This is a genomic window from Pseudomonas sp. 478 (assembly GCF_003254125.1).
Taxonomy (GTDB): Bacteria; Pseudomonadota; Gammaproteobacteria; order Pseudomonadales; family Pseudomonadaceae; genus Aquipseudomonas.
Window position 1 is genome coordinate 172270 of sequence record NZ_QKZG01000004.1, and the last position, 56493, is coordinate 228762.

The 56493-nt window shown below is 59.5% G+C and carries 52 protein-coding genes and 5 pseudogenes (2 of these 57 cut by a window edge); 24 read left to right on the top strand and 33 right to left on the bottom strand.

Annotated features, from left to right (window positions below; translation table 11 throughout):
* The 4 genes from DFS28_RS10625 to DFS28_RS10640 all read right to left on the bottom strand — a co-directional run.
* A protein-coding gene (locus DFS28_RS10625) for a hypothetical protein (RefSeq protein ID WP_178082205.1) crosses the window boundary here: on the bottom strand, positions 1-1305 show its 5' portion. The gene continues 21 nt to the left of window position 1, outside the view; the window shows 1305 of its 1326 coding nt (coding positions 1-1305); it begins with the start codon at positions 1303-1305; the stop codon falls past the left edge of the window.
* 92 nt (positions 1306-1397) lie between these two features.
* Positions 1398-2747: an aminotransferase class III-fold pyridoxal phosphate-dependent enzyme gene (locus DFS28_RS10630; RefSeq protein WP_111449906.1), complete on the bottom strand. Its 1350-nt coding sequence runs from the start codon at positions 2745-2747 to the stop codon at positions 1398-1400.
* Positions 2748-2758: 11 nt separating this feature from the next.
* Entirely contained in the window at positions 2759-4180 is a 1422-nt protein-coding gene (locus DFS28_RS10635; RefSeq protein WP_111449707.1) for an aldehyde dehydrogenase family protein, read from the bottom strand.
* A gap of 89 nt (positions 4181-4269) precedes the next feature.
* Entirely contained in the window at positions 4270-5718 is a 1449-nt protein-coding gene (locus DFS28_RS10640) for an APC family permease (protein WP_111449708.1), read from the bottom strand.
* 343 nt (positions 5719-6061) lie between these two features.
* On the opposite strand from DFS28_RS10640, the pseudogene DFS28_RS31155 reads away from it, so the two are divergent.
* From DFS28_RS31155 to DFS28_RS31165, 4 genes and pseudogenes are all read left to right on the top strand, one after another.
* A pseudogene (locus DFS28_RS31155) lies at positions 6062-7255 on the top strand (HAMP domain-containing protein); the annotation flags it as partial.
* A gap of 321 nt (positions 7256-7576) precedes the next feature.
* Positions 7577-8113: pseudogene (locus DFS28_RS31160) on the top strand (methyl-accepting chemotaxis protein); the annotation flags it as partial.
* 87 nt (positions 8114-8200) lie between these two features.
* Complete coding sequence (locus tag DFS28_RS30510) at positions 8201-8347, top strand: hypothetical protein (RefSeq protein WP_158539675.1); 147 nt, start codon at positions 8201-8203, stop codon at positions 8345-8347.
* A pseudogene (locus DFS28_RS31165) lies at positions 8293-8672 on the top strand (MFS transporter); the annotation flags it as partial. The gene DFS28_RS30510 and the pseudogene DFS28_RS31165, both read left to right, overlap by 55 nt.
* Here DFS28_RS31165 and DFS28_RS10655 read toward each other — a convergent pair.
* The 3 genes from DFS28_RS10655 to DFS28_RS10665 form a co-directional block, all read right to left on the bottom strand.
* Complete coding sequence (locus DFS28_RS10655; protein WP_111449710.1) at positions 8670-10118, bottom strand: APC family permease; 1449 nt, start codon at positions 10116-10118, stop codon at positions 8670-8672. The pseudogene DFS28_RS31165 and the gene DFS28_RS10655 sit on opposite strands and share 3 nt — an antisense overlap.
* Positions 10119-10307: 189 nt before the next feature.
* Complete coding sequence (locus DFS28_RS10660) at positions 10308-11048, bottom strand: IclR family transcriptional regulator (protein WP_111449711.1); 741 nt, start codon at positions 11046-11048, stop codon at positions 10308-10310.
* A gap of 60 nt (positions 11049-11108) precedes the next feature.
* A complete protein-coding gene (locus DFS28_RS10665) occupies positions 11109-12083 on the bottom strand; it encodes a helix-turn-helix domain-containing protein (protein ID WP_064617295.1) in 975 nt (324 codons plus the stop codon).
* A gap of 214 nt (positions 12084-12297) precedes the next feature.
* Here DFS28_RS10665 and DFS28_RS10670 point away from each other — a divergent pair, with 214 nt between their 5' ends.
* The 5 genes from DFS28_RS10670 (at position 12298) to DFS28_RS10690 (ending at position 16698) form a co-directional block, all read left to right on the top strand.
* On the top strand, positions 12298-13674 hold the full coding sequence (locus DFS28_RS10670; RefSeq protein ID WP_111449712.1) for an aspartate aminotransferase family protein: 1377 nt from the start codon (positions 12298-12300) through the stop codon (positions 13672-13674).
* A gap of 33 nt (positions 13675-13707) precedes the next feature.
* Positions 13708-15162, top strand: coding sequence for an aldehyde dehydrogenase (locus tag DFS28_RS10675; RefSeq protein ID WP_111449713.1), 1455 nt, complete (start codon positions 13708-13710; stop codon positions 15160-15162).
* A gap of 105 nt (positions 15163-15267) precedes the next feature.
* Complete coding sequence (locus DFS28_RS10680) at positions 15268-15831, top strand: cytochrome b (protein ID WP_111449714.1); 564 nt, start codon at positions 15268-15270, stop codon at positions 15829-15831.
* A 149-nt stretch (positions 15832-15980) separates the two neighbouring features.
* Entirely contained in the window at positions 15981-16364 is a 384-nt protein-coding gene (gene crcB / locus DFS28_RS10685; protein ID WP_064617293.1) for a fluoride efflux transporter CrcB, read from the top strand.
* A 10-nt stretch (positions 16365-16374) separates the two neighbouring features.
* A complete protein-coding gene (locus DFS28_RS10690) occupies positions 16375-16698 on the top strand; it encodes a DUF190 domain-containing protein (RefSeq protein WP_111449715.1) in 324 nt (107 codons plus the stop codon).
* Positions 16699-16819: 121 nt separating this feature from the next.
* Here DFS28_RS10690 and DFS28_RS10695 read toward each other — a convergent pair whose 3' ends face one another.
* Entirely contained in the window at positions 16820-18157 is a 1338-nt protein-coding gene (locus DFS28_RS10695; RefSeq protein ID WP_111449716.1) for a hypothetical protein, read from the bottom strand.
* Between the two features lie 237 nt (positions 18158-18394).
* On the opposite strand from DFS28_RS10695, the gene DFS28_RS10700 reads away from it, so the two are divergent.
* From DFS28_RS10700 to DFS28_RS10755, 12 genes are all read left to right on the top strand, one after another.
* A complete protein-coding gene (locus DFS28_RS10700; RefSeq protein ID WP_111449717.1) occupies positions 18395-18787 on the top strand; it encodes a DUF6152 family protein in 393 nt (130 codons plus the stop codon).
* Positions 18788-18874: 87 nt separating this feature from the next.
* On the top strand, positions 18875-19657 hold the full coding sequence (locus DFS28_RS10705; RefSeq protein WP_111449718.1) for a hypothetical protein: 783 nt from the start codon (positions 18875-18877) through the stop codon (positions 19655-19657).
* 32 nt (positions 19658-19689) lie between these two features.
* Positions 19690-21198 carry an alpha/beta hydrolase domain-containing protein gene (locus tag DFS28_RS10710; RefSeq protein ID WP_111449719.1) on the top strand — a complete coding sequence of 503 codons (1509 nt, stop codon included), beginning with the start codon at positions 19690-19692 and terminating at the stop codon, positions 21196-21198.
* Between the two features lie 20 nt (positions 21199-21218).
* Positions 21219-21707, top strand: coding sequence for a DUF6644 family protein (locus DFS28_RS10715; protein WP_018927835.1), 489 nt, complete (start codon positions 21219-21221; stop codon positions 21705-21707).
* A 32-nt stretch (positions 21708-21739) separates the two neighbouring features.
* The gene (locus DFS28_RS10720; RefSeq protein ID WP_018927834.1) at positions 21740-22228 is read left to right on the top strand and encodes a DUF6644 family protein; all 489 of its coding nucleotides are present in this window, start codon (positions 21740-21742) and stop codon (positions 22226-22228) included.
* A 38-nt stretch (positions 22229-22266) separates the two neighbouring features.
* Positions 22267-22989, top strand: coding sequence for a DUF6162 family protein (locus tag DFS28_RS10725; RefSeq protein ID WP_111449720.1), 723 nt, complete (start codon positions 22267-22269; stop codon positions 22987-22989).
* Positions 22986-23918 (top strand): metal ABC transporter solute-binding protein, Zn/Mn family, encoded by a 933-nt coding sequence (locus DFS28_RS10730; protein WP_111449721.1) that lies wholly within the window; start codon positions 22986-22988, stop codon positions 23916-23918. The genes DFS28_RS10725 and DFS28_RS10730 overlap by 4 nt, the downstream gene beginning before the upstream one ends.
* On the top strand, positions 23915-24622 hold the full coding sequence (locus tag DFS28_RS10735) for a metal ABC transporter ATP-binding protein (protein WP_111449722.1): 708 nt from the start codon (positions 23915-23917) through the stop codon (positions 24620-24622). The genes DFS28_RS10730 and DFS28_RS10735 overlap by 4 nt, the downstream gene beginning before the upstream one ends.
* Complete coding sequence (locus DFS28_RS10740; protein ID WP_111449723.1) at positions 24619-25524, top strand: metal ABC transporter permease; 906 nt, start codon at positions 24619-24621, stop codon at positions 25522-25524. The genes DFS28_RS10735 and DFS28_RS10740 overlap by 4 nt, the downstream gene beginning before the upstream one ends.
* Positions 25521-26516, top strand: coding sequence for a metal ABC transporter solute-binding protein, Zn/Mn family (locus tag DFS28_RS10745; protein ID WP_256596861.1), 996 nt, complete (start codon positions 25521-25523; stop codon positions 26514-26516). The genes DFS28_RS10740 and DFS28_RS10745 overlap by 4 nt, the downstream gene beginning before the upstream one ends.
* A gap of 12 nt (positions 26517-26528) precedes the next feature.
* Complete coding sequence (locus DFS28_RS10750; protein ID WP_111449725.1) at positions 26529-26870, top strand: hypothetical protein; 342 nt, start codon at positions 26529-26531, stop codon at positions 26868-26870.
* An 8-nt stretch (positions 26871-26878) separates the two neighbouring features.
* The gene (locus DFS28_RS10755) at positions 26879-27703 is read left to right on the top strand and encodes a DUF4198 domain-containing protein (RefSeq protein WP_111449726.1); all 825 of its coding nucleotides are present in this window, start codon (positions 26879-26881) and stop codon (positions 27701-27703) included.
* Positions 27704-27747: 44 nt separating this feature from the next.
* On the opposite strand, the pseudogene DFS28_RS10760 reads toward DFS28_RS10755, so the two are convergent.
* The 7 genes and pseudogenes from DFS28_RS10760 to DFS28_RS10785 all read right to left on the bottom strand — a co-directional run.
* Positions 27748-28467, bottom strand: a pseudogene (locus DFS28_RS10760) (TonB-dependent siderophore receptor); the annotation flags it as partial.
* Positions 28463-28648 (bottom strand): annotated as a pseudogene (locus DFS28_RS30820) (hypothetical protein); the annotation flags it as partial. The pseudogenes DFS28_RS10760 and DFS28_RS30820, both read right to left, overlap by 5 nt.
* A 187-nt stretch (positions 28649-28835) precedes the next feature.
* Complete coding sequence (locus tag DFS28_RS10765) at positions 28836-29900, bottom strand: 2,3-butanediol dehydrogenase (RefSeq protein ID WP_225607383.1); 1065 nt, start codon at positions 29898-29900, stop codon at positions 28836-28838.
* Between the two features lie 91 nt (positions 29901-29991).
* Positions 29992-31104, bottom strand: a complete 1113-nt coding sequence (locus DFS28_RS10770; protein WP_111449728.1) for an acetoin dehydrogenase dihydrolipoyllysine-residue acetyltransferase subunit — start codon at positions 31102-31104, stop codon at positions 29992-29994.
* Positions 31101-32120 carry an alpha-ketoacid dehydrogenase subunit beta gene (locus DFS28_RS10775; protein ID WP_054597393.1) on the bottom strand — a complete coding sequence of 340 codons (1020 nt, stop codon included), beginning with the start codon at positions 32118-32120 and terminating at the stop codon, positions 31101-31103. Before DFS28_RS10775 ends, DFS28_RS10770 begins: the two co-directional genes overlap by 4 nt.
* Positions 32121-32154: 34 nt before the next feature.
* A complete protein-coding gene (locus tag DFS28_RS10780) occupies positions 32155-33132 on the bottom strand; it encodes a thiamine pyrophosphate-dependent dehydrogenase E1 component subunit alpha (protein ID WP_111449729.1) in 978 nt (325 codons plus the stop codon).
* Positions 33110-34210 carry an ATP-NAD kinase family protein gene (locus DFS28_RS10785; RefSeq protein WP_111449730.1) on the bottom strand — a complete coding sequence of 367 codons (1101 nt, stop codon included), beginning with the start codon at positions 34208-34210 and terminating at the stop codon, positions 33110-33112. Before DFS28_RS10785 ends, DFS28_RS10780 begins: the two co-directional genes overlap by 23 nt.
* Before the next feature lie 342 nt (positions 34211-34552).
* Between DFS28_RS10785 and DFS28_RS10790 the strand changes: the two genes are divergently transcribed.
* Positions 34553-36448 (top strand): sigma-54-dependent Fis family transcriptional regulator, encoded by a 1896-nt coding sequence (locus DFS28_RS10790; RefSeq protein WP_111449731.1) that lies wholly within the window; start codon positions 34553-34555, stop codon positions 36446-36448.
* 376 nt (positions 36449-36824) lie between these two features.
* Here DFS28_RS10790 and DFS28_RS10795 read toward each other — a convergent pair whose 3' ends face one another.
* From DFS28_RS10795 to DFS28_RS10865, 15 genes are all read right to left on the bottom strand, one after another.
* Positions 36825-37535, bottom strand: a complete 711-nt coding sequence (locus DFS28_RS10795) for a GntR family transcriptional regulator (protein WP_111449732.1) — start codon at positions 37533-37535, stop codon at positions 36825-36827.
* Between the two features lie 71 nt (positions 37536-37606).
* Entirely contained in the window at positions 37607-38629 is a 1023-nt protein-coding gene (locus tag DFS28_RS10800) for a proline racemase family protein (RefSeq protein ID WP_111449733.1), read from the bottom strand.
* Positions 38630-38640: 11 nt separating this feature from the next.
* Entirely contained in the window at positions 38641-40122 is a 1482-nt protein-coding gene (locus DFS28_RS10805; RefSeq protein ID WP_111449734.1) for an aldehyde dehydrogenase family protein, read from the bottom strand.
* A complete protein-coding gene (locus DFS28_RS10810) occupies positions 40119-41417 on the bottom strand; it encodes an FAD-binding oxidoreductase (RefSeq protein ID WP_111449735.1) in 1299 nt (432 codons plus the stop codon). The genes DFS28_RS10805 and DFS28_RS10810 overlap by 4 nt, the downstream gene beginning before the upstream one ends.
* Positions 41414-42457 (bottom strand): 4-hydroxyproline epimerase, encoded by a 1044-nt coding sequence (locus tag DFS28_RS10815; RefSeq protein ID WP_111449736.1) that lies wholly within the window; start codon positions 42455-42457, stop codon positions 41414-41416. The genes DFS28_RS10810 and DFS28_RS10815 overlap by 4 nt, the downstream gene beginning before the upstream one ends.
* 58 nt (positions 42458-42515) lie before the next feature.
* Positions 42516-43397, bottom strand: coding sequence for a dihydrodipicolinate synthase family protein (locus DFS28_RS10820; RefSeq protein ID WP_111449737.1), 882 nt, complete (start codon positions 43395-43397; stop codon positions 42516-42518).
* 37 nt (positions 43398-43434) lie between these two features.
* Entirely contained in the window at positions 43435-44100 is a 666-nt protein-coding gene (locus DFS28_RS10825; protein WP_046056243.1) for an amino acid ABC transporter permease, read from the bottom strand.
* Positions 44101-44110: 10 nt separating this feature from the next.
* Positions 44111-44782: an amino acid ABC transporter permease gene (locus DFS28_RS10830; protein ID WP_046056242.1), complete on the bottom strand. Its 672-nt coding sequence runs from the start codon at positions 44780-44782 to the stop codon at positions 44111-44113.
* Between the two features lie 11 nt (positions 44783-44793).
* Positions 44794-45615: an amino acid ABC transporter ATP-binding protein gene (locus DFS28_RS10835; protein WP_111449738.1), complete on the bottom strand. Its 822-nt coding sequence runs from the start codon at positions 45613-45615 to the stop codon at positions 44794-44796.
* A gap of 50 nt (positions 45616-45665) precedes the next feature.
* Positions 45666-46562 carry a transporter substrate-binding domain-containing protein gene (locus tag DFS28_RS10840; RefSeq protein WP_371922149.1) on the bottom strand — a complete coding sequence of 299 codons (897 nt, stop codon included), beginning with the start codon at positions 46560-46562 and terminating at the stop codon, positions 45666-45668.
* A 132-nt stretch (positions 46563-46694) separates the two neighbouring features.
* Positions 46695-47120 (bottom strand): LysR substrate-binding domain-containing protein, encoded by a 426-nt coding sequence (locus DFS28_RS10845; RefSeq protein WP_256596862.1) that lies wholly within the window; start codon positions 47118-47120, stop codon positions 46695-46697.
* Between the two features lie 665 nt (positions 47121-47785).
* Entirely contained in the window at positions 47786-49372 is a 1587-nt protein-coding gene (locus DFS28_RS10850; protein ID WP_111449740.1) for a GMC family oxidoreductase, read from the bottom strand.
* Between the two features lie 69 nt (positions 49373-49441).
* Positions 49442-50326 (bottom strand): sugar phosphate isomerase/epimerase, encoded by an 885-nt coding sequence (locus DFS28_RS10855; protein ID WP_111449741.1) that lies wholly within the window; start codon positions 50324-50326, stop codon positions 49442-49444.
* Positions 50327-50447: 121 nt separating this feature from the next.
* Complete coding sequence (locus tag DFS28_RS10860; RefSeq protein WP_111449742.1) at positions 50448-51461, bottom strand: glycoside hydrolase family 3 N-terminal domain-containing protein; 1014 nt, start codon at positions 51459-51461, stop codon at positions 50448-50450.
* Between the two features lie 2 nt (positions 51462-51463).
* Positions 51464-52498, bottom strand: coding sequence for a glycoside hydrolase family 3 N-terminal domain-containing protein (locus DFS28_RS10865; protein WP_111449743.1), 1035 nt, complete (start codon positions 52496-52498; stop codon positions 51464-51466).
* 148 nt (positions 52499-52646) lie between these two features.
* Here DFS28_RS10865 and DFS28_RS10870 point away from each other — a divergent pair, with 148 nt between their 5' ends.
* Complete coding sequence (locus DFS28_RS10870) at positions 52647-53408, top strand: DeoR/GlpR family DNA-binding transcription regulator (protein WP_111449744.1); 762 nt, start codon at positions 52647-52649, stop codon at positions 53406-53408.
* A 10-nt stretch (positions 53409-53418) separates the two neighbouring features.
* Here DFS28_RS10870 and DFS28_RS10875 read toward each other — a convergent pair whose 3' ends face one another.
* Entirely contained in the window at positions 53419-54588 is a 1170-nt protein-coding gene (locus tag DFS28_RS10875) for a Gfo/Idh/MocA family protein (RefSeq protein ID WP_111449745.1), read from the bottom strand.
* Between the two features lie 495 nt (positions 54589-55083).
* Between DFS28_RS10875 and DFS28_RS10880 the strand changes: the two genes are divergently transcribed.
* A complete protein-coding gene (locus tag DFS28_RS10880) occupies positions 55084-55950 on the top strand; it encodes an XRE family transcriptional regulator (protein ID WP_111449746.1) in 867 nt (288 codons plus the stop codon).
* Between the two features lie 28 nt (positions 55951-55978).
* Here the strand turns inward: DFS28_RS10880 and DFS28_RS10885 are convergent, their stop codons facing one another.
* Both DFS28_RS10885 and DFS28_RS10890 read right to left on the bottom strand, forming a co-directional pair.
* A complete protein-coding gene (locus DFS28_RS10885) occupies positions 55979-56212 on the bottom strand; it encodes a twin-arginine translocase TatA/TatE family subunit (protein ID WP_111449747.1) in 234 nt (77 codons plus the stop codon).
* 27 nt (positions 56213-56239) lie between these two features.
* Positions 56240-56493: the 3' portion of a thiamine pyrophosphate-dependent enzyme gene (locus DFS28_RS10890; RefSeq protein ID WP_111449748.1), read on the bottom strand. It continues 919 nt past the right edge of the window; 254 of the gene's 1173 nt are visible here — the last part of the coding sequence; its start codon lies beyond the right edge, outside the window — the gene reads right to left on this strand; it ends in the stop codon at positions 56240-56242.

Genomic DNA, 56493 nt, shown 5'->3' on the forward strand with positions numbered 1-56493 from the left:
CAATTGGCTGTACACGTTGGTGCCATTGCCGCCGACTTGATTGCCACCCGTGGTTGAGTCCTGATCGGGTTTGTAGAGGCCAATCAGCGGGGTAATGATCAAGTGCGGGTTGACTGCCCATTCGGCGTAGATATCCAGCTCACGGGCATTAAGGTTCAGCGCATTACTTTTACGCACCGTGTCGAAATCGAAGTACAGCGCGCCCAAGGTCAGGTTTTCCAGCGGCGTGGCCTTTAGTCCGACGTGCTGAATGCTGGTATTGCTGTTGAACGGCCCGGCGTAGTTGCCGGCGACTTCGCCCTGAAACCAGGTGCCGTAGCCCATGCTCAAGCCAGTGAACAGCGGATCCCATTTCTGTGAATAGCGGGTATAGCGATAGGTCAACTTGGGCGCCCAGGCGGTATCGGCGAAGGTGTAGCCCGCTTCGCCGTACCAGGCTTTCTCCGGCCCGGCGTCCTTGTCCTGCCAGGCGTATTCGAATGCCAGGCTGACGTTCTTGATGCCCGCATCGCCTTCACCGCGAACGCTATAGACGTTCATGCCTTTGCGCTGGCGTTGAAAATCGCTAGCCCATTGATCGTTCACGTCGATGCCGTGTATCCAGGTCAACCCGATCGTACCTGGCTGGGTGGTGTAATCCAGCGTGCCGGCGGCCAGTTCGGTTTCGGCCTGGACGCGGTTGTCGGATTTGAGCCACACCAGACTGCCGTGCAGGCCGTCTTGCCCACCCAGGCGCAAAAGCGCGGTTTGATCGAACGCATGCCGTGCAGCCAGGTAGTAAGCGCCCCCACGGTTCATCTTGCCATCGGCCGGGCCCTTGCCCAGGTTCAGTCCGTCATCGTTGATCAGGAAACCTCGGCCCAGCTTGACCACTTGGCGCCCGCCGGAAATATCGACCCCGTCCTTGCCCAACGCAGGGAACAGGTCGCCGGAGCGCCAGCCCAGGTAGGCGTCTTCGATCTTTGTTGTGCGCTCGGTCCCCAGAGAATTGCCGCCTGGGTCGCCGTCGCCCCAAGTGGCGGAGCTGACCAGGGCGAACGCCCCATACGCGGTGCCATTGCCTGCCAAGGACTGGTCGCCACTCAAGCCGTATTTGATAAAGCCTTCGCGCCAGGTAGATCCCCCGGGTGTGCCGTCGTAGTTCTTGCGACTATTGAACAGGCCGAACACGGCGGTCATGTCTGCGTTGAGGTGCCGGCTCTGATCACTGTACAACTCATAGGCCTGGGCCTGACTGATGGCGCATAGCACCAATGTGCACACAAGCGTGCTACCGAACACGGGATGAAGTGATGGATTGCGCATGGCTCAAGCTCCTTGTGGTGCGCCTTTATAAGGCTGTCTTAGGTATTGGCGAGACATCGGTGCAGCAGCGCGGCACCGATTTCGCGGGGGGGCTAGCAGCAGGTGGCAAGCGCCGCTTCGAGCGCAGAAACAATCAGGCCAGCCTCGTCGGACGTCAGGGTCAACGGCGGCGAGAGGATGATCTTGTTGCCTATCGGACGCACCAGCACGCCCGCACGCCGCACTTCGTCAGCGATCCGCAACGGCTGGCCGCCTGCCGGGTTGAGCGGTTGGCGCGTGGTTTTGTCGGCAACCAGGTCCAAGGCAATCATCAAGCCCTTGCCGCGCACTTCGCCCACGACGTCATAACGTTCGGTCAACGGTGCGAGTTGCTCGAGCAATTGCGCGCCGACCTTGGCGGCGTTGCCCGGCAGATCCTCGGCTTCGACAATATCGAGTACCGCCAGGGCGGCCGCACACGCAGTCGGGTGACCGCTGTAGGTGTAGCCATGCATGATCACGCTGCTGAAACCCGGGCCGCTCTCGATCCCATCGACGATGCGTTGGTTGAACAGCGTGGCACCCAGCGGGATATAACCGGCAGTGATGCCTTTGGCCAGGCACAGGATGTCCGGCGCGACGCCCCAGCCGCGACTGCCGAGCATGCAGCCCGTGCGGCCGAAGCCGGTAACCACTTCGTCGGCGATCAACAGAATCCCGTGGCGATCACACACCTCACGCAAGCGCGGCCAGTAATCGGCTGGCGGTACGATCACCCCGCCTGCGCCTTGCACCGGCTCGGCGATCAACGCCGCAATAGTCTGCGCACCCAGCAATGCGATCTGATCCTCCAGCTGACGAATACAGTGCGCAGTCAGCGCTTCGGGATCACGGCAATCCCAGGGATTGCGATACAACCACGGCGTGTCGAGCAAATGGCAGCCGGCCAACAGTTGGCCGTGGTTGTAGTGGTAAACGCCATTGCCTCCCACCGATGTGCCGCCCATGTGCACACCGTGATAACCGTTACGCAGAGACAGGAAACGCGTACGCCCCGGATCGCCGCTGGCGATCCAGTATTGACGCGCCATTTTCAGCGCGGTTTCCACCGCATCGGAGCCGCCGGAACTGAACAGCACCCGTGTCATGCGCTCCTGGGCAAACATGGCGGTCAACCGTTCGGCCAGATCAAACACCCGAGGGTGGGCAATGCCGTCGAAGGTCTGGTAATACGCCAGCTCGTCCAGCTGCGCGGCGATTGCAGCTTTGACGCTCGCGCGGTTGTGCCCAATGTTGACGTTCCATAGCCCGCCCACACCATCGAGCATGCGATGGCCGTCGATGTCGGTGATGTAGTTGCCGTCACCACGGGCGATGATCAACGTTTTGGAGCGTTGCGCCGGAGCGCTGGAACTCATGGGGTGCCAGAATTTCTTCTCGGCGGTCTTGTATTTTTCGTACATGATCAAGTGCATTATTCGGTATCACGTTTGCGGACAAACAGCAGTTGCTGGCCAGTGAACTCCAGCAGCCCCTCAAGGCCGAACTCGACGCCAAACCCGGACATCTTGCTGCCGCCAAACGGTGTGTTCGGCTGGATCTGCGCGTGACAGTTGACCCAGGCAACGCCGCTTTCCAGGCGGCTGGCCAGTGCCTGGGCCTGCTCGACATCCGGCCCCCAGACCGATCCGCCCAGCCCCATGTCACCGGCATTGGCGCGCTGCAGCACATCCTCGACATCCCGGTACGCGATCAAGGGCAACACGGGACCGAACTGTTCCTCGTCGACCAGACGCTGGCCATCTGTCACGTCCGCGACCAGGGTGGGTGGATAAAAGAAGCCGGGGCGATCCAGACGCGCGCCGCCGCACAGCACGCGCGCGCCTTGTGCCCGTGCGTCGGCGACCAGCGCGTCGACATGTTCCAATTGATCAAGATTTTGTACCGGGCCAAAGGTGACGCCAGCTTCCAGGCCATCGCCCACCACTTGGCGCGCCGCGATCAGGGTCAGCGCATCAGCAAAGGCCTGGTACTGCGATTCGTGGATATACAGGCGTTTGAGGGCCGCGCAGGTCTGGCCCATGTTGAGAAACGCCGCCTGGAAAATCTCCTCGACCACCGCCTCAATCGGCGTACCTGGCAGAACGATTGCCGCGTCGTTACCGCCCAGCTCCAGGGTCAGGCGCTTGAGGTTGTTGGCGGCGCCGCGCATGACGCTTTGTCCGGTGGCGGTCGAGCCGGTGAACACAATCTTCTGAATACCAGTGTGCGAAGTGATTGCGCCGCCGAAACCTTGCTCACCCGTCAGGCAATTGATCACGCCGTGAGGCACATGGCGGGCGATGATCTCCACCAGGCGTAAGGTGCTCAGCGGGGTCAGGCTCGACGGCTTGCTGATCACACAGTTACCGGCTCGCAGCGCCGGCATGATGTGCCACACAGCGATCATGAACGGCCAGTTCCACGGTGTGATCGACGCCACCACACCCAAAGGCTTGCGATGCAACTCGATCCGCTGAGTGGGGGTTTCTTCCACCAACTCCACGGCAATCTCCTGACCGGCCGCATAGCGGGTCCAGGCGGCGGAACCCATGACTTCTGAAAATGCCAGTTCCAGCGGTTTGCCTTGTTCCAGCACAATCAGCCGGGCCAGTGACTCGGCCTCCCGCTCGATATCCGCCGCGACCGCCAACAGCCGCTCGCAACGGTCTGCGTGGGTGCTGTGCCGCCAGGTTTTGAATGCCGTCTGTGCAGCGTCGACCGCCAGGTCGAGTTGCGCCAGCGAGCCAGCGGGGCATTGGGCGAATGCAGCACCGGTGGCCGGGTTGATCACGTCAAACTGGCCCTTATCACCGGCAACCTGAACACCATTGATGAGCATTTTGTAGTTGTGCATTTGAAACATTCCTTTCACACACTGACGAGCCATGCCGAGCAACGGCAGGCTGGAGTTGTCTGGTTAGTCGAGCTGTAACGAGCGCGGCCTTAAAGCTTGTGGCTGCCCAAGGCGAGAAACCGTTGTGGGGAGATCTTTCGCAATCTCGCGGCGAGAATGACGCCGATGATCAGGGCCGCGGGAATGATGGCGCAGAGTCCGTAGGACAACAGCTGACTGGCCCCGGTCAGCACGTCGAAATGCACCACCGCCAGTACCAGCACGAGCATTAACGCCAAGGAGGAGAAAACAGGCAGTATGCGCCCGCGCCAAATTCCGACGTTAAGCTCGGGATGACGCTGAAAGTAGACGCAGACCGCTACCGACGTCAGCGCCATCAGCAAAATGACGCAGAGGGTGGCGAGGTTGGAGAACCAGGCGAACAGTTGCAGGATCGGGTCCGCATCCAATGCAGCGAAAATCAGTACCACCACAGCAGCAATCAAACTCTGCAACACCGAACCCATATGGGGGCTCTGATGCACGCGGTGAGTGGTGCCCAACAGACTGTGCAACAGGCCGTCACGGCCGATCGCGTAAAAATAACGCGCCGCGGCGTTATGAAAGGCCAGGAGGCCGGCATAGATACTGACCATGAACAGCACCCGGATAATCTGAGTCAGCCAGGGGCCGACAAAGTGATCGGACATGCCGTAGATAAACGTCGTGGGATCCTGCAAGGCCTGCAGCATCGGCACGATCTTGTCCGCGCCCACGCCCACTACCATCGACCATACCGACAGCGCGTAGAACCCGCCGATCAGCAGCACCGAACTGTAGGTGGCAATCGGAATGGTACGTTTAGGGTTTATAGCTTCTTCACCGTAAATGGTGGTGGCCTCGAAGCCGATGAATGCCGCGAAGCAGAACAGCAAGCCGATTGACGGTGTGCCGCTGAACACATGACTGCGATCAAACGCATCAAGGTTGATGCCGCTGTCGCCGCCGGATTTGAGGATGGCAAAATCCAGGATCAGGATCGCCAGGTACTCGGCGATCACCACCACCGACAGCACACGTGCCGACAGGTCAATCTTGCGATAACCCAGAATCGCTATGCTCGCCATCGCCATCAGCGAGTAGGACCACCACGGCAACACCAGGCCGAAGACACTTTCCATGGTGCCACTGACGACCCCGCCGAACATGCCATACAACCCGACCTGAAGAATGTTATAGGCAAACATCGCCAACACCCCGGCCGCCCCGCCTGCCAGACCACCCAAACCACGGGAGGTGAACGCATAAAAACCGCCGGCATTGGTCAGGTGCCGGGACATGGTGGTGTAACCCACCGAGAACGCGAGCAGCACCAGCAACGCCAGGATCAGCAATGCCGGTGTGCCGGCGCCATTGCCCAGCATGATGCCAATCGGGAAGCCACCGGCGATCACACTTAAAGGGCTAGCCGCCGACACCACGAAGAAGATGATGAACCCGACGCCCAGGGCGCCACGCTTGAGCTCCGTGGAGCTGTTGATCGAGATAGGTACACTCATGTTGTTGACCTTATTGTATGAGGCAGTCGCTGTTGGGGTGGCCCGATCGAATTCCATCGGCACCGATTAGCGTTTTGTTTTAGTTGCGCGCTGAATTCGATCCTATGCCCGCCCCTGAACCGCTCGCTATCCCAAATCGGTAGCATCCGAGGCGCCGCCCCAAAACAGGTCAATGTGGCACCGGCAATGCGGCAGTCCTTGCCGATTCGGGATAACTGCTCGGCCGCCCCCTCCCGCATGCTAGCGTCACCCGCTCTATACCCAGATGCCGGCACCGATAATAAAAGCGAGAGTCTGGTCCTCAGCCCATCGCAGCCAAAGCCCTCTGCAGGAAGCCTCAGTCATGCGTTTAGCTCATCTCACTATCCAATGGCGGATCACACTCCTGAGCGGACTGTGCCTGCTGGCTGTCGTTGGCGCACTGGTAGGCGCCTCGGTGTATCAGAACCAACAAAGTGCAAAATTGCTGAAGGAGCAGAGCAGTCACCTCCTCGAGCAAGCCGCTGTGGAGCGTTTGCAAGCCCAGGCCGTTGCTCATGGCCAACACGTCGAACGCTTTTTCAACGAAACGGCGCTGTATGGCGAAGGGTTCGCGCAACAGGTTCTGCAACTGCGCGATCAAACGCTCAATGGACGCCTCACGGCTGCGCAATTGCGCGAAGCGCTGATCAGCGTGACCCGTCAGACACTGCTCAAACGCGACAAAGTGCTCGGTCTGTACGTCATACTTCTGCCTGACGCGTTGGCGAGCGCAGACGCCAATTTCGTCGGGCAACGTGCACTGGCGAGCAACGAAAAAGGCCGCTTTGCGCTGTATTGGTCGCAGAGCCAGCCGGGACAACTGGTCCAGGATGTGCTCACCGAGGCGCAAATATTCACCGACACTGCGCCACCCGGCAGCGAACCGACAAACGTCTGGTACACCTGCCCTCAAGCTCAAAGGCGCACTTGCGTGGTGGAGCCCTACACCAGTGAGGTGGAAGGCCAGAAAGTCCTGATGAGCAGCGTTTCTATCCCTCTGATCGCCAACGGCAAGATCCTCGGCGTGGTCGGCATGGACATTGGCCTCGACACTCTGCAAAAGCTGGCTGCCGACCTCGGTCAGGACCTGTATGAGGGCAACAGCGAAGTCGCCATTGTGTCGCCCACCGGCCAGGTGGCAGGACGCAGCGGCGAAGTCTCCGGGTCCACCCTCGATATACGCCAAACTCTGCAAACCGTGCCAGGCAATCCACTCTGGCAACTGGAGATCAAGGTTCCCCAAGACCTGGTGCAGGCTTCCGCTCGGCAAATGCAAAGCGAACTGGACGACAAAAGCCACCAGGCCAACTGGCTCAACCTTTGCCTGGGGGTACTGGCCAGCTGTCTCGGCATGCTGCTGATCTGGCTGGCCGCCTACGGGGTGACACGCCCGCTGTTGAAGGTGGCGGGTCTGCTTGATGCCATCGTCGATGGTGATGGTGACCTCACCCAACGCCTGCCCGTCGGGCGGCGCGACGAATTGGGCCAATTGGCCAATGGGTTCAACCGTTTTCTGGATAAGTTGCAGCCGATTATTCGCGACATTCAAACCGCCTCCCTGGATACCCGCAACAGCGCCAATACCTCCTCGGGGATTGCCCGGGAAGTCAGCGCAGGGATGCAACGCCAGTACCGCGAAGTGGAGCTGGCCGCGACCGCGCTGCACGAAATGAGTGCCAGTGCCCAGGAAGTGGCGCGCCACTCCCACGGTGCCGCCGACGCAGCGACAGCCGCCGAAAGCGCGAGCCGATCAGGTCAAGCGGTGTTCTCCATCGCCGAGCGCAGCATCGAAAGCCTCGATCAGCGACTGGACACCACCCTTAAGCAAGTGCATGCCCTCGCCAATAGCAGTACCCAGATCGGCCAGGTGCTGGACGTCATCAGCACCATCGCGCAGCAAACCAACTTGCTGGCATTGAATGCGGCCATCGAAGCGGCCAGAGCGGGCGAACAGGGGCGCGGCTTCGCGGTGGTGGCCGATGAAGTCAGGCACCTGGCCAGCAATACCCAAAGTTCGGTCGAACAGGTCCGCACGGTGATAGAGATGTTGCAGCAGTTGAGCCAGGAGGTGGTGCACAGTACCCAGCTGAGCCGCGAGCAAGCCGGCAACAGCGTGATCCAGGTGCAACAGACCCGTACGGCGCTGGAGAATATTTCCCAGGCCGTGGATGTGATCGAGCAGATGAATCAGCAGATCTCCAGCGCAGCCCTGGAGCAAAGTACGGTCGTGGAAGATATCAGCCATCGGGTCAGTGGCATTCGCAGCATCAGCGAAACACTGACCCAACGGATGAGCGATGCCTCGAGGGCCAGTGACTCACTCCATGAAATGGCCAACCATCAACAGCAGCTTGTCGGCCATTTTCGGGTGTAAAGGGGCTCGGCAGGCTACCTGCCGGTGCTGACGTCTTGACTGAGTTACAGCTGCCGGCTTTCGACCATCGTTCATCGAGCACCCCCCATGATTCCCCCGCGACGCTGGCTGATCCTGGCCGTTATTTCCAGCGCATTGCTGCTGATCGTCATTGATATGACGGTGTTGTACACCGCGCTCACCGGGGGGATGCTCAAAAGCAATGGGACTGGCTGGGTTCGCTGCAGGTCATGATCGGGCTGATCAGCCTGGCGTATGCCGTCAAGGAACTCGGTAAACGGGCGCCCTCCTTCGACGGCATGCTGGTGGCGGTCATGCTGCTGTTCTGGACGTTGCTGCTGTCGTCAGCGGCGATGCTGAACTATCTCTTGCCGTACAACGCTGCGGTTTACTGCAAGTCGCCAGCCTTGCCCTATTGGGCTTGACGATTGGTGCTGCACTGACCGTTTCGTCCAGCACCATCATGCTCAGCGTGCCCGCCGATAAAGCCGGCATGGCCGCCTCCATCGAAGAAGTGTCCTTTGAACTGGGCGGTGCTGCGGTTCTGCGTGGGGCCTTAAAGCTTGTGGCTACCCAATGCCTGGTACCGCTGCGGCGACGCCTTGCGAAGTCGAGTCGCCAGGAACACGCCACCCAGCAGGGCCGCGGGAATGATGGCGCAGAGGCTGTACGACAAGGCCAGGCTAGCGCCCGTCAGTACATCGAAATGCACCACCGCGAGTACCAGGACCGCCAATAGGGCAATACAAGAGAAACCGGGGAAAATCCGCCCACGCCAGATCCCCACCTTGAGTTCGGGGTGACGCCGGAAAAAAAAGATTACCGCTGCGGAAGTGAGCGCCATCAACAAAATCACGCACAGCGTGGCCAAGTTGGACAGCCAGGCAAACAGCTGCAGGATCGGATCGGCATCCATGGCGGCGAAAATCAGTACCACCACCGCCGAGATAAGGCTCTGCAACGCCGACCCCATATGAGGACTCTGGTGCACGCGATGGGTAGTACCCAAGCGGTGCGGCAACAGGCCGTCACGCCCAATCGCGTAGAAGTAACGGGCCGCGGCGTTATGAAAGGCCAGCAGGCCGGCATAGATACTGACCATGAACAGCACCCGGATAATCTGAGTCAGCCAGGGGCCGACAAAGTGGTCGGACATGCCGTAGATAAACGTCGTGGGATCCTGCAAGGACTGCAGCATCGGCACGATTTTGTCCGCACCCACGCCCACCACCATCGACCATACCGACAGTGCGTAGAACCCGCCGATCAGCAGCACCGAGCAGTAGGTGGCAATCGGAATAGTACGTTGAGGGTTCTTCGCCTCTTCGCCGTAAATAGTCGTCGCCTCGAAGCCGATAAATGCCGCGAAGCAGAACAGCAAGCCGATTGACGGTGTGCCGCTGAACACATGACTGCGATCAAACGCATCAAGGTTGATGCCGCTGTCGCCGCCAGATTTGAGTATGGAAAAATCCAGGATGAGGATCGCCAGGTACTCGGCGATCACCATCACCGACAGTAGCCGCGCCGACAGGTCGATCTTGCGATACCCCAGAATCGCAATGCTCGCCATCGCCATCAGCGAGTAGGACCACCACGGCAACACCAGGCCGAAGACACTTTCCATGGTGCCACTGACGACCCCGCCGAACATGCCATACAACCCGACCTGAAGAATGTTATAGGCAAACATCGCCAACACCCCGGCCGCCCCGCCTGCCAGACCACCCAAACCACGGGAGGTGAACGCATAAAAACCGCCGGCATTGGTCAGGTGCCGGGACATGGTGGTGTAACCCACCGAGAACGCGAGCAGCACCAGCAACGCCAGGATCAGCAACGCCGGCGTGCCGGCACCGTTACCCAGCATGATGCCAATCGGGAAACCACCGGCGATGACACTTAACGGGCTCGCCGCCGACACCACGAAAAAGATGATGAAACCAACACCCAAGGCACCACGCTTCAACTCCGTCGAACTGTTGATCGGGATAGATACGCTCATGTTCTTGACCTTATTGTATGAGGCAGTCGCTGTAGGATCGGTGCAGCAAGCCGTTCACCGTCACCGATATAGCTTGTCGTTTTTGTCGCACGCTGGTTTCGATCCTATGCCTCACTTTGAACGCCCCGCTATCCCAAATCGGTAACCTGTTACGCCATCACCTGAACAGCGCCATCCGCCCCCCTTACCTCACTGCGAAGCGAGACGCGCCGTCAGTTCCGACGCCGCGCCGGTCACCAGGTCGCACAGATAGCGCTGCTGAAACGCACCGAATCGCTCACTGCGCCCCACCAGGGTCATGCTCCCGAGGACGCGCTGCTTTTCGTCGAAGATCGGCGCCGCGACGCCACTGCGTCCCGGGTGCAGCTCGCTTTCGCTGATGCAGTAGCCCTGTTTGCGGATGGCGAGCAGGCTCTTGATGAACGGTTTCCACTCCAGCCCCAGATGCTGCAATTCGGACGGGTTCACGTGCGCGTCGTAAACACGTCGGATTTGGCGCGGTAGCAGATAAGCCAATACGACCCGGGAGGTCGCGCTGTAGAAAAGATCGATCGACCGCCCCCTGCCGCTACCGACCGGTCCAGCATCGGAGCCACGATGGATCAGTACGTTGACCACAGAGTCGCCATGCCACTCGCTGACCAGCGCGTCCAGGCCGGTGTCGGCGACCAGGTTGTCGACCAGGTCCCGGCTGCATGCCAACAACGGATCGTAGTTCGTCATCAGATGCTCCAGCGTAACGATCCGCGGGCCGAGCGCGTAACCGCGCGGCAATCGCTTCAAAAAGCCCGCATCGCCGAGTTCGCGCAGATAACGATAGGCGGTGGCGGACGTGTAGCCGAGCTCCCGGCAAATGATGTCCACATCGATGACCGGTTGTTCCGGGCGAAACAGGTCGAAGACCATGAGCAGACGGCGCAGGCTATTCATCTTTCTCTACATCCTTGTGAAGCCAACGGTCACCCCACACTGCTTTCAGTGGGCGGGTGTTCAGGCATGAGCGCAACCGGTGATGGCAGCGCGGGGGGTATGGGACGGCAATTCTGCGAACAGCTCCTGGTACTCCGCCGCAAAATGGCTGAGGTGAAAGAAGCCCCATTGGGCAGCGGCATCGCCGATCGAGAGATGCGACGCGCGGGTGGACATCAAGGTCCGGCGTACACCGTTGAGCCTCACAGAGCGCAAGTAATTCAGCGGCGTCGTCTCGGCAACCGAGCGAAAGCTGTTCTGCACGGTACGCCGACTGACCTGGAGTCGCTGGCACAACTCGATCACGCTGGGCACGTCGATCATTTCCGCGGTCGCCAGACGATGGCATTTCTCGACAATGAAGCTGCGCGTGGAGCTTGCGGAGCGTTGTTGCTTGTCGCAGGCCGGGTCGGTCATGAGTTGCAGCAACTCGCCGAGCATCGCCTGCTCCAGCGCCAGCTCCCGCTCCCGATCTCGCGTGCTGTCGAGTTCTTCGTACACCAAGGCTTGGGAGAACATTGCCAGCAATCGGCGACGAGCGTCTGCAAAGCGCGGCGTGGAAACCCTGATCACCGGCTGACGCAGCAACAGGCTGACCTCCTTCGCCGAAGCCGTTTGCGCCAACGCCTGCTCGAACAATTCACGTTCAAAGGTGATCGACAGTAGCTCCATGCCCATCGGCATATGGAACATGAACTCCTCGCCACCGTGAAGAAAGAACAGGCTGCTATCGTCTGCCTCCCGTCCCTGCATTCGAATCGAACCCGGGGTGGTGATCGGCACGGCAAAGCACATCTTGCCTCGGGGAGCCACGCCGTGCTGCACGACACGCTGGTTGATCTGCTCGAGAAAGACGTGGACACCCGCCGTCGACAACTGCATCAGCGAACTCTCAGTCGAGCCTGCCGTTAGCTGACTGTAGTCCTGGCTCCACTCCTGGACGGTGGCCGCATGGACATGGACGTCTCTGAAATGGCTGATAGTCTGATTTTTCATGATGTCGAAAGCCTCTGCCAATATTCTTGTTTTTAGATCGCCTTCCTATGCGATATTCGCACATGGTGAGAATTTTGCACAATTCTTTATGAGATTCTAAATTCACTGGAAGGTGCGCTCAGGGCGGTCCATCCATGTGCCAATTCGGGCTACCGGCCACAGACTCGTCGCGGAGATGATCAGCACACTTAAATCGACATTCAGAGAGAACGTCATGAGTGAAGCCAAACTTGAATCCCTGCACTTCGCGGACGCCCCGAGGATTACCTCCAGCACACTTCCCGGCCCCAAAACCAGCGAGGCCCTGGCGTTGTCGGCGCGTACCGAGTCGATGGCGCGCGGCGGCGGACGCATGCCCATAGCCATGGACCGTGCCTTTGGCGCTACCTTCAAGGACCCCGATGGCAACACCTACATCGACCTGTCCGCCGGCGTGGGCGTCAGCAGCGTAGGCCGCTGCCACCCGAAAGTGGTGCAAGCGATCCGCGAACAGTCCGAAGTACTGATGCATGCCCTGGAAATCAACAGCACCCGGCGTACCGAACTGGCGGCCAAGCTCTCCGAGATCGCGCCTGACGGCTTGCGTGGCGACTGCATCACCTTCTTCACGCAAAGCGGCAGCGATGCGCTTGAAGCAGCCATCAAGTTCGCCAAACGTATCACCGGGCGGCACCAGATCATCGCCTTTCATGGTGGCTACCACGGCGTGTGGAACGCCTCGGGTTCCCTGACGACAGGCACGGCCTACCGCAAGGGCTACGGTGCCCAGATGGGCGGGGTTATTCACGCCCCCTACCCTTATGCCTACCGTTTCCCTTTCGACACCACTCACAAAAGCGCCGAGCAGATCGCCGGCGAGTACGTGGACTACCTGTTGAACACCCCCTACACCGCCGCCGATGACGTGGCTGCCGTCATCGTGGAACCGGTGCAGGGCGAAGGCGGCTACGTGCCTCCCTCGCCAGAATTCCTGCAGCTGTTGCGCAAGGCATGCGACCGTAGCGGCACGCTGCTGATCGTCGATGAAGTGCAATCCGGCGCAGGGCGCACCGGCAAGATGTGGGCGGTCGAGCACTCGGGCGTGAAGCCGGACATGCTCACGTTCGGCAAAGGCATCGGCAGCGACCTGCCAATGGCGGGCCTGATCATGCGTTCAGACCTGGCGGCCGCGATTCCTGACGGGTCGATGCCCAACACCTTTGCCGCCAACTCGTTGTCCGCGGCAGTGGCGCTGACCAACATCAGCATCCTGCAGGACCCGGAGCTCGATCTGCTCAACCGCGCGCACACGCTGGGGTTGGAAGCGCAGGAACGTATCCGTGGCTTCAACAGCCCGTTCGTCGCTGAAGTCCGCGGCCGCGGCCTGATGATCGGTATCGAACTGGTCGAGGACCAGGCCACCAAAGCCCCCCTGGCGCCCGAAAAAATCGGCCAGCTCATGGGCTACCTGATGAACCACGGCGTGCTGATGATTCCCTGCGGTCGCTACAGCAACGTGATGCGAGTCATGCCGTCGCTGACGATTTCACGCTCGCTGTTCTTCAAGGCACTGGACATCTTCGGCGATGCCCTGGCCTCCCTCGAGGCGTGACCCGACCACTCCACATCACTCATGGACCCCAAAATGACTGAGCACCTGAATCACTTCATCGAAGGCGCGTCCTTCGAAGCCTCCGACGGCCGTCGCATAAACCTCGTCAACCCCGTGACAGAACAGGTGTACGGCAGCTCCGCACAGGGCACGACTGAGGACGTGGACCGCGCAGTGGCGGCCGCGCATAGCCAACTTGAGAGAGGCACCTGGAGCCAGCTCGACGGCGCCCAGCGCGGTCAATTGCTGTCGAAACTCGCTGACCTGGTTGAACGGGACACCGAATTGCTGGCCGATATGGATGCCAACGCCATCGGTCGCTCCCCCATCGAACCGCGCCGGATGGACTTGCCCAACGCGATCGCCAACCTGCGTGCCGCCGCTGGCTGGGCCAATCAGCTTGAGGGGCGCACCATTCCCACCGGTGGCTACTTCGGCACCAAGACTCTTTCGTACACGGTACGCGAGCCCGTGGGTGTGGTCGGCGCCATCGTTCCCTGGAATTCGCCGTTGATGATCACCGTCTGGAAGCTCGCCGCTTTGCTGGCGGCAGGCTGCACCGTGGTCATCAAGCCTTCGGAAGAGACGCCGCAGTCTGCCCTGCACCTGGCGGTGCTGGCTCAGGAAGCGGGCTTCCCTGATGGCGTGATTAACGTGGTCACCGGCTATGGCAATGAAGTGGGTCGCGCCTTGTGCGAACACCCGCTCGTTGCCAAGATCAGCTTCACCGGCAGCCCCGAGGCCGGACGCGAAATCCAGCGCACCGCCGGTGTGCTGTTCAAGCGCGTGGCATTGGAACTGGGCGGCAAGAGCCCCCAGATTGTCTTCGACGATGCCTCTTTCGAAGACGCGCTACGCGGGTGCGCTCTCGGCCTCTTCGCCAACCAGGGTCAGGTCTGTGCCGCCGGCTCGCGCATTCTGGTGCACCGCAGCATCGCAGATCGCTTCGGAGCTGCGCTGGCCGATGCCGCGCAGGCAGTCAACGTGGGCGACCCTCGCCAGCCCGGTGTACAGATGGGACCGGTGGCCAAGAAAGCGCAATTCGATCGCGTTAACCGATACATCCAACTGGGTATCGACCAAGGCGCCTCGCTGCTGGCCGGCGGTGTATCGACGCCTGAACGGGGCTGGTTTGTCCGGCCGACGATCTTCACCAACGCGAACAACGCCATGGCGATTGCCCAAGACGAAATCTTCGGACCCGTCGGCACGCTGATCACGTTCGACAGCGAAGAGGAAGCTATCGCACTGGCCAATGACTCCTCCTACGGCCTGGCGGCCACGGTCTGGACGACCGATCTGGTGCGAGCGCACCGCGTAGCCGCTGCGGTGAAGGCCGGTGCCGTGGGTATCAACTGCTGGAGCCCGCTGGACGCCAACCTGCCCTGGGGTGGCGTTAAGACCAGCGGTATCGGCCGTGAAGGCGGGTTTGCCGGCGCGGTGGCCTACACCGAGGAGAAAGTCATCACCGTGCTGCTGCCTTCCTGAGCACGATCCCTGTCCTGACCGAATAACCCTCCGGCCCCTGTGCCGCGAGGGTTACCGTTCAAAAGTGCATCCCTGATGCCGTTGATAATCAATGGAGAGACTACGATGAACCCGATAGATCAACAAACAACCGATCGGTATCCGACATCCCTGCGAATGTTGCACTGGGTACGCGCCGTGCTCATCGCAGGCCTCCTCTGGGCAGGCTGGCATATGACCGGTCTGAATGACGAAGTGGCGAGCAAGTACGAGCTCTATTATCCGTGGCACAAATCCTTTGGGCTGTTGGTGTTTCTGGTTGTCCTGACTCAGATCGCCCTGCGTTTTCGGACCCCCGTGCTTCCGCAGCCGCTGGAAACGCTGGCAAGTTATGAAAGGTTCCTGTCAAGGCTTACGCAGCGTGTCATGTATGCGCTCGTCGTGATCGTGCCGTTGATGGGCTACTCAATGTCGAGCACTTACACGATGAGCGACGGGGTGTTCTTTTTTGGGGTCAACCTGCCTGAGCTCCTTCCGAAAAATGACAATTGGTTCGTCGTCTTTCAATGGCTGCACAAAGTGCTCGCCTACACCCTGCTCGGGCTGATCCTGTTGCATGTCGTAGGCGCCCTCAAACACCGGTTTTATGACCGGGACCCTCGAAACGACGTCCTGCGCCGCATGCTGTGACTTGATGAGGCGTGGGCGCAAGATGTCCACGCCTTCATGGCTCTGACCAGAGGGGGCCCAGTCACTTGCGTACGGGGTTCTTGAAGTCTTCAGTTCTGTTGTGCTTACCTGATACCTGTTTGGCCCAGGTCCGACGAGGTGAGCCCGCCATGCTGAAATCACTCGCAGTAATCGCCGTTGGCGCGTCACTTGGTGCCTGGTTGCGCTGGCTCCTGGGCATGAAGCTGAACGCCCTGTTCCCCACGATTCCCCCGGGCACGGTGGTCGCGAACATGGTCGGGGGCTACATCATTGGCCTGGCTATCGCGTTTTTGGCCGCCTCCCCCACCTTGAGTCCTGAATGGCGCCTGCTGATCATCACGGGTTTCTGCGGTGGGCTTACCACCTTTTCTACGTTTTCGGCCGAAACAGTTGCCCTGATCCAGGAAGGCAGACTGCTCTGGGCGCTCGGCTCAATTTCATTGCACGTCGTAGGCTCGTTGGTGATGACCGCTGCCGGGCTTTTGTCCTATCAAATCATTGGCATGCGATGAGGAGATGAAAATGAAAGGTTTTCTCGTGATTTTCTTCACTCAACAGAACCGTCGTTATCAGGGAAAGATGCTTGGCGAATGGATCGTCGATGTGGCCAAAGAGATGGGGCTGCGTGGTGCGACTCTCTCTACGGCTATCGAGGGTTTTGGACACACCGGTCGACTGCACTCTTCGCATTTTTTTGAACTCGCGGATCAGCCTACGGAGATTCGCATGGCTATCACCGAGGACGAATCCGAAAGGTTGCTCAAGAGGCTGGAGGCTGAGGAAATCTCTGTGTTTTACATAAAGACCCCAATCGAGATGGGCTTCCTCGGCAAAAAAGCCACCTAGCCTGGCCCCTCCTCGATCGCCTGTTGCCTGGCGACCTCCCATCGGGAATGCGCCACCGCGGGTGGCGCCCCCGATCAAGATACCGGCAACAAACCTTCGTCGTTACGGCGTGAGCGGCGACTCAGAAAGTCATCCACACGATGAACTGGAAGTAAGTGTTCGTTGATGCGCTCCCGCTCTGCAGACCACCGTCCCCGAGCCACTTTTCGGGCTTGTAGAAGCCGACCAGAGGCGAGAGTGTGACGTTATCCGTCACCATCCAATCCAGAAAAAGGTCGACCTCACGTGCAGCGAAGTCCTGCTCATGCGTACGGGAGAGCTGGTGGTAGTTGAAGGCCATTGCGTTAAGGGTCAATGTCTCGGTCGGCTTGACTGAGAGGAGCACGTCGTTGATCGCCATGTTCGAGGTCACTGAACCTGCGTAATTGGCGGCGACTTCACCCTGGTATCGCTTGCGAAAACCTCCCTGGAACAGAAAGTCGTAACCTTCGGAATAGAGCGAATATCGATAGCTCACCGTCGGTTGCCATTGGGTATCGGCGAAGGTGTAGCCGGCGTCGAAGAACATCGCCCGCTGTGACCCTGAACGTTTTTCCTGACGCACCACTTCGAACGCAAAGTCGGCATTCTCGATCCCGGCATTGCCCTGCCCACGAATGCTGTAGACGTTCATGCCCCTGCGCTCAAGCCGATCACCAAAAGCATATCGCTCGTCAACATCCAGGCCGTGCAAATACGTCGAACCGATCGAGCCGACGGGCGTCGTGTAGTCGACGGTGGCGGCAGCCACTTCGGTCTTAGACTGCCCGGGGTTATCGGATTTTAGCCATATCAGGCTACCGTGAAGGCCCTCCTGACCACCCAGTTTCAAGACTGCCGTATTCCCGAACGCCAACCGCGGGCCAAGATAAAAGGCGCCGCCGCGATCGAACCGGCCATCCCTTACGCCCTCGATAGGGTTGAAGGCCTTCCCGGGGGCGAACCCGTCATCGGTGATCAGGAAGCCGTCCACCGTAACGAGCTGCCGGCCAAAAGAGAAATCAACGCCGTCCTTGCCCAGTGCAGGAATCAGATCACCTGACTTCCAGCCCAGATAGGCGTCTTCCACAGCCGTTCTTCTTTCATTCCCGGCGGTGATCCCCCCCGCGTCCCCATCGCCAAATGATCCCGTGCTGATCCAGCTGAGTCCGCCATACATCGAACCGGCAGTGATCTTGTCTGTCGTGCCGTTGAGACCGTACTTGGCGAAGCCTTCTTGCCAACGCATCCTGCCGGGCTCCCTCTCAGGGTCGCCGATGTAGTTCTTCTCGCTGCCGAACCAGCCAAACGCCGCCGACAGGTCGGCGTTCAGGACGGTTCCACCATCGTCTTCGCTGTAGAGCTGGTAGGCGTGTACCTGCGGCTCAAATGTACAGAGTGCGACCAGCGAAAGTAATGGGGCGTAACTGAGGGTGCGCATGACGTCTCTCCTGTTTTTATATTTATGAGGCGAGCCATGAGTGTTCCGGCTTGGGTCGCGCAAGCGGTAACCCAAATCAGCACTTTCAAGGGGCTGGCCGCCCATCCCTTCGCGCGATACCTCCCCCACTGCAAAACATCCTCAGCGCCTCGAATGGTTGCCGTTTTGGGCTACGGCCTTTGAACGCCCTCCCCCTATGCTGGGCCCATAAGAACCATAAGAACCGAGGCACCTGTCATGACCCCTTTGTCACCCTCCCCGCTGTTACGTCAGGGGCTTTGTCTTCTGACCCTCTTCGCCTGCAGTGCCCTGGCACCTGTTGCCAGCGCTCACCATTCGTTCGCGCTTTTCGACCAGACCCAGACCGTCTCGATCAAGGGTGTCGTCGAGCGCTTTGCCTGGACCAATCCCCACATCACGATTTACGTCGATACACCCGGCCCGCCGGCCCAGCGATTCAAGATCGAGACAGGCAGTGTCAACGCGTTGCAGCGCACTGGCTGGAGCGCTGAGTCGATCAAGGCCGGCGAGAGTGCCGAGGTGTCCTTCAAACCGTTGAAAAACGGTGAGCCAGGAGGGTTGCTCGTGGAGATCAAAATCGGTGACGTCGTACTTACAGGCGGCGGATGAGAAGCCCTTCCCTGGCTACATGACGACCTAACCGAACAGACCAGACCAGACCAGACCAGACCAGACCAGCAGCGTGGAGACGTTTCAATGAAACCGACACGAACCTTGAACACGGCAATGATCTTCGTGGGCATCGCCCTCGTGACTGTCGCCGGGATGTGCAACGCCGCAACACCTTCCAAACCTCTAAACGACAAACACAGCGTCAGCACACGCCCCGACATCAGCGGCACCTGGGAAAGAACCCCGGACGACTGGTTCGGTGAGAACCCGGACGATCCGGTGCACCCGGGCGGACCGATGGATCTGAAGGCGTCCTATGCCGACGAATACGTCGCGCTGAAGAAGAGACAAGCCATAGCGAACGAAGCCGGGACGCCACTGGCCACAACGAGCTCCAAATGCCTGCCCGAGGGAATGCCGACGTTGATGGCGGCGCTCTTCCCGATCCAGATCATTCACGACGACAAACAAGTGATCGTCCTCGGTGAGTATCTCCAGCAGGTCCGCCGGATTCTCTTGAACGAAGCGATGCCTCCAAAAGAGACCCTGGACCCTAAATATCAAGGCCATTCACGCGGCCATTGGGAAGGCGACACGCTCGTCGTGGAAACACAACGGGTGCGAACGGACGTGAGTTTCTACGACGTTCCACACGGCAAGGACATGAAGATCACCGAACGCATCAGGCTGACGGCGCCGGATCACCTGGAGAACCAGGTCGTGATCGAGGACCCGCAGGTGCTCAAGACCCCGTATCGCTTCACGTTCGAGTACAAACGGTCCAACTACGCCATTCAAGAGTATGTCTGCGAGAACAATCAGATCGTGATCGATAAAGAGGGCAAGGCATCCCTCAGTCTCGAGTGAAGTCGCCATTAATCGCCATCGGAGCTGACCAAATGGAAAGACTGACAACCATCAGCATCCTGCGGCCGACGCTGCAAAGCGCCCTGCTGTTGCTGATCCTCACGTCGAACGCATTCGCCGAGGTGCCCCGCATGCCCACGGCCATCGCGGTGCCGCCCTCCGGCAAGCCACCGCTCTCGTCGGCGAAACGCCCGGGCACCGAATACAGCGACCTCGACAAGTATGGCTACATCGAGGAGGAGTTTTACCTGCAAGGCGTTTCCCCGGCCATTACCGCCTCGGGCAAAACCCTGTTGGAGGCGCCTTACACCACACGCATTCTGGTGCGCAAACCGGCTGACCCCGCGCGCTTCAATGGCACGGTCGTGATCGAGCCGTTCAGTTGGTTCGGCGAGCGCGCCGCGGGATGGATCCTGACCCGCGACTATCTGCTGCGTCGCGGCTACGCGTACGTCGGGTACACGCTGAATGTGAACAAGCCGCCAGTCGATCCCAAGTTCATCTCGGACACCCCGGCTGCCGAGGCCGAGCAAATCGCTCAGTACGGACGGATCGTGAACTTCGAGTTCATGCGCCGCTTCGACTTTGCACGCTACGCGCCGCTGGGCACCTATTACGACCCGGAACACTTCACCCGCGGTGAAGCCCCCGATCCGTTTGCTCCACAGTCCCAGGGCATCGGGGCGCAACTGGCGTTGCTGCTGAAAACCAATGCAGCGCAAAGCCCGTTGGCAGGTCTCGACGTTAAACGCATTTACGTCAATAGCTGGGCCGTGACCGCGCAAGTCTGGATGGACTACCTCGACCAGGGCCGGCACCAGCAATGGCGCATGCCCGACGCAAGGCCGCTGATCGATGCCTACATGACCGGCCGCATGGCCTACGGAGAAGTGGGCGGCGACGTCATCCGGGTGCCGCGCCATACGCCCGACGGCGTGCCGTTCGTGACCGTCTACAGCCAGTCCGAACTGATGCATGACGTGATCGAAGGCATCGAGTTGCCCCCGGACACCGACAGCCCGCAGATTCGCTACTACGAAGTGACCGGCATGCCGCACCTGCGGCTGGCCGACCTCGGTACGGAGCATACCGAACAGCTCGCTGCCGACATCGGCAAGGGCGACGACCCACGGTGCCGGACGCTGTACGACGAACCGGCGGAGCTGGTCGTCTCGGCGCTCCTGGATCGCATGGACCAATGGGTGCGCCAAGGCAAACCCATGCCGACTGCTCCGCGGGTCGCCCGCGATGGCAAGACCGCCGCGCGCGACCCCGCTACCGGCAACCTGCAAGGGGGCGTTCGCCCGCCGTGGATCCAGGTGCCCAGTGCGACCTACCTCACCGATCAGGAGACCGGCTGCGGCCTGATCTACGACACCAAGGTGCCTTACTCCAAGGACGTGCTTCGCCAGCGTTATGGAAGCTTCAGTAACTACGAACAGAAATTCGAAGACGCCAAAGCCCTTTCGATCAAGGAAGGCTACCTACTGCCAGAAGATGCGGCGGGCCTGCGTTCGATCGCAACGCCTCAAGACTTCTAACCCATTGGGAAGAACAGCAAATGTCATCATCACTCATCATTGCCTGGATCTATGCGTCACCTTTGAGCACAGCCATCCGGGACATTCTCTGGATCATACCCACCGTCCAGAGCATTCATATCCTCGCTATCACAGTGCTCTTCGGCTCTGCGGTCATCTCCGATCTTCGGCTGGCGGGTGTGTTCGCCACGGACGAGCCCTTGCGTGGCGTCGTTCGCCGGTACTACCCGTGGATGCGCAATGCGCTCCTCGTCCTGCTCTTCACGGGGTTGATCATGATCATCGCCGAGCCTGATCGCGTACTCGTCAACTCGACCTTCTGGCTGAAGATGGCCCTGGTCGTGAGTGCGTTCACGCTGACCTTGCTTTTACGGCGCCCCCTTCTACGCCCTGCCGACGATGCACAACGTGATGGCAAGCCTCCTCTTGTCAAGGCGCTAGCCTGGCTGTCGATCGGCTTGTGGTGCGTCGTCATCATCTGTGGTCGCTGGATCGCCTACGCGATCTAAGCGTTTTCAACGAAAGCTCCCAGGTATTCGCCATGGACATTCAACCAACACTACAAGCCCTCCAGGACACCTCTGTCGCCACCTTCATCCGAGAGTCGGGCTCCGCTTTTCCAACCCTTGAATCGGTGCATGTGATCGGCATCGCTCTTGTGTTCGGGACCATCGCCGTCGTGGATTTGCGTCTGCTCGGCGTTGCCTCCCATCGCCGCAGCGCGCTACGGCTGATAAAAGATTTGCTGCCGTTCACCTGGGTCGCTTTCGTGGCTTGCGTGATCACCGGCCTGCTCATGTTCGCCGCCAATGCCACGACCTATGCCGAGAACACCGCGTTCTTGTGCAAGATGGGCGTGTTACTGCTGGCGGGGCTCAACATGGGGGTATTCCATTTGGGCGTCTTTCGCCGCATTGCCGAATGGGACACAACGCTAACGCCTCCCAGCCAGGCGCGTGTCGCGGGGTTCAGTTCGTTGGCATTGTGGGCGGGCGTGGTGTTCCTCGGCCGCTGGATCGCGTTTCTCTGATGGCTCGTCTATCGCCGCGTCGCGCATCTGGTGCAGCTATGCCCAGCGATCACGCAAACAGCGCAATCAAGGTGGTGCGCCCGGTATCCGGCCGATGGGAATCGCTGGCACTGTTGCTTGCGGTCCTGGCCGTCATCGCCAGCGTGGCAGGCTATATAACGCTGCGCCCCCAGAAAGTCGGCCCACCGATAACCTTGAGCTGGCAGGTGCGTTCCTTCGATGGCCTGGGTGCGGTCGATCAGGCTATTCACAGCGCTCTGCTGCCGGCCGGTGAAGAAATCATCTGGTTCAACAACGATACCGGCGGCTGGATCACGCTGGAGCGTGCGCAGAAAATCTTGCTGCCGCCCTTCTACCGTGACGCCTTCTGGAAGACCAATGGCGAGGTGCAGTGGCAATTGATTCTGCCTGGCACTCACCAGCCGCATGCCGCTTCCGGCGACGTGCACGCCGATGCGCCTGTCACCCCGCCGGACCAGACCGCCAACAAGGTGTCGCAAGCCACCCAGGGCCAGGGCGCTACGGTCTATTACGGCTCCGCCGGCCGCGCGCCGGGCCAGAGCGCCTACCTGCTCGTCATCGGTCACGCGCATGCCGGTGTCATGTGGGCCAACCAAGCGACGATCTGGGTCCACCGCGACCCGAACGCGCCCTACCCTGGCATCGTCAAGCCCGAATCGCTGGTCGGCGATGGCTGGCGCCAGGTCATCCCTTACAACGGTGCCAGCGAAGTCGAACGCGTAAAAGGAACTCAGCCATGACCGTTTCTACGAAACACCGCGCACTGTGGCGCCGATGCATCGCGCTATTGCTGCTGATACCCGCCATCGCACTCGCCAGCCCGGCTCCCTCTTCGGGCAAGAAGCTCAAGATCGGCGTCACACTGCATCCCTACTACAGCTTCGTGGCAAATATCGTTGGAGATCGGGCGGAAGTCGTTGCGCTCATCCCGGCGGAGGCGAATCCGCACAACTACCAGCCGCAGCCCGATGACATCACCCGCGCGATGAATATCGATGTTCTGGTCGTCAACGGCATCGGACACGATGAATGGGCCTTCCAGATCATCAAGGCCGCTGGCCGCGGGGCGACCCTGCCGATCATCCAGGCCAATGCCTCGGTTGCGCTCATTCCAATCGGCGGCGGCCAGGACGGCGTCAAGGTGGTCAATCCGCATACCTTCGTATCCACCACGGCAGCGATACAACAGGTCTTCGAGATCACTCGCCGGTTGGGGGAACTGGACCCGGACAACGCTGCGGTGTATCGACAAAACGCCCTGGCGTATGCCGCGCGTATCCGGGAGCTAAGGGCCGGCTTCATGACCCGTTTCGCCGCGCTGGATTTGTCTTCGTTCCGGTGCGCGACAACGCACGCGGGCTACGACTACATGATGCAGGAGTTCGGCCTGTTCGTGAGCGCCGTGATTGAGCCGCGTCATGGCGTCGCGCCGACTGCACGCCAGTTGGCCAACACCATCGACGCGATCAAGAAGGCCAATGTACGTGTGCTTTTCGCCGAGAAAAATTTCTCCCTCGACCTGGCCAAGCCTATCGAGGCAGCCACCGGCGTGAAGGTGTTCGCGCTGTCTCACATCACCGGCAATACCTACAGCCCGGACGAATTCGAGGTAGCAATGCGCGAAAACCTCGAGACCTTGGCCGAAGCCGTTGAGTTTACCCAGCGATGAACGCGATGAAGGAGGAACAAGCGATGCGCGGCCCCGCCATAGTGTTCGATAACGTCTCCCTGCAACTGGGAGGTACGCAAGTGCTCGACAAAGTGAGCTTCCGGGTAGAAGCCGGTGCGCTGCACTGCCTGGTAGGTCCGAACGGCGGCGGCAAGACTTCACTGGTGCGCGCGCTGCTGGGCCAGATGCCGCATTCGGGGACGGTCCGGTTCGAAGGCGAGGTCATGACACCCATGGGGTATGTCCCGCAATTGCCGGACTTCGACCGCAACGTGCCGATGACGGTCAACGACATCATGGCCCTTCTCGGTCAACGCAGGCCGGCCTTCTTTGGCTCAAGCCGATCTGCCAAGGCGGCCAATGCCCAAGCGCTTGAGCGCACCGGCGTGGCCGGAATGGGCGCAAAACCCTTTGGCAGCCTGTCCGGTGGCCAGCGCCAGCGAGTGCTGCTGGCCCAGGCGATCAGCCCGGCGCCCTGGCTGCTGATCCTCGACGAACCGACCGCCGGCATCGACGAACCGGGTGTGCGACTGGTGGAGGCGCTGGTGGCCGAGCTGAACGGCCGCGGCGTCACCATCCTCTGGATCAACCATGACCTGGAACAAGTCAGGCGCATCGCGCAATCGGTGACCGTCATCAACCGGCGGGTGCTGTTCCATGGTTCGCCCGACCAGGTCGCCTACCCTATGGAGGCTACCCAATGAGCGCCCTGTACGAATTGATTCGCAACCAGCTCCAGGCGCTCGCCGCGAGTGGCATCCTGCCGCAACCGTTCGAGTACGAGTTCGTGATCAATGCGCTGCTCTGTGCAGTGCTCATCGGACCGCTACTGGGCGTGCTGGGCTCGATGGTGATGATCAAGCGCATGGCGTTCTTCAGTCAGGCCGTCGGTAATGCGGCGATGACCGGCGTTGCCATTGGCGTGCTGATCGGCGAGTCCTACACCTCCCCCTACTTCTCAATGTTCGGCTTCTGCCTGCTGTTCGCCCTGACGCTGAAGTACACGCAGCACCGCACCACGCTGGCCAATGACACGCTGATCGGCGTGTTCTTGTCCATCTCGCTGGCGGTCGGGGCCTCGTTGCTGCTGTTCGTGTCGGCGAAGATCAACACGCACGTAATGGAAAGCGTGCTGTTCGGTTCCATCCTGGCGGTCGACTACACCGACATGAACGTGCTGCTTGTGGTAACGGCGACGTGTGCTCTGCTCGGACTCCCGATGTACAACGGCATGCTGTTGGCCAGTCTCAATCCGAGCCTGGCACATGCTCGCGGCGTGCGAGTGCGAAGCGTCGAGTACCTGTTCGTCGTACTGGTCACCCTGGTGACGGTCGCCTGCCTGAAAATCATCGGCGCAGTGCTCGTCGAAGCCCTTCTACTCATACCGGCCGCGGCAGCACGCAACATCAGCCATTCGCTCCCGGGGCTGGTCGTGCGCGCCATCCTGATCGCGACCTTTTCCTGCGTGGTCGGCATCCTGGCCCCCATGCAATTTCACATCCCCGTACCGACAGGCGGCGCAATCGTGATCGTCGCCGCCCTGGTGTTCGTCGCCACCACCGTCATCCGCGCTACCGCGTCCCGGTTCAGAGGTGCCAGCGTATGAAATGGCTTTGCATGTCACGTCGTCCCTGGCTAGCGATGCTGGTACTGGTGCTGGGCAATCCGCTTTCTGCCTTCGCGGATACTGGCAGGCAGCAGGTGCTTGTTGCACTGCCAGCGGTGTATGCGCTCACCTCGACGCTCAGCGACGGCACGACCCTCAAGGTCGTCCGCCTTCCGACAGACGCTGCCGTGCCCATGGAAAGCCAGGCCAACGCGCTGTCGCGCCTGGAGCCCGCCGTGTTCCAGCAGGCCACCGCCGTGGTTACCCTGGGCAACCTCTGGCGCGCGGATCCGCTTTACACCACGGCACGTCGCCACAATCTGCGAATCGTCGAGATCGATGCCTCGCACTCATGGGACACCGTCAAGCCCGGAGTGGCCGTGGCCCGCGTGCCATCGAACGACGTTCCCTGGGCAACCGAACGCGACGTCGATGGCGGACTGTCGCCGTACGCCTGGCTCGGCCCCGTCAACGCCATGCGCATGTCGGCGATTATCGCTACCGACCTGGCACGCCTGTCTCCCCCCGATGCGCCTCGGATAGAGCGCAACCTCGCCGCACTCGAAGGCCGATTGCGCCAGCTCAAGGCCAACTACGGTGCCCGGCTGCTGGCAGTGCCGGATCTGCGCGTGCTGTCGCTGGCCAGCGAGTTCACCTACCTGTTCGGCGAGTTCGGGATTTTTGTCGACGGCTGGTTCGTCCGACAGGACATCGACTGGAACGACGCCGACTGCACCGCACTGACCCGATACCTGCGCGAGCGTGACATCCACGTGGTGGTCCACAAGTGGGCACCGGACGCCAGGATTGCCAAGGCCATCGAGGACGGCGGCGCACGGTTATTGATACTGGATGCCGGCAACCCGGGAATGCTCGCCGACGCCGCCAACGGGTACGAAGCACTCCTGAGTTCGAACCTGGATGCCTTACTGACGGCCTTCGCACCGGCTGGCGCCAATACGAGCGGCGATCACAAATCGCCGCTCCAATGATCAATCTCGACCATGGAGATCGAAGATCTTATGAAACCCCTAGGCTCAGCACATCGGATACTGATCGCCAGCGCCCTGGTGTTCTGCCAGGCAGCCTTCGCTCATGGCCCCGTCTTCGACTGCTACATCGAGAGCGATGATCTGGTGAAGTGCGAGGCGGGTTACACCGACGGCAGCTCCGCCGCTGGCAGAAAAATCCATGTCCAGGACACCAGCAACAAGGTGTTGCTCGAAGGAAGCGTCGATAAAGACAACAGCTACACCTTCCAGCCCCCCGCCGGAAAATACTCCGTTGTGTTCATGGGCGGAGACAACCATCAAGCCACGATTCAGTCATCCGACATTTCAAAGTGAAATCGACAATGCCGATCAAACGACGATTGCTCCAAGCACTTGCCGCCGTAACACTAGGCTGCCTGACAGGCGCTGCACAGGCCCATTTCCAGATGCTCTACGTCGAGGAAACGGCGCTGCCACGTGCGGATAAACTGGAGTTCGCGCTGGTGTTCACGCATCCCTTCTCCGGCGGCCCCACCATGACCATGGATGAACCCCGCGCCTTCAGCCACATCAGCTCGCACGGCGGGGAAAAAATCGATCTGCGCCAATACTTGCGCCCTGTCCAGTGGCAGAGTAGCGATAACCAAACGACTGCCTATCGCGCGTCGATTCCACGGGAGTTGGTGCGCTCACTGGGTGACCATATCTTCGTACTCGAACCCGAGCCCTACCTGGAAACCGACGAAGATGCCTACATCCAGCAGTTCACCAAACTGATCGTGAACGTGGGCGGAGTACCCGGCAACTGGGCAGAACCACAAGGGTTGCCGGTTGAGATCCAGCCACTCAGCAAGCCTTATGCAAACTGGACGGGCGGAGTGTTCCGCGCCGTGGTGCTGGCCGACGGCAAGCCCGTTCCGTTTGCCGAGATCGAAATCGAATACATCAACCATTCCGTCGATATCGAGAAAAACGCCTTCGGCCAGCAAGACTACGTAACGGCACCTCAAGCTTCATTCAAAGCCCTTAGCACGTACTCGGACGCTCAGGGCATCGTGACCATCGGCCTGCCCCGGGCCGGCTGGTGGGGCATTGCAGCGCTCGACATCGGCTCAACGAAAACCCATAAGGGCAAACCTCTGTCGCAAGACGCCGTGCTGTGGGTGCAGGCCAAAGACATGAAATGACACTCAATGCCGACCTCATGGCAAGGGCACTGCCAATCTATCCGCTACAACGTGTACGAGAAATCCATTTGCACCGTTCTCGGCGCGCCCGGATAGGCGTAAACGTTGCCAAAGGCGCCTTCATCATAGTGGCTGTCGAACACATTCTTCAGGTCGAGGTTAAGCCGCAGGTGCTCGTTGACTTTGTAAAAGCTGAGCAGGTCGAACACCTCGTAGCTATCCATGGAGAAGGCATTGGCCGCGGTCTGGCCGGCGCGCTCGTCGACATACTTGGCGCCCAGTCCCAGGCCCAGTCCTTTAAGGCCACCGTCCTGAAACTCGTAGACGTTCAGCAGGCTGAAACTGTTGCGCGGAATGTTCACCAGGCGGGTGCCTGACTTCAGCACGTTGTCCTGGGTGACTTCGGCATCCACGTAGGCGTAGCCACCGATCATGCGCCACTCAGGGGTGAGGTTGCCGGCCACGTTCAGATCAAAGCCACGGCTACGAACTTCACCCGCCGCAACGCTGAAGGTCGAGTCCACCGGGTCTGTCGTCAGGACATTGCGTTTTTCGATCTGATACACCGCGGCATCCACGTTTAACTGACGATCAAGGGCCTGCCACTTGAGGCCCACCTCGTAGGATTTGCCTTCTTCAGGTTTGAAACCGCCGCCCGTTCGACTGGCACCGCTGTTGGGCTTGAAGGACCGCGCCGTGTCGGCATAGATCGCCACGGTCGGGGTCAGATCGTAGATCAGCCCCAGACGCGGGGTGACGGCGTTGCAGACCAATTGCAGGGCGCCCGCGCTTGCCGGTGATGTCGCTATAGAACGTTGCCAGTTGCACCTCCAGTTGTGCTCAGAGTACCCGTTGCTCAAGATCAGCCAGGAGGCAATCTTGGTGAGTCAGCGCCCAGATCAAAGACTGGCTTGGACTGCTGACTGATAGGGGCGCTGAGTACAGGCGCTCGACAGAGTGGAACGTTGGGATGTGCGCTTTGGGTCCAGACTGTGTGAAAACGTTTTAAAGCAAGTTTGGCAGTCAGAATCAGAACGAAAATCGCGTTCCTAAACATATTTCGGGTCTGCTGAACTAACCAAACGGTGTATTCGTTTTCACATAGCCTGGGTCATCGCGCGATTCAGCCGCTTCAGACTCGAGCGGGTGACACGATGATTTTGACGTTGTGCTCCTTGTTGTTGACCAGTTCCTCGAAGCCCTGACCCACGATCTGTTCCAACTGAATGCGCCCGGTCACCAGGGGTGTGATGTTCAACCGGCCATCAGCGATAAAAGCGATCACGTCAGCGAATTCGCCGTTATAGGCCAGCGCACCCAGCACCTGTTTTTCGGTAGCCACCAACTCGAAGAAGTTGAACTCGCTGGGCTCCTCAAAGATCCCCACCAATACGCACTTGCCGGCCTTGCGGATCAGATCGATCGCGAGCTTGGCCGTGTGTTTGTTGCCGATGCATTCGAAGCTGACATCCGCCCCGAGCCCACCTGTCAGGCGCCGCACCTCAGCCAAGGCATCGCACTCATTGGGATCGAGCACGTGGTTCGCCCCCACTTCCAGGGCCTTGGCCTTGCGTGCTGCGGACATTTCCAGAGCGATCACCTGAGCCGCACCGGCAGCCTTGGCGCACATGATGGTGCATAAGCCAATGGTGCCTGCACCGACCACCACCACGTTCTGCCCGAGCAGGCTCCCGGCTTTTTTCACCGCGTGCATGCCCACCGCCAGCGGCTCGATCAGTGCTCCGGCTTCAGCAGGGAAGTTCGCCGGCAACTTGTACAGCAGGTTGGCCGGCACGTTGACCAGTTCGGCGAAGGCACCATTGTTCATCAGCCCGGTGAAGGCCAGGTTCTCGCAGATGTTGTACAGCCCATGGGTGCAGTAGTAGCAGGTGCCGCAATGTTGGCAGGCATCGGCCGCCACCGGTTCGCCGACGCTGAAACCCTGGACACCGGCACCGAGTTCGACGATCTCACCGCAAAACTCATGACCGAGAATGCACTGGCCCTTGATCCCGGTCAGCGGGTGCGGTGCGTCGACCGGTATGAACACCGGCCCGGCCACGTACTCATGCAAATCGGACCCACAAATTCCGCACCATTGCACACGGATTTGCACCCAGCCGGCAGGCGGTGCTATGGGCAACGGAACATCTTCGACGCGGATATCATTGCGGCCATGCCAGACCGCGGCGCGCATGGTTCGTACCGGATTGATTGAAAGACTCATAGCAAAATCTCCTTGAAATCGTTGGTCCTGGCACCCCGTGAGAGGCTGCCAGGAGAAGGCGTCAGTGCTGTTGTACAAAGTCCAGGATCAATCGGTTGACCTGCTCGGCCGCTTCCATCTGCACCATGTGCGCCTGACCTGGCAGGACCTCGACCTGGGCCTTCAGCCCAGCGCTGTGGTTCACCGGAATAATCGCGTCGTCACTGCCCCAGATCAGCAACACTGGCAGCTGACCTTCCTGCACCACGTGGCGCAGATCCAGTTGTTGCCGGCCCTCGGTAAACAGGCCCGAAACCAGCATCCTCAATGCCGCGTCCACCCCTTCCAGGCGCTTGTACTTGAGCATGTCTTCGAGCATCTGCCGGTTGACCAGCTCGGGGTTGGAGAACAGTTGCACCAACTGTGGCTTGAGGGCATTGCGGTTGGTAGCCTCGACAAAGCCTTGCAGGTAATCGCCGTTGATGTCCTCGCCCAGACCGGCGCTGCCGATCAAGGTCAGGGAACGTACCCGCTGCGGAGCCAAACGCGCAGTGTTCAGCGACACCGCGCCGCCCATGGAGTGCCCCACCAGATGCGCTGAGGGAATGTCCAGGTGATCGAGTAATGCCAGCACCACTGCGCTCAGCTCATCCAGGTCTCCGCGCGCCAGTTGTTTGGTCGACTCGCCATGGCCCGGCAGGTCCAGCGCAATCACCCGGTGGCCGGCGGCTAATGCTTCGTGATTGAACATCCAGTTGTTCAGGTCACCGCCAAAGCCATGTACCAGCACCAACGGCACCCCACCTTCGCCGCGCTCGAAGTAACGGATCAACCGTCCGTCCAGCTCGACCTTTTGCGGTTTCGGCCCGCTGTCTTCTTCGGCACCGTCACCAGGCACGAACGCGGCTTGAAACTGCTCGACCACCGCATCGATTTCCGCCTCGCTGGCTTCGCCGTCGACCACGATGCCGAGCAACGCACCCACCGCCAGGGTTTCATCCTGGCGGGCGATCTGCCGACGAAGTACCCCGGAAAACGGTGCCTCGACACTGCTGGAAATTTTGTCGGTTTCGACATCCAGCACTTCGTCGCCCTTGGCGATAACCTGGCCCTCCTCCTTGAGCCAGACATCGACCCGTCCCTCGGTCATGGACAGGCCCCACTTGGGCATAGTCAGGGTATGGATCTGGCTCATGAACGCTTGCTCCACTCAATCAGCTTGAGCACGGCGCTTTCGATCTTCGCCGCGTCGGGAATGTAGAGGTCCTCCAGGGCATCAGAGAACGGCACCGGCGTGTGCGGCGCAGTCACCATCTCGATCGGCGCCTTGAGCGAGGCGAAAGCTTTTTGCGCCACCAGGGCCGAGATGTCAGTGGCCATGGAACAGCGCGGGTTGGCTTCATCGATCACCACCAGGCGCCCGGTCTTTTCCACGCTTTCGAGAATGCTGTCTTCGTCCAATGGGCTGGTGGTGCGCAGGTCGATCACCTCGCAGTCGATGCCGCGTGCGGCCAGATTGCGGGCGGCGTCCATCGCAGTGTTGACGGTGCGGCCATAGGAGACCAGCGTCACGTCCTTGCCATCACGCAGGAAGTTGGCTTCGCCGAAAGGGATGGTATAGAGCTCTTCCGGTACTTCACCCTGCATGCTGTAGAGCATTTTGTGTTCACAGAAGATCACCGGGTCATTGTCGCGGATGGCCTGGATCAGCAGACCTTTGGCGTCATAAGGCGACGACGGGCAAACCACTTTCAGCCCCGGAATGTGGGTCCACAAGGAGGTCAGCATCTGCGAGTGCTGGGCGGCGGCCCGCAACCCGGCGCCGACCATCGTGCGGATCACCAGTGGCGTGGAGGCCTTGCCACCGAACATGTAGCGAAACTTGGCCGCCTGATTGAGGATCTGGTCCAGGCAGCAACCGGCGAAGTCGACGAACATCAATTCACACACCGGGCGTACGCCACAGGTCGCGGCGCCCACTGCGGCACCGACATAGCCCAACTCCGACAATGGCGTGTCCAGCACTCGCCCAGGGAATTGGTGATAGAGGCCCTTGGTCACGCCCAGCACTCCGCCCCAGGCGTCGTTTTCACCGGGGGCACCGGCACCGCCGGCGACGTCTTCACCCATGATGAACACGCTGGGGTCGCGGCGCATTTCCTGGGCCAGCGCTTCGTTGATTGCCTGCTGATAACTGATTTTTCTCGCCATGATGAAGGTCTCGATTCTTGTTATAGGGGCGTGTTCAGGGATAGGAAACGTAGACGTCAGAGAGCAGATCGGCCGCGCTCGGTTTGGGGTCGGACTTGGCCTTACGCACAGCGCTCTCGATCAGCAGGTCGACCTCGCTGTCGATCTGGTCCAACTGGCTGGCCTGCAGCCGCCCGGCGCGAAGGGTGCGTTCGCGAAACTGCATCAAGCAGTCGTTGTGCTCGCGGAAATGCTTGACCTCGTCCGGCGCCCGATAGGTCTGGGCGTCGCCCTCAAAGTGACCGTAATAGCGAGTCAGCTTGACCTCGATCAGGGACGGGCCCTCCCCGGCCCGGGCTCGCTCCACGGCGGCACCGGCGGCTTCGTGAACGGCGAAGAAGTCGAAGCCGTCCACCGTGACCCCGGGCATGCCGAAACCGGCAGCGCGGTCGGCGATGTGATCGCAGGCCACCGACCAGTTGGAGGCCGTAGCTTCGGCGTAACCGTTGTTCTCGGCAATGAACAGGCACGGCAGATTCCACACTGAGGCCATGTTCATCGCTTCGAACACCGCCCCTTCGTTGGAGCCGCCGTCACCGAAAAACACCACCGCAACGCTGTCAGTCCCCTTGAGTTTGGCGGCCAGGGCCGCGCCTACGATCAGCGGCGCACCGGCCCCCACTATGCCGTTGGCACCGAGCATGCCCTTCTCGAAATCGGCGATGTGCATGGAGCCACCCTTGCCTTGGCAGACCCCGGTTTTCTTGCCGTAAATCTCGGCCATCATCCCGTACACATCGACGCCTTTGGCGATGCAGTGGCCGTGACCACGGTGGTTGGAGGCAATGCAATCGTCATCACCCAAGTGGGCCATGACCCCGGCGGCTGAAGCTTCTTCGCCGGCATACAGATGGACGAAACCGGGAATCTCGCCGGTCGCGAATTCCACGTGCAGGCGCTCTTCAAAAACGCGGATGGTGCGCATCACCTGGTAGGCATGCAGCAATTGATCAGCGGTCAGCTGTGTCGACATTTTTATTCTCCAGGGTGTCTTGTGATTCATGGTTCAAAGGGTGTTGCGGGTGTTCACGGCCGATGGCCAGAAGTCGTTGTTGCGCGGCATAGGCCAGGGTCGCGTTGACGTCGATGCTCAGCGGACCACCGGCATCGAGGGTGACCGTGGGCCGGTCATGGGCGTTGAATTCGATCTCGCGCTCGCCATCCAGAGCCAGGGTGCCGCTGGCCAGGCACAAACCATGAGCGACGCCGGGTTCAAGGCTTGCGGCAGCGAGTACGCCGCAGCCTTGCAACAGGCCGGGAGCCAAAGGCACCAGCAGTGCTTCTGGAGATTGCGCATCGAGGCGCATCCAGGCCCCGCCCGGAGCCTGACGTGACACGGGAAACCACAAGCCGCAAAGGGCCGAGATACCAATGGACTGAGGTTCGGCGAAGGTCACAAACACCTCGGCCAGATCGGCTCCGCGACTGATGGCCCGGGCGCCGACGAAGGGCAACGAGGACACCGCCACGTCCACCAGGGCCATCTCGCACAGGCCACGACTCGGCTCGCGCACCAGCAAGCGTTTGTTGCGGCGCAAGGCGATCTCCGGCGGGATCCGCCCACTGACAAACAGCCCGCCGGCCAACCCGGCGCTGGTGGCTTCACGCAGTTCCGGAAAGGCGTTGTTGGTGCCGGTGGACAGGGTCAGCAGCGGAATGTCGCCGACTTCGGCGGCCACCGCCTTATGAGTACCGTCGCCGCCCAGCACGGCGATCAGGGCAACGCCGCGTTCGGCCATCCAGCGCGCCGCGTGACGGGTGTCCTCGACACTTTGGCGAAGGGTCAGGTCGAGGAACTCAAGGGCCGGCCAGTGACTGCTGCGAGCCTGACGACCGTGGCTGTTTTTCAGCACGGCGGCGGCGATGCCGGTCATGTCGGTGGGCATCAGCACCCGCTCGATGCCGGTGGCGCCAAACGCAGCCAGCAAGCGCTGGATCACCGAGACCTTGTCGGTGCTGGAAAACAGCCCGGCGTTGGCGGTCAGGCGCCGCACGTCCCGACCGGATGCCGGGTTGGCGATGATGCCTACGGTCAGCGGCGCACGACTCATGACGCCACCGCGGGCAGAACAGGGAAAGGGGCTGGGCAGGACATCGGGCACCTCTTTTTATTTTTGGGTTGCCAGTCGGGCTGGTTGCCAGAGATGGAGCAAAGCCGATGCCAGATCCGCAAAAACACCTGCACAAGCCCGTCGTAGAGCGGTCCGTAGAGAACCCGAGGGTGGACGAATCAAGCCCAAATGAGACGCGTCATGTCAGGCTGCACGAGGTGGCGGCGAGACCGTGAGACGTTACGTCTCACCGCCAACCCTGGGAGAGCCGGCCCTTGTCTGCGACCAATGAACGGCGCTTAATAGCCGCACAACTAAAAGAAGATGGAACCGGAGGCCTTAATGCTTTCCGCACACTCGAAGGCGCATGTGGATTGCGTCAGCCGTGTTTTGAAAAATGCCGAACACCTGCCGCAGTTACCTGTGCCGGGCTTGATACTCGACTCCTGGCGCCGCTCCATGGAGCAACACCATCTGGACCCTGGCTCATTGCAAGGGCCACGGATCCTTTCGCAGAACGTGTTGCAGGAGTGCCGCGAGCGCTCCGAGTTGTTCCTGCGCATTGCCAGCGAAGAAGTCGCCCGCCTCCACGGTCGCGTGCGTGACGCTAACTACTGCGTGCTGCTCACCGATGCCCAGGGGCAGACCATCGACTATCGCGTGGAAACCTCCATCCGCAACGACTGCCGTAAAGCCGGTCTGTACTTGGGCACCTGCTGGTCAGAAGGCGAAGAAGGCACCTGTGGCGTGGCTGCGGTGCTGACCGCGAGAACACCGATCACGGTGCACAAACGCGATCACTTTCGCGCCGCATTCATCGGCCTTACCTGCTCGGCCGCGCCGGTCTTCGACCCGCGCGGCGAATTGCTCGGAGTGCTCGACGTGTCCGCGGTGAGTTCCCCGGACGACCGCCGCTCCCAACATTTAATCCGGCAGATGGTGGTGCAGAGCGCACGGGAAATCGAACAGGCGTTTTTCATGAACAGTGCCCAGGGTTACTGGGTGCTGCGAGCCCACAACAGCCCGGGCTATGTCGACAGCCAACCCGATTACTTGCTCGCCTGGGATGATGACGGCCGTTTGCAAGCACTGAACCCGGCGGCGCGGCAGTTGCTGCTGCAAAGCTTTGGCCAACTGCCGGAACACATCGGCCAGGTGTTCGATCAGCAGTTGTTGCATCGGGCCAGCGACGAATCGCTCTGCGTGCTTCACGGCCAAGGTGGCCACCCTGCGCTGCACGGACGACTCCGCGGGCCACGTCGGGTGAAACGCAACCCATCGCACCCGGTATTGACACCCGCCGAACTCGATCCGCGACTGGAAGAAAGCCTGCGCCTTGCAGTGCGGGTCAAAGACCGCAACCTGCCGGTGCTGATCCAGGGCGAGACCGGCTCCGGCAAGGAAGTCTTCGCCCGTCAGTTGCACCAGGCCAGCCAGCGCCGTGAGCATCCGTTCGTTGCAGTGAACTGCGCGGCGATCCCGGAGAACCTGATCGAAAGCGAATTATTTGGCTATGTCGCCGGTGCCTTCACGGGCGCCTCGAGCAAGGGCATGCAAGGTCTGCTGGAGCAAGCCGACGGCGGCACGCTGTTTCTCGATGAAATCGGCGACATGCCCCTGCCCTTGCAAACCCGCCTGCTGCGGGTTCTGGCCGAAGGTGAAGTGGCGCCACTGGGCGCTTCACGGCGCAAAGCGATCGACCTTCAGGTCATCTGCGCAAGTCACCGTGATCTGGAAGCACTGGTCGCTGCGGGCGAGTTTCGCGAGGACCTGTACTTTCGTTTGAGTGGAGCCCGCTTCCAGTTACCGCCGTTGCGCGAACGCAGTGACCGCCTGGCGCTGATCAACCGGATTCTCGATGAGGAATCGACGCTTTGCGCAGAATCCATGCAACTGGGAGGCGCGGCGCTGGAATGCCTGCTTGGCTACCGCTGGCCAGGTAACGTTCGCCAGTTACGGCACGTGCTGCGTTATGCCTGTGCGGTGTGTGATACAAACCTGATTCAGGTCAGCCATTTGCCCGAACAACTGCAAGGCCACAGGCTTAGTGGCCCAAGTTCCGGCGACACCAATGATTGCTACACGAGCCCCGAACGCCAAGCACTGCTCGATGCCTTGGTACGTCATCGCTGGAAACCCACCGCCGCCGCCAAGGCTTTGGGCATTTCCCGGGCAACTCTGTATCGGCGGGTGCATCAGCACGGTATAGAGATGCCGGGCAGAAGCCAGGTTGAATGACCTTAACAGCTAGCAAGCTGTTATCTAATTGATTTCAGAAAGAATTAATTAACATACATTTTTTTGTGCTTTTCTGACGCTTTCCAAAGCCTCTCTTTTCAATACTTAAAGTAAATGTCGCGCACAAAAAAAACCACTCATTGAGTGGCGTTTTTTGTGAATCTTGGAGCGGGAAACGAGACTCGCGTCTGGCGTCCTACCCATTGAAATCTAAGGGGTTTCTTTTATTCCTGAAGCAGGAATGGACTCACTCTTGGACTTGTTCGGCGGGCATGTCAATAACAAGAAGGACATAATCCCAAGACGTGCTCGAAAGAGTTTTTACATAGCCTCGGTCGAAAGTTTCAATCAATCCACGGTTATCTATTTCCGAATCTCAAACAACCGACATCTTCTCGGTAAGGTTCTGCTGCATATAGGCTAGAAAACGTCGCTGAAATAGCATCGTATGCTCGTGCGCCGCATGCTCGGCTTCATCGGGTTTACGGTCCGCGATGGCATTGACGATCTCATCGTGGTCTCGACCTAGTCGTGTTGCCTTGCTAGCTGTACTGATGATGTAGTCGAAGTGCAGATGCAACAGGCGCTGGCCCTCACCCAACAGCTTTTCGTAGTAACTGATGAAATACGGATTTTTCCCGGCTTCAGCGATCGCCATGTGAAAGGCCTTGTTGGTCTCGGACATGGCCTGAAAGTCTCCGGTACTGACCGCATGCAAATAAGCTGCGTCGGCCGCACGTATACGCACCAGATCATCTTCAGTGCGCTGCAGGGCCGCAAGCCTTGTCACCGCGCGCTGAATCAGGTCCAGGGCGGAAATATAATTGGGGAATTCTTCGATTTCGAAGGGCGTCACCAACAACGTGCGGTTCGGCAGAATGGTGACCAACCCTTCGCTGATCAAACGGGCAAGCGCATCTCGCACTGGAGACCGGGAAAGACCGAATTGGGCGGCTAAGGAGACCTCGTCCAGCGGCATGCCCGGCTTGAGCTTCAACGTCAGGATCTGCTTGCGCAACTCTTCGTAGATATAGCGACCGCCATGGCGTTTCGCACCACTGGCGACTTCAGTCGTTTCTTTGCTCATAAGGTCATATTCTCAGCGGTGCAGGCCAGTTATCCGACCAGCCTGCAACTTTAACACCCACCTAGGGATAGTTAAAAACCTTCACCCCAGGTATCGCTTAGCATGAAGCCTTCTGCCAGGGGATCGTCCGGGTCGACCCCGATCTGATGTAACCCGTAGATCCAGGCCCGCCCGGTGATTCTGGGCAGAACCGCGGGTTTTCCGGCCACTTCCGTCAATCCCAGCAGTTCAACCTGAAACTCACCGCCGATGGTGGAACGTGAAATGAGCTTGTCCCCCACTTCGACCAAACCTCGTGCGCTCAAGGTCGCCAGATTGGCGGAACTGCCCGTCCCGCAGGGTGACCGGTCAACCCGCCCTGGTGGCAGCGTGGTGCAGGTCTGGTAGGTGCTTTTGTCCAGGCGATTGCGGAACATCACATACGCCACTTCGTTGAGCTCTTTGAACAACGGGTGATTAACCTTCACCTGCTGATTGATCAGGCCTTTCAGGCGAACACCCTGAGTCGCCAGTTCACGAGCGTTTTCGGGGGCAATAGTCAAACCGACTTGATCAACGTCCACCAACGCGTAATACACACCGCCGAAGGCGATATCAGCCTTGATGCCGCCGAATTCCACCGTCTGGATCGGGACGTCCAGCTGTTCGACAAAGGACGGCACCATATCGAGCGAGACGCTCCGGCAGCGCCCGTCCTCGCACAGGGCACGGGCCGTCACCAAACCGGCGGGCGTGTCGAGCACGACCGTGGTAACGGGTTCCTCCATCGGCAACATTCCGAGCTCCAGCAGTGCCGTCACCACACAAATGCAGTTACTGCCGGACATGGGATGAGCCTTGTCCGCCTGCAGCACGATGAAACCGGCCTGGGCTTCGGGCCGGGTCGGTGGCAATAGCAGGTTCACCGACATTTGCAGACAACCACGCGGCTCGAGAATCACCAGCCTTCTAAGACTGTCGTCGAGTTCGTTGATGTAATTCATCTTGTCGAGCATGGTCTTGCCGGGAATATCAATGACCCCACCGGTGATGACTTTGCCGATCTCACCTTCACAATGCACATCGGCCATTTGCAGCGTTTTTTTCCAGCGCATAACGGGCTCCTTTACTTGATGTACCAGCCCCACGGCCGTTCGCTGTCATAGCGGGTGATCTGCTTGGTTTCCAGGTAGTTGTTCAGTCCCCACTCCCCCAGTTCACGTCCGATACCGCTTTGTTTGTAACCGCCCCACGGGGCTTCGGTAAAGGTTGGTTGCGAGCAGTTGATCCAGACGATGCCCGCTCTCAGCCGCCGGGCGACGCGTTCGGCTCGCTCCAGATCTCGCGACATGACCGCAGCGGCCAGTCCGAAGCGCGAGTCGTTAGCGCTACTCAGTGCTTCAGCTTCATCGTCGAACGGACGAACGCACACCACCGGCCCAAAGATTTCTTCTTTCCAGATCCAGCTGTCCTCGGGCACGTCGGCAAAGATCGCCGGTGTCAGGAAATAACCCTTGTCGCAGTTCGCCGGGCGCATACCACCGGTGAGCAGCGTTGCACCCTCCTCCCGACCACGGGCGATGGCTTCCAGCACCTTGTCGTACTGGCCGCGGCTTACCAGCGGGCCAAGCAGCACGCCTTCGCGCATCCCATTGCCGACGCTCAGGCTTTGGGTCTGCTCCACCAAGCGTTTGAGCAAAGGCTCATACAGCTCACGCTGGACCAGCACCCGGGACGTCGCCGAACACACCTCACCCTGGTTCCAGAAAATCCCGAACATGATCCATTCGACGGCCGCTTCGATATCGCTGTCGTCGAAGATGATGAAGGGAGACTTGCCACCCAGCTCCAGGCTGATGTTTTTGATATCTCGGGCGGCGGCTTGCATGATCCTGGTGCCTGTCGGAACGCTACCGGTGAAGGCCAGTTTGTCGATACCCGGATGCTCGCTCAGCGGTGCGCCGGCCTCCTGCCCCAAACCTGTCACGACATTGAGCACGCCGGCAGGTAAACCGGCTTGATGGGCGATGTCCGCCAGTTCCAGGGCGGTCAACGGCGTCAGCTCCGATGGTTTGAGCACCATGCAGCAACCGGCAGCCAACGCTGGGGCCACTTTCCAGGCGGCCATCAGCATCGGGAAGTTCCAGGGAATGATGGCCCCGGCGACCCCCATCGGCTCCTTGCGCGCGATGGAAGTGAAGCGTTCATCGGCGAGCGAAATGCGCTGTTCACGATGCCCATCGAGGTCGTCGGCCAGGTCGGCGTAAAAGTCGAAGCAGCCCGCCGTATCACCAATGTCCCAAAGGGCTTCGGGCAGCGGTTTGCCGTTGTCTCGGACCTCCAGCTCGGCAAGCATGTCCTGGCGATCACGAATGCCACTGGCGATTGCCCGCAGAACCGTCGCTCGCTCAGCGCCGGTCATTTGCGGCCACGGACCTTCATCGAAAGCACGGCGCGCGGCGCTTACTGCCAGGTCGATATCTTCTGCCGTTGCGGCCCCGACCTGGGTGATGACCGACTCATTGCTGGGGTCGATGGTGTCAAACGTGCCACCTTTCTTCGGGCGAACCCACTGGCCATCGATATAGAGCTGATCATAGGATTTCATGCATGGTCTCCAAAAAGGGCAAAGCGCCTGGCGCTAAAAGGGCTCAAGTCCTGGGCGGGTGTGCGACCGGCGACCATGTCGGCAATCAGTCGCCCAGTCGTCGCACCTAATGTCAGGCCTAGCTGGCCGTGGCCAAACGCCAGGAACACGTTCGATAGCCTGCTGCTGCGATCAATGACTGGTTTAGTGTCGGGAAGAAACGGGCGATAGCCGACGCCGTACTCAATGTTGTCCAGTTGCAACTGAGGAAGAATTTTTCGGGCTTTCTCAAGAATGATGTCGGCGCGCTTGAAATTAGGTTCGGCATTCGGGCTGGCGAATTCGATGGTTCCGCCGATCTGCAGGCCTCGGGTCATAGGGCTGAAGCAGAACCCACCATCGGCGTAGATCACTGAGTGGCGGACTTCCACCCCTGATGTCGGCAACAGCACTTGGTAGCCGGCGATGCCAGCCAAGGGAACTTGAGCGCCGATCTGTTCGAAAAACTGCCGTGAGCCGGTTCCCGCGGCAATCACCACATGGTCTGCAGCGTAGCGTTCACCGTTGGTGAGGGTGACACCGCTAGCACGGTCGGCCACTTCATCGATGTGTTTGACCTGAGCACGTACACGAACGCCGCCCTGATCGATAAAGCTTTGCGTGAGTGCCGCGATGAAGCCTTTGGTGTCGCTGACCGCGCGCCAATCCGGAAACAGCAAGCCGTGGCTGAATTTACCCGCCAGCGAAGGTTCGAGATCCGAGATAGCGGCACGGTCCAGCACCTCGGATTTGAAGCCCAGGGTTTTGCGCAACTCAAGATGAGGGCGCTCATGATCCAGACCTGATGGTGAGTCGAACACCTCGATGATCGGTCTCTCCCCCATCAGGCTCTTGTCCGGGCACGCGTCCAGCAAGGGCGCGTAGTCCTCATAGACATGATGCGTAAGCGTCGCCATGTCCTCGGAAATTTCGACAATTTTCGAGTGCCGGGCACAGGCCAAAAATCGCAGGAACCACGGCAAAATGCCGGGTAATGCGCCGGGCCTTAACGCCAGGGGCCCTTTCTGGTCGAGCAGCCAGCCGGGTATTTTTTTCAGAATCCCCGGCTTGGACAGCGGAATAACTTCGCTGACCGCCATCTGCCCGCAACTCCACTTGGCGGTGCTGTCCCCCGCTGCTGCCGGGTCAATCAGCGTGACCGCATAACCTTCCCGTTGCAGGTACAGGGCACAACAGACGCCAACGATGCCCCCGCCCACCACAACGGCCATTTCGCGCAAGGCGGGTTCTTGTGCAGGTGAGCGCAAAGGTGTCATAGGGAAGTCTCTTGAGCAGAGGCCGGAGCGGCATAATCTTCCAGACTGAAGCCGTCCCACCAAGGTTGGGTCTCGTCGACAATAAACTCCGCGCGGCCGGTGATCCATGCCCGTCCTTCGATACTGGGACGAATCGCAGGGCGGCCATCTTCCAATTGAAGCTGCTGCGCCACACGCCCCACGAAAAAACTGCCGATCAGGCTTTCATGGCGATAGGCAGCGTCTTCGGCCATCCAGCCACGGGCAAATCGCTGAGCGACCCGGGCCGAGCTGCCGGTACCGCATGGCGACCGATCGATGAGACTGGCTCCGGCAATGACCACCGCTCGGCCCTGGGACTCGGCCGACAACGGCGCGCCTGTCCACATACAGTGTTTGACGCCTTTGATCGCAGGGTTTTGCGGGTGAATCACGTCCACGGATCGGTTGACCAGATCCTGCATTTCTCGTCCCCATTCCAGCAGTTGCTGCGGGGTGAAATGTTCACACCCCGGGTAATTGGGCTGTACGTCGATAATCGGATAAAAGTTGCCGCCGTAAGCGATGTCGACCTTCAACACCCCAAGTGGTGGGAAGTCGATAGTCAGATCACGATGCAGCAAAAAGGACGGCACATTGGTGAAACACACCGAGCTGACTTTATCGCCGCTACGGGTATAGGTGGCGTGAATCTGGCCCGCCGGAACGTCGACCACCACAGTCCCCGGTACCTTGGGTTCGATCAGCCCGGCCTCGAGCGCAAAGGTGATGGAACCCAAGGTGGCATGCCCGCACATTGGCAGGCAGCCCGATGTCTCGATAAACAGCAAGCTGAAGTCACTGTCAGCACGTATCGGCGGATAGAAGATCGTGCCCGACATGTGCGAATGGCCGCGCGGCTCCAGCATCAAGGCACGGCGCACCCAGTCGACCTCGGCCATGAAATGTTCGCGCCGTTCGCTCATGGTCGCGCCTTTAAGCTGCGGCGCTCCGGCGACGACCATGCGCACCGGCATGCCTTCGGTATGGCCTTCGATGCAGTTGAAAACGTGTCGCGTCATGTCATATCACTCCGTAGAGCCACATCGGCCGGGCGTGGCGACCGATGCGGCAAGCCCATTAACCTTGAGCCAATTCGAAGGCCTTGCGGAAGCTGGCCTTCTCTTCAGTGGTCAGTGGTTGCAGCGGCATCCGCGCATTGCCGGCGTCGAAGCCCGCCAACTCACAGCCGTACTTGACCTTCTGAATGAACTTGCCGGATTCCATGTCCGCCAATACCGGGAACAGCGAGCGCACGATGGCTTGGGCACCCGCCAGATCCCCGCTGGTGTACTGGGTGTAAAAATCGCAGACCTGTTGAGTCAGGCAGTTGGCCGGGCCGCAGATCCAGCTGGTCGCGCCCCACAGGAAGAAGTCCAGCGCCTGGTCATCGGAACCGCACGACAGCTGATAGTTGTCCTTGTAGGTGCCGCCAATTTCGATGGCGCGCAGCAGGTTACCGCTGCTTTCCTTGATGCCGATCACGCGCTCGTTGTCCTTGAAGGCATCCAGTACGCCGAAGCCAACTTCGACGTTGGTGCGTACCGGGTAGTTGTACAACACCACGTTGATATCGGGCGCTGCATCGAGAATCGCCTGGTAGTGACCGATCAGCTCTTCCTGCGATGGCAGTGCGTAATACGGTGGCGCGATCAGCAGGTTGGTGTAGCCCGCATCACAGGTCTGCTTGACCTGTTCGATGACCTCACGGGTGCAGGACCCATTGGCACCGGCAATCAGCACACCACGGTCACCCACTACTTCGCGCACGGTCGCCAGAACCTGACGCCGCTCTTCATTGGTCAGGGCGTAATACTCACCGGTGGAACCCAGCGGCACGAAACCTTTGACACCGGCCTTGAGTTGAAACTCGATAATGTTGGAGAGCATGTCGTAATTGACATTGCCGGCCTTGTCGAATGGCGTGACCAGAGCAGGCAGGATGCCTTTGAGTTGAGTCATTGAAGACACTCCACTTAAGTTGGATGACAGGGTTGGATTAGTACGCATAACGTCGCAGCATCCGCGTCTCGATCACGCCGACCAAGCGGGTCAACGGGAACGCTACGAGGAAATAGATCACAGCCACCGCCGAGAGAAACTCGACCGGGCGAGCCGTGCTGTTGGAGATGTTCTGGCCGACGAACATCAAGTCGGCGATGCCCACCGAGGAAATCAGCGCGCTCTCTTTGAACAGCGAAACCACATTGGAGAGCAGCGGCGGAATGCCCCGCAGCAAGGCCTGGGGAAACACCACGAAGATCGTCTTGTTCCACGAGGCCAGGCCCAATGCGACGCACGCATCGTGTTGTTCGCCGGGGATGGATTTCAGCGCGCCGCGAAAGGTCTCGCTGGTGATGGCGGTCATGTACAGGGTCAGCGCCAGCAGTACCGACACGTAGGGCGGCACATCGATGCCGAACACCACCGGGAAGCAGAAAAACACCCAGAACAGTTGAATCAGCAGAGGCGTGCCGCGGAACAATTCCACATAGAGACCGGCAGGTACGCTTAACCAGCGACTACGGGAAGCTCGTAGCAGGCTCAATAAAAAACCGCACAGACTGCCCAGAATGGCGCATCCCACGGTGAACGCCAGCGTCAGTGCCAGCCCTTGCAGCAAGGCCTGCCAGTAAGAGAACACCACGGTAAAATCAAGATTCATGACAGTCTCCTCAGCGCGCGAGCGCAGCGTCCTGACGACGTTCCAGCCACTGCACGAACTGAGCGATCGGCAGCGACAGGGCGAAGTAGATGAGCGCGATCAGCGAGTAGGTTTCCAGCGGACGGTAGGCTTCGGTGGCGATGCTTTTGCCGACGTACATGAGGTCCGCCACGGCGACGATCGCCACCAGCGCACTTTGCTGAAGGATCGAGATGCCATTGGTCATCAACACCGGTACGGCACTGCGCAGCGCTTGCGGAAGAATCACGTAAAGCGTGCGCTGCCAGGGGCGCAGGCCCAATGCAACGCAGGCATCCAGGTGTTCACGCGGTACTGCCTGCACACCCGCCCGATAGGCTTCGGCGTTGAACGCTGTAAGGTTCAGGCCCAGCGCAAGCACGCCCATGGTGATGGGGTCGATGAACACGTCGAAAAGCATCGGCACGCAGTAGAAGAACCAGACGATTTGCAACAACACCGGTGTGCAACGAAAGAACTCGATGAACAGCTGTGCCGGCCAACGCAGGAAAAACCAGCGACTCAAGGTCAGCAGACACAGACCAAAGCCGAGCACCAGACCGACAATGTTCGACACCAGTGCCAACTGCAGGGTGACTTTCAAACCATCCCACAACAGACCGAAGTTGCCGTTGAGAAAGTTGAAGTCGAATTGATAATTCATGGTCGCGCTCCTCAGTCCAGGTGCAGCACTTTTTCCAGAAACTCGCGGGTGCGCGGTTCCCTGGGCTGAGTGAACAGCTGATCGGGATGGCCTTGCTCGACCACTTTGCCGTTGGCGCAAAACACCACGCGGGTCGCGATATGGCGGGCGAAGTGCATGTCATGGGTGACGATGATCATTGCCATCTTCTGCTCGGCCAGCTGCAGCATCACGTTCTGCACCTCGATGACCATCTCGGGGTCAAGTGCAGAAGTGACCTCATCGAACAGCATCAACTTGGGTTCGAGCATCAATGCCCGGGCAATCGCCACGCGTTGTTTCTGACCACCCGATAGCTGACTGGGGTAAACGTTGAGTTTGCTTTCCAGGCCCAGGCGAGCCAGCAATGCCTGAGCTTTCTCGGTGGCCTGAGTCTTGGACAAACCATGGACTTTCATCGGTGCCAGGATCAGATTGCCCAGCACGGACAGGTGCGGAAACAGCGTGTAATGCTGAAACACCATGCCCACCTGGGTTTGCAGCGAGCAATCCATTGGCTTGCCTTTGCCTCGGGCATTGCCATCGATATAGGGTTTACCCTGGAATCGAATGGTGCCGCCCTGAATGCTCTCGAGCCCCATCATGACCCGCAGCAAAGTACTTTTTCCGCTACCGCTGGGACCGATGATGACCAGGCGGTCATCAGCCCGCATATCCAGATCCAGGTGGTCCATCACCACCAGATTTTCGCCGTAGGATTTATAGACGTCGCGCAGCGTAATGAACTCACCGCTCTTCGTTTCGCAGACGTGCAGAGGCCGTGGCGGCACCGCCGCTAGATTGGAAGCTTTCATCGAACATTCTCCGAGAGCGCGCAGCCCGCTGCGCGCTCGACATCGGGGGGTTACTGAGGGGTTTTATCGGCGTTGGCGAGTTGCGAGGCCTTATCGACCAGCGCATCGATTTCACCGGTCTCACGGCGTTGCGTGAGATAGATGTTCAATGTCTGCAAGTCTGCGGCGCTGACATCTCGGCGAACACCGAACGCCACACCTTGCTTGGCCAGGGCGGGCTTGGGCAGCACTTCCTTCGACCAGCCGGGGTTGGCCACGGCAAACAGGTGGTTGGTGTCGCTGGCATCGACCAATACGTCAGCACGCTTGGACATAACGGCAAGACGAACCTCATCCATGCCCGGCAAGCGCATGATCTTGCCTTGCTTGATCACCGACGAAATGGCCTTGTCCTGAGCCGTCCCGGACATGACCGCGAAGGTCACTTCAGGTTTGTCGAAGTCCGCAATGGCATTACCGACATTGGCCAGTTTCGGGTTGTCTTTATTGATCAGCAACGAGACTTGATAGTCGGTCGCCGCGACCGAAAAACTCACAGCCAGCGCGCGCTCAGGTGTCTGGTTAAGCGCCATGGCCATGTCCCACTTGCCACCTTGCAACCCCGCCACAAGGTTGTCCCAGTTCGTGTCGACAAATTCGACTTTCACCTTCAGCACCCTCTCGCCGAAGTCGCGGCACAGGTCCACGAAGTAACCGCTGTATTCACCAGAACGGGCGTCGCGCATGACGTAAGGCGCTGCGACGGCAGCCCCACACCGTAGAACTCCCGTTTTCTGAATGTCTTTCCAGAGTGAAACATCAGCCGCCTGGGCTGGGACCTGAGTGAGCAACGCACCAATAGCGGATGCACAAACGAGCATGTTGCGGATGGAGCGAGGAAGGAACCGAGCCATTTTGACCTCTCCGATGATTTCGTTCTTGTAGGCAGGAAGGTACAAACTCAACATCACTGTGCGCCGTCATGTATGCAGCGCTGTATGCAGATTAGTTTTGAACGAATTGAGCTGTCAACACGTGCCGAAAAGATTTATGAGAAAAATGACCGAGCGGTCGAACGACCGCTTTGGGGAGGGGGAAAGCTAAAGAGTCCGCTGAATGGCTTCGAGGAAGTGATCGAGAATCAGGCTCGGGCGGCGACTTTTCGAGGTCACTACAGCCAGTGGCGCATCGAAATACAGGCGCTGTGGCGCAAGGAGTTTCATCAAACCCTTCTCCACCCAGCCAGCGGCAAAGTGGTCGGGAAGAAAACCGATGTTGCTTCCAGTCAGGATCAGAAAAGCGATGCCTTCGCGGTCCGTGGCGGTCGCCGCACACTCCAGCAGTTGATGAAGCCCGATCGCCTCGGCAGTCATTCGGTAACTTGGGACAACCGCATCGACATGCCGCAGATCATCATTTGTCACCTGGTGCGCACGACCAAATAATGGATGCTCCGAGCTGCAATAAAGATTCGAACGCTCCTCATAGAGCAGCGTGTACTCAAGCCCTGAAAGTGGCGTAATCAAAGGGATTGCCCCTACATGCAGGCGCCCGTCCAGCAGACCTCGCTCAATCTCCCCCGGGGGTACTCATGCCCAGGTTGACCGTGACGCCATTCCCTTGGCCTTGCTGCAATTGGATCCAGGCTGATACACACACTCCAGTGCATCGACTGCAACCTGGCTCATGAAATACTCAACAAAATCATAGCAATCGCTACCAATCCGTGTTCTTAGTTGCTCTGGCCTTTAACTCATACACCGGATGACTTCCGCACAGACAGTTGGGTCTCGCGGAGCATGGACGAGGACGTGACTAAGTCCGAACAGGTCTGATGGCATGCAGATTGCCCCCGTCCCGGAAAGAGGCGCTCATTGATCTCCATTTGAGCAGAAACGAAACACAGGGGTAGATGCCATGCACAGTGTGTTTTATGCGACAGGTCATCTGACCAGAGTCCGTGTACAGCCTGTTATTTCACTGGATAAACCCATTGAAACAAAGCCTTCCACACTAGAACTCCAAGCAAAAATTTGCAGCGCGATTTTGCTGTTGGCACTGAGTACTTGCTGCGCGCTATGGTTGATCGGCAGCTACGCGTGAACCAAAAAAAGCGCCGCAGCAACAGGTTAAGCACCTGTTACTGCCACGCCTTTATAAAACGATGTTGAATGTTTGCCTTAGCTTCGACCTATTGGCCGCTTCGAATCATATCGGCAGCCTTTTCGCCAATCATGATGCACACCGAATTGGGGTTCCCTGAAATCAGAGTGGGCATGACCGACGCGTCGGCAACCCGCAGCCCTTCAATGCCATGCACCTTCAGATCCGGACCAACCACCGACTGGTCATCTACCCCCATTCGACAGGTGCCGGACGGATGCAACGCAGCGTGGGCCTCTTCGTGGCAGAACTTTCTCATGGCCTCTCGCGAAGTGACCGCGACGTCCGGCACATGACGTCGTGCAAGGTAAGGTTTGAAGGCCGCCTGGGACATGATTTCCTCACCCACGAGGCAACCATCCACCAAGCTTTCAATATCATAAGGATCGGAGAAATAGTTGGGGACGATACGCGGTGGCGACATCGGGTCTGCGGAATAAAGCTCGACATACCCCCTGGATTTCGGCCTTATCTGGCCTAAATTCAGGGTGCAACCATTGCCCCCGGGAACCGAGTCGACCCCCTCTTCGATACCTGCGCCAACGACCATGAAATACTGGATATCCGGGTTTGTGGCCGCCTTGTCCCCCCACCAGAAAGCCCCGCCTTCAATCAGGTTGGACGCTGCCGGGCCTTGCCTGAACAGGACGTACTGCAAGCCCGCCATCATTTTCCAATGCAACTTCTTGTACTTGTCGTAGCTGTGTGGCCCCGTCAGTTCGTAAACGAGCGACACTTCGATATGGTCCTGAAGGTTCTGCCCCACACCGGGTGAATCCTTGATCACTTTGATGCCATGCTTTTCGAGCTGCGCGGCAGGGCCAATACCCGACAACATCAACAATCGGGGTGAATTGATGGCGCCGGACGATAAAACAATTTCCTTTTCGGCGTGCATTACCTGGCGCACACCCTTCTCGATGTATTCAACACCAATGGCCTTGTTACCCTGCATCAGAATGCGGATCACACGGCAACCGGTCTTGACCGTCAGGTTCTTGCGTGACTTCGCGGGTGCCAGGTAGGCCACTGCCGCACTGCTTCGAAAACCATTCTTGGCCGTAATCTGATACAGCCCGCAGCCTTCAGGTTTACCCGAGTTGAAATCCTCGTTGTAAGGCAAGCCGTACTGTTGGCAAGCGCGCAGCCACACTTTGGTCAGCGGGTGGACATTGATCGGATCGGACACACCCAACGGCCCGCCCACGCCGTGGACGTTGTTACAGAAACGCTCGTTGTCTTCGGCTTTCTTGAAGTAAGGCAATACGTCTTTGTAAGACCAACCGGTTGCGCCCTGCTCGGCCCAACCATCGTAGTCGGCGGGTACGCCACGGATGTAAATCATCGCATTGACCGAACTTCCGCCCCCCAGCACGCTGGCCTGGACCATGGTCGGCGTTTCGGTCCGGCGTTGGTCTTCGGTGGGCTCCCAGGCATAGCGCTTGAGCAGCGGACCCTGCGCCGTCTTGTAGTAGGCGCCGGGAATATGGATATAGGGGTTGCGGTCGCGAGGCCCCTCTTCAAACAACACCACGGACGCAGACGTATCTTCGCTGAGTCTCGATGCCACCGTGCAGCCCGTCGAGCCGCCTCCGATTACGATGAAATCCACCATGACGACTTAAGACCTTTTATGAGGTAACGAGTGTAAGAACCGAAGTTGTTAATCCGGGTGAACGTCGCTTTATCGTCCAACGAGGCTGACTAAAAGCGCCTTCAGATCTTTCGCGACCTCATAACTGTTTTGTTGCTGCTGTTTCTTGCAAAACAACTCGCAGCTCCACCAGCCGTCGTAACCGGTCGCCTTCACCGCGGCCGTCCACTCGGCAAGGTTCAATACCCCGCTCCCGGTCGGTATATCCCGGAGGATTTCTTCATTGGGAATGCCACCGACAAACGGCAGCGAGTCACACACATGCACGCCGTAGATCACATCTCTATCCATGCGCGCGATGTCTTCGGGTTTAACGCCGGAGGTAAAGCAATGCCAGTAATCGATCACCATTTTGACGTTGTTGCGTTCGGTGCGATCGATGAGCTGCAGTTGGTGCGCCAAGGTGTTCAACGGCGTCCAGGACAACGCTTCCAGATAAAGCAGGACGTCGTATTGCTTGGCCAGGTCCGCCAGCAGCGCGAGATTGCTGGCAGTTAACGCCAATTGTTCCGCTTCATCGTGCCCCAGCAAACCGCTGTAATGAGCACTCGTGCCGTGCATTTTGAAATCGATCACCGCTTGAACATTGATCGGCCCGGTGAGCACTTGCACACCTTTGGCGTCGGCCAGGTTGGCCAGTTGAAAAAGCCGTTCCGCTTCCTTCAACAGATCATCGCGTTCGGCGCCCTGGCGTTCGATATCTCTCAGGTAGCCGATCCCCGTGACGTGGGTTTTGCTCAGCAGGGTTTTGAGTTCCAACTCGGAATGACCGGCCAGCAAATAGGCTTCCAGTTTGCCGCTGTAGATTTCCAGCGCATCGAAACCGACGGTCTTTGCGATGTCGATGTCTATCGCCAGTGTCGAATGTTTGGCGACTGTGGAATGCAAGGCCAGGATGTTGTTTTGAGTGTGCATATAAGGCTCCTACCGTTGACATCCAGTGTAGAGCGATAGGGTTACGACGGTTATTTCGCACTCACGGCAAATGCGGCGCAACCTGACGCAGTTTCTGCGTCAGGTTGTGGCAACGGATCATTCAACCCGCGAGACGGTTGGCCAAGGTGGAGACGGCCATTGCAGCCGCCTCAAGTCGCTCCTGCGACAACCTTCCCTGAGTGATAGCCGCGGTGATGGCGCGAACAATCTGTGGAATCTCAGGCATCGCCTTGGCGGAAACCAGCAACAGATCCGCCCCCGCGTTCAGCGCCGCAACCGCCACTTCGCCGAGCGATAAGTCTCCGATGGTTGAGCGGTGGTCGAGGTCAATGGTCATGACCAGGCCCTTGAACCCCAGTTCCTGGCGCAGCAAACCGATCAGCTCGGGTGACACCGAGGCGGCAACCGGCGGCTCGCACGCCGAAAAAATCGCCGGCCCCATCATGACCGCGTCGGCCCCGGCATTCACCCCGGCTTGAAACGCAGGCCAATAGGCACGCAGTTGATCCAGCGACTCGTTGACCACCGCCACTTCCGTGGCCGGTAGCTGCAACAGCACCGGATGCCCGGGGAAATGCTTCAGCGTGCTGGCCAGCCCGGCCCGACGCACACCACGCACATAAGCCCCAACCATAGCTGCGGCGCGGTCGACATCATCGCTAAGTGTGCGCCCCTGCAACCAGACGTTGGTGCCGCCCATCACGTCGGCGGTCGGCGACAGCAGCAGATTTACCCCGGCGTTGCGCACGGCTGTCGCGACTTGAAAGCACGCCTCTTCAAGTTCAACGATGCCCATCGCCCTGGCCCGCTCGGGCTCGGGCAGCGCCGGCGATATACCTTGCAAACGGTGCACGGCGGAGATGTCCGCATCGGCCGCGAGCAGCAACGGACCGCCCAGTTCCTTGGCCGTGCCGGTGAATCGTTGCCACTTTTCCAGGGTTTCCGCTTGCAGGCGGCTCTCGCTCATTTTGCCGCTGACATACTCCTGCGCGGTCTCGCCGAAGAGCAGGCTGCGCCCGCCACTGCCGAGAAAACGACGCACGCCGTCATTCATGTCCAGATCGAGCAACACCGGAAACAGCACGCTGAATGCCTTGTTTTCAAGGGTGCTCATGATCAACTCCGACGGGAGATGTGTTGGTCGTGATTGGCCGCTGCCAGTTCGCGAACCTTGGTGGCTGCGTCCAACAGAATCTGACCATCCAGAACGCCTTCGTGGACAGCCGCGACAATTGCCTCGGCGATGGCATCCAGGCCCGACTCGCTGGACACCAGTAACAGGTGCGCGCCGGCCGCCAGCGAAGCGACAGCGGTGTCGGTGATGGCGTTGCCCCTGAGGATGGAAACCGCATCCAGATCATCGGAAATGATCAAGCCATCGAAGCCGAGGGTGTCACGCAAAACCCCGATGACTTTGGCCGAGGTCGAGGCGGAGTGATCAGGGTCGATGGCAGGGAAAACTGCAGGCCCCGGCATCACCGCTTGCACACCAGTGGCAATGACGTGCTTGAACACGTCGAGGTTGTCATTTAGCAATTCCAGTGGCCCGGGAACCGTGGCCTCAGCGATTGCCGGATCCTGCTCGGTGACGTAATGACCGGGAAAATGTTTGGCAGTGGCGATGACCCCGGCGCGCTGAACTCCGCGGATAAAGGCACAGGAAACCCGACTGACTTCGACGGGGTCGGCCCCCAAATGCCGGTTGTGCAACCACGGGTTGGCGCCCGTGACCACATCGACGATCGGCGCCAGGAACAGGTTAACGCCCACCCCCCGCGCCATGGTGGCCATCTCAAAGCAGCGTTGCTCGATGTCTTGAGCACTGAGGTCCTTGAGCTGTTCTCTCGACGCAATGGCCGGCACCAGTTGGTGCAGGCGCTCGATGCCTCCGAGTTCCTGATCCACCGCAATCAGCACGGGCGTCCCGGCCAATGCTGCCGCCTCTGCGGCGATCGCGATAAAGTCGGCCTGGGTCTCAGCGCCCTTGCGAGCCGGGCTCATGTCACGGCTGACGTACTCATCCCGGGTTTCACCGAGCAAAATGGAAACGCCGCCACGGCTCAAGTAACGACGGACGTTGTCGTCCAGGTGCAAATCCCCGAACGCGGGCAGCAGGACCGAATACGCAGCTTGATGCAGTTCGCTTGACATCGCTTTTCCTCAACACCGTTTTTGAGCAGAACGCTCGACTTTATTGACGCATGACGAAGTGCCACGCATGATACCGATCAACTTCGAGCACAAAACGCACGAATAATGCTCGATTGCGCTCAATTTACACAGGGAATCGATTTAGTCAATGCTCACTCATGAAGCTTTCCCCGGAGAACGGCAGAACCTGATCGCGGAACGGCTGGCGACCCATGGTCGGGTACTGGCCGGCGATCTGGCCCAGGAATTCAATGTTTCCGAACACTCGATCCGCCGCGATCTGGCGGCACTGGCGGAAGCAGGCATCTGCAAACGGGTCTACGGCGGGGCTATATCCGTGGCACCGGTACGCGGCGGCGACCATGCTCAGGCTGACCGCAAAAGCTCACTGGGGCTGGCCGCTGCGGCACTGATCAAGTCCGGCCAACATATTTTCATCGACGGCGGCACCACCAACGCTTCGATTGCGAGCGCAATCGATCACAACCTCGCAGTTTCAATCACCACAAACTCGCCAGCCATTGCCCTGGAAATGCAAAAGCTGCCGCTGGCCGATGTGATCTTGCTGGGCGGGCGTCTGCACAAGGCGACCGGCAGCACCGTCGGGCTGACGGCGATCCAGCAGTTGTCGAACTTCAATTTCGACCTGTGCTTCTTGGGCGCCTGCGCGATTGATGCGGTCAAGGGCGTGACGGCGTTCGACATGGACGATGCGGAATTCAAGCGCACGGTGGTGTCTCGCAGCGGCCAGATTGTGGTGGCCGCGACCAATGAAAAACTGTCGAGCATCGCGCATTACCAGGTCGCGTCCTGCGAGGAACTGGGTGTGCTGGTGGTGGAAAAAGACGCCCCGGCCGAACGTCTTGGCCCGATTCAGGCCAAGGTTTCAAACATCGTGGTCGCGTCTTGAGCCAACGGATTTACTGATCTGGAAAAGCCACCCAGGCCCGCCGTTTACTGGATTCGACACAGGCCTGGGACAACACCACGCCGCGCACGCCCTCGTGAATATCCGGCAATGGCACGGTCGTCGCCGTTCGCCACCCTGCCCCGGCATCGAGGGCTTCGGCGAAATCGGCATACAAAACCGCCAGCGCTTCCAGGTAACCCTCGCAATTGCCTGCGGGCAGGCTGGTGAAGGTCAACGTCTGGGCCGCGTTGTCGCTCTGGCCGCGACGGTAGATGCGGTCGGCGCCATCGATGGGCGTAAACAACAGGGTTTCCGGTGTTTCCTGGCACCACTCAAGCGACGCCTTGCTGCCAATGATTTTGAACCGCAACCCATTGCGATGCCCCGGCGCGGCGAAACTGGCCCACAGCAAGCCGTCCGCGCCGCCTGCAAATTCCAGTTGAATCACACTGGTGTCATCCAGCCCCCAACCGGGCACGACCGTGGTCAACTTGGCGTTGAGGCTCGTGCAGCGTCGCCCGGAAAGGAACTCGAGCATATTGAAAGCGTGGGTCCCGACATCGCCCAACGCGCCGGTCGGGCCGGCCTTCGCAGGGTCGCCACGCCACGCGAGGCTCTTACTCAAGCCGTCGACGCCCGGCGCCAGCCATTCCAGCAAATACTCGACATACATGAAGCGGATCTCACCCAATTCCCCAGACTGAATGCGACTGCGGGCATCCCGGACCATGGGATAGCCCTGATAGGTGTAAGTCACCGCGAAAAACGTATTGTGCCGCTCGGCAATGCTGGCCAACCCGTAGGCTTCTTGCGGGTCATTGACCAATGGCTTGTCGCAAATGACCGGGATCCCCGCCTGGAGAAACAGTCGGCACGGTTCGAAATGCAGGTGATTGGGAGTGACAATGACCACCGCATCGATGGGGTCCGGCCGACGGGATTCGGCAGCGGCCATTTCTGCGAATGACAGGTAAATCCTGTCTTGCTCAAGATTGAACGCCGTCCCGGCCTCACGGCATTTATCCGCGTCCGAAGAGAAGGCGCCGGCGACTATCTCGAAGCGATTGCACAAACGCATGGCCGCTCGATGATAGCTTGCGAAATAAGCGCCCTGTCCACCACCGACCATGCCGACCTTGAAACGCCTTTGCCCTGGAATATCACCGGTTAATCTTGCCATCGCTTAAAGACTCCACTAGAGGACGCTCAGGTGCATCCCATGAGTATCAATGGCGATTGTTTTATTCTCCATTTCGCACTACTTCGATACATGACGCGCACTGAAGCACCTGCGTCCTGATCGATCTGGCCAGCAGATTCTTTAACAGGTAGCAACATCAGGTGTTACCCACTAAAAATCAATGTGTTACTGGCTGTGGTCAGGAGTAACCCGAAAGCTCTGGACTGGCTCGTCCGGACACGATAATCCTACGTTTTCCATAGGTTTATCAGCGCCAATCAAGGCGAAAACATGCTGCATTCACCTGTTTACAAAAGAACCCTTTGAATTGAATAAACCGGCATAAAACATGCTTGGCTTATTGGCATAAATTTCAAGCACTTGTGGTTAAGCAAGGGGTTATTTCGATAACTGCGCTATAACTTTTATAACCGACTTCTTAATTAATCAGACCCCATCGAGATAACAATGCCCAGCCGAGGAGATCAGCCCCCCATGTCGTTGACTGCCGCCACCTCGCACTCCGAGCGACAGCAGGTTCGCAGTGACTTGCAGGCGAATGTGCAAAAGAACCTGAGTACGCTAGTGGAGTCCTGCCGGTCAGTGGCCGACATGTGCCGCAAGGTCGACGTCAATCGCCAGCAGTTCAACAAATACCTGGTGGGCCAGCACGTTCCTTCGCAGAAGATCCTGCAGAAGATCGGCCGTTATTTCATGATGGAAGCCGAGGACCTGTTTCGCCCGCCTGCCGAGTTCAAGAAGTTCTATGAGGGGTATGAAAACGAACTGCCGACGGACTTGCGTGCCTCGGCGCAATTCAATCATTTCCTGCCGCTGGCCAAGCAGTCGGCCGATTTGCTCGAGGACTATCTGGGCGTCTATTACCGCTACCACAACTCATCGATCTACAAAGGCCGGATACTGCGCTCGGTCACCTGCCTGTATCGAGCCGATTCGATGGTGCAGTACGTCACCGTAGAACGTTTCCCGTTGCTCGATGGCAGCGGCAAGATCGGCTACTCGTTCACCTATCACGGCTTTTGTTTGTTGCTCGGAGACCGTCTGTTCCTGGTGGACTTTGAAGGCAAGCAACGCAACGAGATGACATTTTCGATCCTGACCCCACAGCATCGCCGACCGATCCGATTCCTGTATGGCTTGGTGACCGGCGTTGCGTCTTCGTCTTTCCGCCAGCCCTTCTCTACCCGAATGGCGCTGGGGCTGGTGGACAAAGGCAAGATCCGCAAACATCACCTGCGCAACGCCACCGCCGTCTTGCCCAGCGACCAGTCTTTACCGTTGGAGGTGCGCGAATACATGACCGGCGACAACGCGACAATCGTGTGGGGCGGCCAGGACTGAGGTGGCTGAGAAACCACCTCGTTGATGTTCAGACCTTGTGATGCTGCCCTTCGATGATCGACGGCGCATCCACCGCCGTGCTGACGTGGGGCACCGGCGTTGGCGGGAGTTCGCTGCCCTGCTCATCGTCATTCATGGCTTTGCGAAAGCCCTTGATGGATTCACCGACATCCGTGCCCAGGTTCTTCAACTTCTTGGTGCCGAAAACCAGCACAACCACCACCAGAATGACGATCCAGTGCTTCCAGTCCAAAATACCCATCGCATGATTCCTCTGCAGACCCGTTGATTAATTCACCCGCGAACCGCGCGCCGTGATCACCTCGACCAACGACGGCCCCTTGCTGTTCAGGGCCTTGATAAAGGTTGGATTGAGTTGTGACGCGTGCTCGACCCGCCACGCCTCAAGCCCGAAATTCCTGGCAATGCCGGCAAAGTCCGGCGAGTAAGGTTTGCCGTCCGGCAAATTGAATTCGCCGGCGCGGTGCTGCTCGACCACCGGGACCTGCACATCGCTCAATGACACGTAACCACTGTTGTTAA

What these genes read in the sequence shown, in the direction of transcription:
- DFS28_RS10630 (WP_111449906.1), bottom strand. Translation starts at nt 2,747, where the DNA reads ATGTACGAAAAATACAAGACCGCCGAGAAGAAATTCTGGCACCCCATG.
- DFS28_RS10635 (WP_111449707.1), bottom strand. Translation starts at nt 4,180, where the DNA reads ATGCACAACTACAAAATGCTCATCAATGGTGTTCAGGTTGCCGGTGAT.
- DFS28_RS10640 (WP_111449708.1), bottom strand. Translation starts at nt 5,718, where the DNA reads ATGAGTGTACCTATCTCGATCAACAGCTCCACGGAGCTCAAGCGTGGC.
- DFS28_RS30510 (WP_158539675.1), top strand. Translation starts at nt 8,201, where the DNA reads ATGATTCCCCCGCGACGCTGGCTGATCCTGGCCGTTATTTCCAGCGCA.
- DFS28_RS10655 (WP_111449710.1), bottom strand. Translation starts at nt 10,118, where the DNA reads ATGAGCGTATCTATCCCGATCAACAGTTCGACGGAGTTGAAGCGTGGT.
- DFS28_RS10660 (WP_111449711.1), bottom strand. Translation starts at nt 11,048, where the DNA reads ATGAATAGCCTGCGCCGTCTGCTCATGGTCTTCGACCTGTTTCGCCCG.
- DFS28_RS10665 (WP_064617295.1), bottom strand. Translation starts at nt 12,083, where the DNA reads ATGAAAAATCAGACTATCAGCCATTTCAGAGACGTCCATGTCCATGCG.
- DFS28_RS10670 (WP_111449712.1), top strand. Translation starts at nt 12,298, where the DNA reads ATGAGTGAAGCCAAACTTGAATCCCTGCACTTCGCGGACGCCCCGAGG.
- DFS28_RS10675 (WP_111449713.1), top strand. Translation starts at nt 13,708, where the DNA reads ATGACTGAGCACCTGAATCACTTCATCGAAGGCGCGTCCTTCGAAGCC.
- DFS28_RS10680 (WP_111449714.1), top strand. Translation starts at nt 15,268, where the DNA reads ATGAACCCGATAGATCAACAAACAACCGATCGGTATCCGACATCCCTG.
- crcB (WP_064617293.1), top strand. Translation starts at nt 15,981, where the DNA reads ATGCTGAAATCACTCGCAGTAATCGCCGTTGGCGCGTCACTTGGTGCC.
- DFS28_RS10690 (WP_111449715.1), top strand. Translation starts at nt 16,375, where the DNA reads ATGAAAGGTTTTCTCGTGATTTTCTTCACTCAACAGAACCGTCGTTAT.
- DFS28_RS10695 (WP_111449716.1), bottom strand. Translation starts at nt 18,157, where the DNA reads ATGCGCACCCTCAGTTACGCCCCATTACTTTCGCTGGTCGCACTCTGT.
- DFS28_RS10700 (WP_111449717.1), top strand. Translation starts at nt 18,395, where the DNA reads ATGACCCCTTTGTCACCCTCCCCGCTGTTACGTCAGGGGCTTTGTCTT.
- DFS28_RS10705 (WP_111449718.1), top strand. Translation starts at nt 18,875, where the DNA reads ATGAAACCGACACGAACCTTGAACACGGCAATGATCTTCGTGGGCATC.
- DFS28_RS10710 (WP_111449719.1), top strand. Translation starts at nt 19,690, where the DNA reads ATGGAAAGACTGACAACCATCAGCATCCTGCGGCCGACGCTGCAAAGC.
- DFS28_RS10715 (WP_018927835.1), top strand. Translation starts at nt 21,219, where the DNA reads ATGTCATCATCACTCATCATTGCCTGGATCTATGCGTCACCTTTGAGC.
- DFS28_RS10720 (WP_018927834.1), top strand. Translation starts at nt 21,740, where the DNA reads ATGGACATTCAACCAACACTACAAGCCCTCCAGGACACCTCTGTCGCC.
- DFS28_RS10725 (WP_111449720.1), top strand. Translation starts at nt 22,267, where the DNA reads ATGCCCAGCGATCACGCAAACAGCGCAATCAAGGTGGTGCGCCCGGTA.
- DFS28_RS10730 (WP_111449721.1), top strand. Translation starts at nt 22,986, where the DNA reads ATGACCGTTTCTACGAAACACCGCGCACTGTGGCGCCGATGCATCGCG.
- DFS28_RS10735 (WP_111449722.1), top strand. Translation starts at nt 23,915, where the DNA reads ATGAACGCGATGAAGGAGGAACAAGCGATGCGCGGCCCCGCCATAGTG.
- DFS28_RS10740 (WP_111449723.1), top strand. Translation starts at nt 24,619, where the DNA reads ATGAGCGCCCTGTACGAATTGATTCGCAACCAGCTCCAGGCGCTCGCC.
- DFS28_RS10745 (WP_256596861.1), top strand. Translation starts at nt 25,521, where the DNA reads ATGAAATGGCTTTGCATGTCACGTCGTCCCTGGCTAGCGATGCTGGTA.
- DFS28_RS10750 (WP_111449725.1), top strand. Translation starts at nt 26,529, where the DNA reads ATGGAGATCGAAGATCTTATGAAACCCCTAGGCTCAGCACATCGGATA.
- DFS28_RS10755 (WP_111449726.1), top strand. Translation starts at nt 26,879, where the DNA reads ATGCCGATCAAACGACGATTGCTCCAAGCACTTGCCGCCGTAACACTA.
- DFS28_RS10765 (WP_225607383.1), bottom strand. Translation starts at nt 29,900, where the DNA reads ATGCGCGCCGCGGTCTGGCATGGCCGCAATGATATCCGCGTCGAAGAT.
- DFS28_RS10770 (WP_111449728.1), bottom strand. Translation starts at nt 31,104, where the DNA reads ATGAGCCAGATCCATACCCTGACTATGCCCAAGTGGGGCCTGTCCATG.
- DFS28_RS10775 (WP_054597393.1), bottom strand. Translation starts at nt 32,120, where the DNA reads ATGGCGAGAAAAATCAGTTATCAGCAGGCAATCAACGAAGCGCTGGCC.
- DFS28_RS10780 (WP_111449729.1), bottom strand. Translation starts at nt 33,132, where the DNA reads ATGTCGACACAGCTGACCGCTGATCAATTGCTGCATGCCTACCAGGTG.
- DFS28_RS10785 (WP_111449730.1), bottom strand. Translation starts at nt 34,210, where the DNA reads ATGAGTCGTGCGCCGCTGACCGTAGGCATCATCGCCAACCCGGCATCC.
- DFS28_RS10790 (WP_111449731.1), top strand. Translation starts at nt 34,553, where the DNA reads ATGCTTTCCGCACACTCGAAGGCGCATGTGGATTGCGTCAGCCGTGTT.
- DFS28_RS10795 (WP_111449732.1), bottom strand. Translation starts at nt 37,535, where the DNA reads ATGAGCAAAGAAACGACTGAAGTCGCCAGTGGTGCGAAACGCCATGGC.
- DFS28_RS10800 (WP_111449733.1), bottom strand. Translation starts at nt 38,629, where the DNA reads ATGCGCTGGAAAAAAACGCTGCAAATGGCCGATGTGCATTGTGAAGGT.
- DFS28_RS10805 (WP_111449734.1), bottom strand. Translation starts at nt 40,122, where the DNA reads ATGAAATCCTATGATCAGCTCTATATCGATGGCCAGTGGGTTCGCCCG.
- DFS28_RS10810 (WP_111449735.1), bottom strand. Translation starts at nt 41,417, where the DNA reads ATGACACCTTTGCGCTCACCTGCACAAGAACCCGCCTTGCGCGAAATG.
- DFS28_RS10815 (WP_111449736.1), bottom strand. Translation starts at nt 42,457, where the DNA reads ATGACGCGACACGTTTTCAACTGCATCGAAGGCCATACCGAAGGCATG.
- DFS28_RS10820 (WP_111449737.1), bottom strand. Translation starts at nt 43,397, where the DNA reads ATGACTCAACTCAAAGGCATCCTGCCTGCTCTGGTCACGCCATTCGAC.
- DFS28_RS10825 (WP_046056243.1), bottom strand. Translation starts at nt 44,100, where the DNA reads ATGAATCTTGATTTTACCGTGGTGTTCTCTTACTGGCAGGCCTTGCTG.
- DFS28_RS10830 (WP_046056242.1), bottom strand. Translation starts at nt 44,782, where the DNA reads ATGAATTATCAATTCGACTTCAACTTTCTCAACGGCAACTTCGGTCTG.
- DFS28_RS10835 (WP_111449738.1), bottom strand. Translation starts at nt 45,615, where the DNA reads ATGAAAGCTTCCAATCTAGCGGCGGTGCCGCCACGGCCTCTGCACGTC.
- DFS28_RS10840 (WP_371922149.1), bottom strand. Translation starts at nt 46,562, where the DNA reads ATGTTGAGTTTGTACCTTCCTGCCTACAAGAACGAAATCATCGGAGAG.
- DFS28_RS10850 (WP_111449740.1), bottom strand. Translation starts at nt 49,372, where the DNA reads ATGGTGGATTTCATCGTAATCGGAGGCGGCTCGACGGGCTGCACGGTG.
- DFS28_RS10855 (WP_111449741.1), bottom strand. Translation starts at nt 50,326, where the DNA reads ATGCACACTCAAAACAACATCCTGGCCTTGCATTCCACAGTCGCCAAA.
- DFS28_RS10860 (WP_111449742.1), bottom strand. Translation starts at nt 51,461, where the DNA reads ATGAGCACCCTTGAAAACAAGGCATTCAGCGTGCTGTTTCCGGTGTTG.
- DFS28_RS10865 (WP_111449743.1), bottom strand. Translation starts at nt 52,498, where the DNA reads ATGTCAAGCGAACTGCATCAAGCTGCGTATTCGGTCCTGCTGCCCGCG.
- DFS28_RS10870 (WP_111449744.1), top strand. Translation starts at nt 52,647, where the DNA reads ATGCTCACTCATGAAGCTTTCCCCGGAGAACGGCAGAACCTGATCGCG.
- DFS28_RS10875 (WP_111449745.1), bottom strand. Translation starts at nt 54,588, where the DNA reads ATGGCAAGATTAACCGGTGATATTCCAGGGCAAAGGCGTTTCAAGGTC.
- DFS28_RS10880 (WP_111449746.1), top strand. Translation starts at nt 55,084, where the DNA reads ATGTCGTTGACTGCCGCCACCTCGCACTCCGAGCGACAGCAGGTTCGC.
- DFS28_RS10885 (WP_111449747.1), bottom strand. Translation starts at nt 56,212, where the DNA reads ATGGGTATTTTGGACTGGAAGCACTGGATCGTCATTCTGGTGGTGGTT.